Source organism: Allobosea sp. LjRoot9 (assembly GCF_964252745.1).
GTDB lineage: Bacteria > Pseudomonadota > Alphaproteobacteria > Rhizobiales > Beijerinckiaceae > Allobosea.
Genome location: NZ_CAXUPC020000014.1, coordinates 55,106 through 110,454, shown reverse-complemented (window position 1 = coordinate 110,454; position 55,349 = coordinate 55,106). Strand labels below are relative to the sequence as shown.

Annotated in this window: 54 protein-coding genes (2 of these 54 running past the window's edge); 32 read left to right on the top strand and 22 right to left on the bottom strand. The window is 65.2% G+C overall.

Annotated features, from left to right (window positions below; translation table 11 throughout):
• The 10 genes from ACSQ3P_RS30905 to gyrB all read left to right on the top strand — a co-directional run.
• On the top strand, positions 1-911 hold the 3' portion of the coding sequence (locus ACSQ3P_RS30905; protein WP_436169239.1) for a threo-3-hydroxy-L-aspartate ammonia-lyase. It extends 79 nt beyond the left edge of the window; the window shows 911 of its 990 coding nt (coding positions 80-990); the start codon falls outside the window, past its left edge; its stop codon occupies positions 909-911.
• A gap of 298 nt (positions 912-1,209) precedes the next feature.
• Positions 1,210-1,476 carry a 30S ribosomal protein S20 gene (gene rpsT, locus ACSQ3P_RS30900; RefSeq protein WP_092173014.1) on the top strand — a complete coding sequence of 89 codons (267 nt, stop codon included), beginning with the start codon at positions 1,210-1,212 and terminating at the stop codon, positions 1,474-1,476.
• A gap of 794 nt (positions 1,477-2,270) precedes the next feature.
• A complete protein-coding gene (gene dnaA / locus ACSQ3P_RS30895; RefSeq protein ID WP_436169238.1) occupies positions 2,271-3,794 on the top strand; it encodes a chromosomal replication initiator protein DnaA in 1,524 nt (507 codons plus the stop codon).
• A 151-nt stretch (positions 3,795-3,945) separates the two neighbouring features.
• Positions 3,946-5,061 (top strand): DNA polymerase III subunit beta, encoded by a 1,116-nt coding sequence (dnaN, locus tag ACSQ3P_RS30890; RefSeq protein WP_069689241.1) that lies wholly within the window; start codon positions 3,946-3,948, stop codon positions 5,059-5,061.
• Between the two features lie 129 nt (positions 5,062-5,190).
• Positions 5,191-6,318 carry a DNA replication/repair protein RecF gene (gene recF / locus ACSQ3P_RS30885; RefSeq protein ID WP_436169237.1) on the top strand — a complete coding sequence of 376 codons (1,128 nt, stop codon included), beginning with the start codon at positions 5,191-5,193 and terminating at the stop codon, positions 6,316-6,318.
• Between the two features lie 297 nt (positions 6,319-6,615).
• Positions 6,616-7,941, top strand: a complete 1,326-nt coding sequence (locus ACSQ3P_RS30880) for a methyl-accepting chemotaxis protein (protein WP_436169236.1) — start codon at positions 6,616-6,618, stop codon at positions 7,939-7,941.
• An 82-nt stretch (positions 7,942-8,023) separates the two neighbouring features.
• Positions 8,024-8,638 (top strand): LysE family translocator, encoded by a 615-nt coding sequence (locus ACSQ3P_RS30875; RefSeq protein ID WP_436169235.1) that lies wholly within the window; start codon positions 8,024-8,026, stop codon positions 8,636-8,638.
• Positions 8,639-8,645: 7 nt separating this feature from the next.
• Complete coding sequence (locus ACSQ3P_RS30870) at positions 8,646-8,999, top strand: hypothetical protein (RefSeq protein WP_436169234.1); 354 nt, start codon at positions 8,646-8,648, stop codon at positions 8,997-8,999.
• Positions 9,000-9,038: 39 nt separating this feature from the next.
• Positions 9,039-10,874: a DNA helicase RecQ gene (gene recQ, locus ACSQ3P_RS30865; RefSeq protein WP_436169233.1), complete on the top strand. Its 1,836-nt coding sequence runs from the start codon at positions 9,039-9,041 to the stop codon at positions 10,872-10,874.
• A 120-nt stretch (positions 10,875-10,994) separates the two neighbouring features.
• The gene (gene gyrB, locus ACSQ3P_RS30860; RefSeq protein ID WP_436169232.1) at positions 10,995-13,415 is read left to right on the top strand and encodes a DNA topoisomerase (ATP-hydrolyzing) subunit B; all 2,421 of its coding nucleotides are present in this window, start codon (positions 10,995-10,997) and stop codon (positions 13,413-13,415) included.
• Positions 13,416-13,510: 95 nt separating this feature from the next.
• Here the strand turns inward: gyrB and ACSQ3P_RS30855 are convergent, their stop codons facing one another.
• The 4 genes from ACSQ3P_RS30855 to ACSQ3P_RS30840 all read right to left on the bottom strand — a co-directional run bounded on the left by ACSQ3P_RS30855 (position 13,511) and on the right by ACSQ3P_RS30840 (position 17,202).
• Positions 13,511-14,083, bottom strand: coding sequence for an N-acetyltransferase family protein (locus tag ACSQ3P_RS30855; RefSeq protein ID WP_436169231.1), 573 nt, complete (start codon positions 14,081-14,083; stop codon positions 13,511-13,513).
• Between the two features lie 583 nt (positions 14,084-14,666).
• Positions 14,667-15,449: a 4-hydroxy-2-oxoheptanedioate aldolase gene (gene hpaI / locus ACSQ3P_RS30850; RefSeq protein WP_436169230.1), complete on the bottom strand. Its 783-nt coding sequence runs from the start codon at positions 15,447-15,449 to the stop codon at positions 14,667-14,669.
• Between the two features lie 8 nt (positions 15,450-15,457).
• Complete coding sequence (hpaH, locus tag ACSQ3P_RS30845) at positions 15,458-16,240, bottom strand: 2-oxo-hept-4-ene-1,7-dioate hydratase (protein ID WP_436169229.1); 783 nt, start codon at positions 16,238-16,240, stop codon at positions 15,458-15,460.
• 68 nt (positions 16,241-16,308) lie between these two features.
• The gene (locus ACSQ3P_RS30840; RefSeq protein ID WP_436169228.1) at positions 16,309-17,202 is read right to left on the bottom strand and encodes a dioxygenase; all 894 of its coding nucleotides are present in this window, start codon (positions 17,200-17,202) and stop codon (positions 16,309-16,311) included.
• 368 nt (positions 17,203-17,570) lie between these two features.
• Between ACSQ3P_RS30840 and ACSQ3P_RS30835 the strand changes: the two genes are divergently transcribed.
• On the top strand, positions 17,571-18,266 hold the full coding sequence (locus tag ACSQ3P_RS30835) for a GntR family transcriptional regulator (protein ID WP_436169227.1): 696 nt from the start codon (positions 17,571-17,573) through the stop codon (positions 18,264-18,266).
• A gap of 21 nt (positions 18,267-18,287) precedes the next feature.
• The gene (locus ACSQ3P_RS30830) at positions 18,288-19,121 is read left to right on the top strand and encodes a sugar phosphate isomerase/epimerase family protein (RefSeq protein ID WP_436169226.1); all 834 of its coding nucleotides are present in this window, start codon (positions 18,288-18,290) and stop codon (positions 19,119-19,121) included.
• Between the two features lie 31 nt (positions 19,122-19,152).
• Here ACSQ3P_RS30830 and ACSQ3P_RS30825 read toward each other — a convergent pair whose 3' ends face one another.
• Complete coding sequence (locus ACSQ3P_RS30825) at positions 19,153-19,824, bottom strand: TetR/AcrR family transcriptional regulator (protein WP_436169225.1); 672 nt, start codon at positions 19,822-19,824, stop codon at positions 19,153-19,155.
• 250 nt (positions 19,825-20,074) lie between these two features.
• On the opposite strand from ACSQ3P_RS30825, the gene ACSQ3P_RS30820 reads away from it, so the two are divergent.
• From ACSQ3P_RS30820 to ACSQ3P_RS30790, 7 genes are all read left to right on the top strand, one after another.
• On the top strand, positions 20,075-20,743 hold the full coding sequence (locus tag ACSQ3P_RS30820) for an amino acid ABC transporter permease (RefSeq protein ID WP_436169224.1): 669 nt from the start codon (positions 20,075-20,077) through the stop codon (positions 20,741-20,743).
• Between the two features lie 11 nt (positions 20,744-20,754).
• Complete coding sequence (locus tag ACSQ3P_RS30815; protein WP_436169223.1) at positions 20,755-21,396, top strand: amino acid ABC transporter permease; 642 nt, start codon at positions 20,755-20,757, stop codon at positions 21,394-21,396.
• A gap of 88 nt (positions 21,397-21,484) precedes the next feature.
• Complete coding sequence (locus ACSQ3P_RS30810; protein WP_436169304.1) at positions 21,485-22,318, top strand: transporter substrate-binding domain-containing protein; 834 nt, start codon at positions 21,485-21,487, stop codon at positions 22,316-22,318.
• A gap of 76 nt (positions 22,319-22,394) precedes the next feature.
• A complete protein-coding gene (locus ACSQ3P_RS30805) occupies positions 22,395-23,126 on the top strand; it encodes an amino acid ABC transporter ATP-binding protein (protein WP_436169303.1) in 732 nt (243 codons plus the stop codon).
• An 89-nt stretch (positions 23,127-23,215) separates the two neighbouring features.
• Positions 23,216-23,665 carry a type II 3-dehydroquinate dehydratase gene (gene aroQ, locus ACSQ3P_RS30800; RefSeq protein WP_436169222.1) on the top strand — a complete coding sequence of 150 codons (450 nt, stop codon included), beginning with the start codon at positions 23,216-23,218 and terminating at the stop codon, positions 23,663-23,665.
• A 110-nt stretch (positions 23,666-23,775) separates the two neighbouring features.
• A complete protein-coding gene (locus ACSQ3P_RS30795) occupies positions 23,776-24,798 on the top strand; it encodes a Gfo/Idh/MocA family protein (protein ID WP_436169221.1) in 1,023 nt (340 codons plus the stop codon).
• Between the two features lie 36 nt (positions 24,799-24,834).
• Positions 24,835-25,668 (top strand): shikimate dehydrogenase family protein, encoded by an 834-nt coding sequence (locus tag ACSQ3P_RS30790; protein WP_436169220.1) that lies wholly within the window; start codon positions 24,835-24,837, stop codon positions 25,666-25,668.
• A gap of 42 nt (positions 25,669-25,710) precedes the next feature.
• Here the strand turns inward: ACSQ3P_RS30790 and ACSQ3P_RS30785 are convergent, their stop codons facing one another.
• Positions 25,711-26,655 carry a glutaminase gene (locus ACSQ3P_RS30785; RefSeq protein ID WP_436169219.1) on the bottom strand — a complete coding sequence of 315 codons (945 nt, stop codon included), beginning with the start codon at positions 26,653-26,655 and terminating at the stop codon, positions 25,711-25,713.
• A 267-nt stretch (positions 26,656-26,922) separates the two neighbouring features.
• Between ACSQ3P_RS30785 and ACSQ3P_RS30780 the strand changes: the two genes are divergently transcribed.
• A complete protein-coding gene (locus tag ACSQ3P_RS30780) occupies positions 26,923-27,435 on the top strand; it encodes a hypothetical protein (protein ID WP_436169218.1) in 513 nt (170 codons plus the stop codon).
• A 12-nt stretch (positions 27,436-27,447) separates the two neighbouring features.
• Here ACSQ3P_RS30780 and ACSQ3P_RS30775 read toward each other — a convergent pair whose 3' ends face one another.
• From ACSQ3P_RS30775 to ACSQ3P_RS30765, 3 genes are all read right to left on the bottom strand, one after another.
• On the bottom strand, positions 27,448-28,017 hold the full coding sequence (locus ACSQ3P_RS30775) for an NADPH-dependent FMN reductase (RefSeq protein WP_436169217.1): 570 nt from the start codon (positions 28,015-28,017) through the stop codon (positions 27,448-27,450).
• Between the two features lie 179 nt (positions 28,018-28,196).
• Entirely contained in the window at positions 28,197-28,934 is a 738-nt protein-coding gene (locus tag ACSQ3P_RS30770) for a class I SAM-dependent methyltransferase (protein ID WP_310155937.1), read from the bottom strand.
• A gap of 195 nt (positions 28,935-29,129) precedes the next feature.
• Positions 29,130-29,885 carry a Crp/Fnr family transcriptional regulator gene (locus ACSQ3P_RS30765; RefSeq protein ID WP_436169216.1) on the bottom strand — a complete coding sequence of 252 codons (756 nt, stop codon included), beginning with the start codon at positions 29,883-29,885 and terminating at the stop codon, positions 29,130-29,132.
• 196 nt (positions 29,886-30,081) lie between these two features.
• Between ACSQ3P_RS30765 and ACSQ3P_RS30760 the strand changes: the two genes are divergently transcribed.
• The 3 genes from ACSQ3P_RS30760 to ACSQ3P_RS30750 all read left to right on the top strand — a co-directional run bounded on the left by ACSQ3P_RS30760 (position 30,082) and on the right by ACSQ3P_RS30750 (position 33,455).
• On the top strand, positions 30,082-31,890 hold the full coding sequence (locus tag ACSQ3P_RS30760) for an ABC transporter ATP-binding protein/permease (protein ID WP_436169215.1): 1,809 nt from the start codon (positions 30,082-30,084) through the stop codon (positions 31,888-31,890).
• Between the two features lie 134 nt (positions 31,891-32,024).
• Complete coding sequence (locus ACSQ3P_RS30755) at positions 32,025-32,318, top strand: hypothetical protein (protein WP_436169214.1); 294 nt, start codon at positions 32,025-32,027, stop codon at positions 32,316-32,318.
• A 258-nt stretch (positions 32,319-32,576) separates the two neighbouring features.
• The gene (locus ACSQ3P_RS30750) at positions 32,577-33,455 is read left to right on the top strand and encodes a transglutaminase family protein (protein ID WP_436169213.1); all 879 of its coding nucleotides are present in this window, start codon (positions 32,577-32,579) and stop codon (positions 33,453-33,455) included.
• A 138-nt stretch (positions 33,456-33,593) separates the two neighbouring features.
• On the opposite strand, the gene ACSQ3P_RS30745 is transcribed toward ACSQ3P_RS30750, so the two are convergent.
• The 3 genes from ACSQ3P_RS30745 to ACSQ3P_RS30735 are packed head-to-tail and all read right to left on the bottom strand — an operon-like array spanning position 33,594 to position 36,023.
• Entirely contained in the window at positions 33,594-35,249 is a 1,656-nt protein-coding gene (locus ACSQ3P_RS30745) for a sensor histidine kinase (RefSeq protein WP_436169212.1), read from the bottom strand.
• Positions 35,249-35,809, bottom strand: coding sequence for a sigma-70 family RNA polymerase sigma factor (locus tag ACSQ3P_RS30740; protein ID WP_069689267.1), 561 nt, complete (start codon positions 35,807-35,809; stop codon positions 35,249-35,251). Before ACSQ3P_RS30740 ends, ACSQ3P_RS30745 begins: the two co-directional genes overlap by 1 nt.
• The gene (locus tag ACSQ3P_RS30735; protein WP_436169211.1) at positions 35,796-36,023 is read right to left on the bottom strand and encodes a NepR family anti-sigma factor; all 228 of its coding nucleotides are present in this window, start codon (positions 36,021-36,023) and stop codon (positions 35,796-35,798) included. Before ACSQ3P_RS30735 ends, ACSQ3P_RS30740 begins: the two co-directional genes overlap by 14 nt.
• A gap of 196 nt (positions 36,024-36,219) precedes the next feature.
• On the opposite strand from ACSQ3P_RS30735, the gene ACSQ3P_RS30730 reads away from it, so the two are divergent.
• The 3 genes from ACSQ3P_RS30730 (at position 36,220) to ACSQ3P_RS30720 (ending at position 38,401) form a co-directional block, all read left to right on the top strand.
• A complete protein-coding gene (locus ACSQ3P_RS30730) occupies positions 36,220-37,017 on the top strand; it encodes a response regulator (protein WP_436169210.1) in 798 nt (265 codons plus the stop codon).
• A 209-nt stretch (positions 37,018-37,226) separates the two neighbouring features.
• Positions 37,227-37,391, top strand: coding sequence for a hypothetical protein (locus tag ACSQ3P_RS30725; protein ID WP_158516161.1), 165 nt, complete (start codon positions 37,227-37,229; stop codon positions 37,389-37,391).
• 119 nt (positions 37,392-37,510) lie between these two features.
• Positions 37,511-38,401, top strand: coding sequence for an extensin-like domain-containing protein (locus ACSQ3P_RS30720; protein ID WP_436169209.1), 891 nt, complete (start codon positions 37,511-37,513; stop codon positions 38,399-38,401).
• 82 nt (positions 38,402-38,483) lie between these two features.
• Here ACSQ3P_RS30720 and ACSQ3P_RS30715 read toward each other — a convergent pair whose 3' ends face one another.
• Complete coding sequence (locus ACSQ3P_RS30715; RefSeq protein ID WP_436169208.1) at positions 38,484-38,717, bottom strand: hypothetical protein; 234 nt, start codon at positions 38,715-38,717, stop codon at positions 38,484-38,486.
• 118 nt (positions 38,718-38,835) lie between these two features.
• Between ACSQ3P_RS30715 and ACSQ3P_RS30710 the strand changes: the two genes are divergently transcribed.
• Together ACSQ3P_RS30710 and ACSQ3P_RS30705 are read left to right on the top strand one after the other, a co-directional pair.
• A complete protein-coding gene (locus ACSQ3P_RS30710; RefSeq protein WP_436169207.1) occupies positions 38,836-39,342 on the top strand; it encodes a DUF992 domain-containing protein in 507 nt (168 codons plus the stop codon).
• Positions 39,343-39,536: 194 nt separating this feature from the next.
• Entirely contained in the window at positions 39,537-39,896 is a 360-nt protein-coding gene (locus ACSQ3P_RS30705) for a response regulator (RefSeq protein WP_436169206.1), read from the top strand.
• 151 nt (positions 39,897-40,047) lie between these two features.
• On the opposite strand, the gene ACSQ3P_RS30700 is transcribed toward ACSQ3P_RS30705, so the two are convergent.
• Entirely contained in the window at positions 40,048-41,310 is a 1,263-nt protein-coding gene (locus ACSQ3P_RS30700) for a sensor histidine kinase (RefSeq protein WP_436169205.1), read from the bottom strand.
• On the opposite strand from ACSQ3P_RS30700, the gene ACSQ3P_RS30695 reads away from it, so the two are divergent.
• Positions 41,300-41,677 (top strand): hypothetical protein, encoded by a 378-nt coding sequence (locus ACSQ3P_RS30695; RefSeq protein ID WP_436169204.1) that lies wholly within the window; start codon positions 41,300-41,302, stop codon positions 41,675-41,677. The genes ACSQ3P_RS30700 and ACSQ3P_RS30695 overlap by 11 nt on opposite strands.
• Positions 41,678-41,719: 42 nt before the next feature.
• Here ACSQ3P_RS30695 and ACSQ3P_RS30690 read toward each other — a convergent pair whose 3' ends face one another.
• The 6 genes from ACSQ3P_RS30690 to ACSQ3P_RS30665 form a co-directional block, all read right to left on the bottom strand.
• Positions 41,720-42,148, bottom strand: coding sequence for a hypothetical protein (locus tag ACSQ3P_RS30690; RefSeq protein WP_436169203.1), 429 nt, complete (start codon positions 42,146-42,148; stop codon positions 41,720-41,722).
• 3 nt (positions 42,149-42,151) lie between these two features.
• Entirely contained in the window at positions 42,152-42,523 is a 372-nt protein-coding gene (locus tag ACSQ3P_RS30685) for a DUF883 C-terminal domain-containing protein (RefSeq protein ID WP_310155981.1), read from the bottom strand.
• A 203-nt stretch (positions 42,524-42,726) separates the two neighbouring features.
• Entirely contained in the window at positions 42,727-43,878 is a 1,152-nt protein-coding gene (locus ACSQ3P_RS30680; RefSeq protein ID WP_436169202.1) for an AI-2E family transporter, read from the bottom strand.
• Positions 43,879-43,989: 111 nt separating this feature from the next.
• Positions 43,990-47,034: a DNA polymerase I gene (polA, locus tag ACSQ3P_RS30675; RefSeq protein ID WP_436169201.1), complete on the bottom strand. Its 3,045-nt coding sequence runs from the start codon at positions 47,032-47,034 to the stop codon at positions 43,990-43,992.
• A gap of 261 nt (positions 47,035-47,295) precedes the next feature.
• A complete protein-coding gene (locus tag ACSQ3P_RS30670) occupies positions 47,296-48,234 on the bottom strand; it encodes an aldo/keto reductase (RefSeq protein ID WP_436169200.1) in 939 nt (312 codons plus the stop codon).
• Positions 48,235-48,347: 113 nt separating this feature from the next.
• Entirely contained in the window at positions 48,348-49,196 is an 849-nt protein-coding gene (locus tag ACSQ3P_RS30665) for a universal stress protein (RefSeq protein WP_436169199.1), read from the bottom strand.
• Positions 49,197-49,611: 415 nt separating this feature from the next.
• Between ACSQ3P_RS30665 and ACSQ3P_RS30660 the strand changes: the two genes are divergently transcribed.
• Positions 49,612-50,451, top strand: a complete 840-nt coding sequence (locus ACSQ3P_RS30660) for a universal stress protein (RefSeq protein ID WP_436169302.1) — start codon at positions 49,612-49,614, stop codon at positions 50,449-50,451.
• A 69-nt stretch (positions 50,452-50,520) separates the two neighbouring features.
• Here ACSQ3P_RS30660 and typA read toward each other — a convergent pair whose 3' ends face one another.
• Positions 50,521-52,344: a translational GTPase TypA gene (gene typA, locus ACSQ3P_RS30655; RefSeq protein ID WP_092173111.1), complete on the bottom strand. Its 1,824-nt coding sequence runs from the start codon at positions 52,342-52,344 to the stop codon at positions 50,521-50,523.
• Between the two features lie 253 nt (positions 52,345-52,597).
• Positions 52,598-53,884 carry a TAXI family TRAP transporter solute-binding subunit gene (locus ACSQ3P_RS30650; protein WP_436169198.1) on the bottom strand — a complete coding sequence of 429 codons (1,287 nt, stop codon included), beginning with the start codon at positions 53,882-53,884 and terminating at the stop codon, positions 52,598-52,600.
• 102 nt (positions 53,885-53,986) lie between these two features.
• Between ACSQ3P_RS30650 and ACSQ3P_RS30645 the strand changes: the two genes are divergently transcribed.
• Both ACSQ3P_RS30645 and trpB read left to right on the top strand, forming a co-directional pair.
• Entirely contained in the window at positions 53,987-54,661 is a 675-nt protein-coding gene (locus ACSQ3P_RS30645) for a phosphoribosylanthranilate isomerase (protein WP_436169197.1), read from the top strand.
• 13 nt (positions 54,662-54,674) lie between these two features.
• Positions 54,675-55,349, top strand: the 5' portion of a protein-coding gene (gene trpB / locus ACSQ3P_RS30640; RefSeq protein WP_436169196.1) for a tryptophan synthase subunit beta. 573 nt of this gene lie beyond the right edge of the window; only the first 675 of its 1,248 coding nucleotides appear in the window; the start codon lies at positions 54,675-54,677; the stop codon falls past the right edge of the window.

The following is a 55,349-nucleotide window of genomic DNA, read 5'->3' as shown; positions in this document are numbered from 1 at the left end:
TCGCCCACCATACCCCGGTCCTGACCTCGGCCACCGCCAACAGGCGCACTGATGCCAGCCTCGTCTTCAAGGCCGAGAACCTGCAGCGCATGGGCGCCTTCAAGTTCCGCGGCGGCTATAATGCGATCGCCGCATTGTCGCCGGAGCAGAAGCGTGCCGGCGTCGTGACCTATTCCTCGGGTAATCACGCCCAGGCGATCGCACTGGCGGGCAAGCTGCTCGGCGTGCCCACCACGATCATCATGCCGGAGGATGCGCCGGTGGCGAAGGTCGAGGCGACGCAGGCCTATGGCGGCGAGATCGTGCGCTATGACCGCTACAGCCAGGACCGCCTCGTGATCGGCGGCAGGCTCGCGGCCGAGCGCGGCCTGACCGTGATCCCGCCCTATGACCACCCTCATGTCATCGCCGGGCAGGGCACGGCGACCAAGGAGCTGATCGAGGATGCCGGCCCCCTCGACATCCTGCTGGTTTGCCTCGGCGGCGGCGGCCTGCTGGCTGGGGCGGCCTTGGCCGCCAAGGCGCTGAATCCGGGCTGTCGCGTCTTCGGCGTCGAGCCCGAGGCCGGCAATGACGGCCAGCAATCCTTCCGCTCCGGCAAGATCGTCAAGATCGCGGTGCCCAAGACGATCGCCGACGGGGCGCAGACCGCCTTCCTGGGCGATCTCACCTTCCCGATCATCCAGACCCTGGTCGAGGACATCGTCACCGTCAGCGATGCGGCGCTGATCGACGCGATGCGCTTCTTCGCCGAGCGGATGAAGCTCGTGGTCGAGCCGACCGGATGCCTGGCCGCCGCCGCCGCATTCACCGGCGCGGTGCCGGTCGCGGGCAAGCGCGTCGGTGTGATTTTGAGCGGTGGCAACGTCGATCTGGCGAGCTTTGCCCGTTTCATCGCGCCGATCGGTTAGATCACGTCGCATTCGGACGGAAACGTTCGAATGCGAAAGAATGTGATCGGCTCTAAAAGCTGAGAGCATTGCTCTTGCGAAAAACCGGTGCCCACTTTTTCGCGCAATGCTCTTAAACCTGCGGGCGCGTGCCATTCCGGCGTTGACGCCGGGCGCGGCAGCGACTATACGCCTGCCTCTCGCGACGGTCCGCGCAAGCAACGGCCGCCGCCCACGCATTTTCCATCACGGTCGCGGTCCGACCCCGCCAGGCACATAGCCTGAGGCGAACGGACGCGATGAGAACGAGGACGTTTCGATGGCCAATACGACGTCGGCCAAGAAGGCCACGCGCAAGATCGCGCGTCGCACCGAGGTCAATAAGGCGCGCCGCTCGCGCATGCGCACCTTCCTGCGCAAGGTCGAGGAGGCGATCGCCTCCGGCGACAAGAGCGCCGCTGCCGACGCTCTGAAGGCTGCCCAGCCGGAGATCATGCGGGCTGCTCAGAAGGGCATCGTTCACAAGAATACGGCGTCCCGGAAGGTCTCGCGCCTGGCGCATCGGGTTGGCGCTCTCGCCTCCTGATTTTCGCTATTCCGCAGAACGGATTTTCGACTGAAAAACCCGGCCGTGAGGCCGGGTTTTTTCGTTGGCTGCAGACCGGGCTGTGACCCGGCTGCTACAGCGCGCGAATGATTGATTCGGATCGCCTGTCAGCAAGATTCTGCAATCTTTCCACGGCTTTGCGGGCTTGACTCCAGGAGCGCTCTGAGGGCGCAAAATCGGCCTCTCCGGCGCTTTTGACCGCGCAGCGAAAGCGCTTATTTTTCATGAGTTTAGCGGGCAAAGGATTTGGCCCTCGGGATTCCCTCCGACTCTCCTCGGGCGGATGGCACATTTGGAAAAAAAAGATTCGCCCCCGGCAGCATGGGGCATCCGTAAAGAAAATCTTAAGTTCCACAACCAATTGCACGGTGAATGCCGGTAGGTCAGGCTACCCCTTTCGGGCCTCGACTCTCGGAAGCCGGCTGAAGGGGATGTTGATCCCTTTCGAGAGCGCCCTGTAAGGTCATTTTCATCGCCGGGCGGACAGCAATGGCCACCGGGGATTTCCGAAGAAATAATAGTGTTTTGGCTCGCGACCTAGGGGGGTTGGAGGATGCGGCTCTTTGTCTTGTCAGGTTGAGATGAAGTGCGGCCTCGTCTCGCGGCGGGCTTTCCAAGCGTAATCGACAGGAGCGAAGGCAGGCCCCCTGCGAGCGCGCAGCGTTCGTGGGAAGCCTGATCTATCGACCGGACAGTAGCGCCGGCGAGGCTGCCGCATTGCGGCGGTTCTCGCTCACGCGCGCCAATTTTTTAAAAGAAACGGGGCAACACACATGTTTGAACGGCAGGAGACGGTGGAAGCGATCGAGGCAGTGGCGGCGCCCCTTCCTTTGGTTGCGGCCACGATCACGGAGACGATAGCCCCCCTGCAGGGTTCGCTCGGGGAGGCCTGGGACCGCGTTCGCCGCCGCTTGCGTGCGGAGCTTGGCGAGGACGTGTTCTCGAGCTGGTTCGCCCGCGTCGAGATCGGCGGGCTCGTCGACAGCGTCGCCTATCTGACCGTGCCGACCCGTTTTCTGAAGAGCTGGCTCGAGGCGCATTACGCCGAACGTCTTCAGGTCAATTGCCAGGCCGAACTCGGCGCCGTGAATGGTGTCATCCTGTCCGTCCGCCAGGTCTCGCGTGACAGTGCGCCGGCCCCGGTGCGGGAGACGGTTGCCGTGCGTCCGCGCTCTGCGGTGGCTGCGCCCGCGGCGGCTTCCACTGAGGTCCGCCACGGTGAGGCCGCGACGCCGTGCGAGCGCGACATCGTCGACGCTTGCGGCACGCTACTCGACCGGCGCCTGACCTTCGAGAACTTCATCGTCGGCAAGTCGAACCAGCTCGCTTTCGCGGCTGCCGAGCGTATCGCTGCGGCTCCTGCCGGATCGACGCCCTACAACCCGCTCTACCTTCATGCCGGTGTCGGCTTGGGCAAGACGCATCTGCTGCAGGCGATCGCTCAGGAAGCGCGCCGCCAGGGCAAGCGCGTCGCTTATTTCACCGCCGACCGTTTCATGTACGGCTTCGTCGCCGCGCTGAAGTCGCAGACCGCGCTCGCCTTCAAGGAGAAGCTGCGCGGCATCGACCTGCTCGTGGTCGATGATGTGCAGTTCATCCAGGGCAAGTCGATCCAGCAGGAGTTCGGCCATACGATCAATGCGCTGATCGACGCCGGCAAGCAGATCGTCGTGGCCGGTGACAGGCTCGCCAACGACCTCGAGGCCCTGGACGAGCGCATCCGCTCGCGCCTGGGCGGCGGGCTTGTGGTCGAGGTCGGCGATCTCGACGAGACGCTGCGCGGCAAGATTCTCGGCGGCCGGTTGGCGGCGCTGCATGCCGCCCATCCGAATTTCCACGTCAATCCCGATGTCGTCGCCTATGTCGCTTGCGTCGTCGCCACCAATGGCCGCGATCTCGACGGTGCCGCCAACCGCTTGCTCGCCCATGCCACGCTGTCTGGCCAGGCGGTCACCCTGGAAACGGCCGAGGCCGCGATCCGCGATCTGGTGCGGACCCGCGAGCCGCGCCGCGTCAAGATCGAGGACATCCAGAAGCTGGTCGCGACGCGCTACAATGTCAGCCGGGCCGATATCCTTTCGGAGCGGCGGACGGCGGCGGTGGTGAAGCCGCGCCAGATCGCGATGTATCTCTCCAAGGCGTTGACCCCGCGCTCCCTGCCCGAGATCGGCCGCCGTTTCGGCGGGCGCGACCACACCACGGTGCTGCATGCGGTGCGCAAGATCGAGAAGCAGATCACGGAGGATCGATTGCTCCATGACGAGGTCGATCTCTTGAAGCGCATGCTGCAGGAGTGAGCGGCGGGCATTGAAGCCCCTCCGCCCGCTTTGATTGTGATTGCCGGCGCGCCTGCCCTTGCGCCGGTGGCGCGCCTCCGGCAATGTCGCGGGCCATTCCGCCGCCCGCGCCTCCTTGGCCGGGCGCAATCACGCCAGAAGACTAAGAGATATGAAGGTCACGGTCGAACGTTCCACGCTGCTGAAGTCGCTGGGCCACGTGCATCGCGTGGTGGAGCGCCGCAACACGATCCCGATCCTGTCGAACCTGCTGCTCAGCGGAGCGGAGGCCGGCCTGAGGCTCAAGGCGACCGACCTCGATATCGAGGTCGTGGAAACGATCGCCGCCGATGTCGCTGAGCCCGGCGCGACGACCGTCCCGGCGCACACGCTGTACGATATCGTCCGCAAGCTGCCCGACGGCGCGCAGGTCTCGCTCGAGACGACCGGCGAGACCGGGCTGACCTTGCGATCGGGCCGCTCGCGCTTCCAGCTCCAGACCTTGCCGGAAAGCGACTTCCCGGACATCACGGCCGGCGAGATGGCGCATCGCTTCGTGCTCCCGGCCGGCGAGTTCAAGCGCCTGATCGACAAGACGCAGTTCGCGATCTCGACCGAGGAGACGCGCTATTATCTGAACGGCATCTATCTCCACACGCTCGATGTCGAGGGCCGCAGCCTGCTGCGCGCGGTCGCCACGGACGGCCATCGCCTCGCCCGCGTCGACACCGCAGCGCCTGCAGGTGCCGCCGGCATGCCGGGCGTCATCATCCCGCGCAAGGCCGTCTCCGAAATCCAGAAGCTGCTGGAGGATGGCGAGACCGAAGTGGCGATCGAATTGTCCGCGACCAAGATCCGCGTCGCGACTCAGGCCGTGGTGCTGACCTCGAAGCTGATCGACGGTACCTTCCCCGATTATCAGCGCGTCATCCCCAGCGGCAACGACAAGCGATTGACCGTCGACAAGGGCGATTTCGCGGCCTCGGTCGATCGCGTCTCGACGATCTCCTCCGAGCGCGGCCGGGCCGTGAAGCTCTCCATGGCCGATGGCCGCATGACGCTCTCGGTCACCAATCCCGATTCCGGCTCGGCGACCGAGGAGATCGAGGTCGACTATGATTCGAGCCCGCTCGATATCGGCTTCAATGCCCGCTATCTCATGGATATCGCCGCCCAGCTCGATGGCGACACAGCCCTGCTCAAGCTGGCCGATCCCGGCTCGCCGACCGTGATCCAGGATCGCGAAGGAGCGTCTGCCCTCTATGTGCTGATGCCGATGCGGGTTTAGAGCCTTGCGCGAAAAAGTGGGTACCGGTTTTTCGCATGAGCAATGCTCTAAGCTTTTAGAATCGATCACGTTCTTCGCATTCGGACGGCGCCGTCCGAATGCGACGCGATCGAGCCAGCGTTCGGTGCCGTGACTGCCGTCGCGCGCCTGATCCTCCAGGATTTCCGTTCCTATGAGGCTCTCGATCTGACGATCGAGGGCCAAATCGTTGCGCTTGTCGGCGAGAACGGAGCAGGCAAGACCAATCTTCTGGAAGCACTTTCGCTGTTCGCGCCCGGGCGCGGCCTGCGCCGCGTCGACCTTGCCGACATGGCGCGGCAGGGCGGACCGAGCTCCTTTGCCGTCTCGATCGCGCTCGCCGATGACGGGCCGCGCCTGGGCATGGGGCTGAGCGAACGCGACGGCGAGGGCAAGCGCAGCCGCCTCGCGCGCATCGACGGCGTTCCGGTCGGCTCGGCGCTGGCTTTCAGCGAGTATCTGCGCCTGGTCTGGCTGACGCCGGATGTCGACGGGCTGTTCAGGGGCGCCGCCGGCGACCGCCGCCGCTTCCTCGACCGGCTGGTGCTGGCGGTCGACCCGACGCATGCGACCCGCTCGAACGCGCTGGAGCGCGCCTTGCGCTCGCGCAACCGCGTCCTCGAGGAGACGCCGCATCAGACGCAATGGCTCGATGCCGTCGAGCGCGAGGTCGCCGAGCTCGGCGTCGCGGTTGCCGCCGCCCGCGCCGAGACGGTGGCGCGCTTGAGCGCGATCATCGCGGAGACCCGCGACGACACCTCGCCCTTCCCCTATGCGGCGCTGGCGCTGGCCGGCGAACTCGACACTCTGGTGGCGCAGCGGCCGGCACTCGACGCCGAGGACGAGTACCGCGCCTTGCTGCGGCAGAATCGCGCCCGCGATCGCGCCGCCGGGCGAACGCTGATCGGGCCGCAGGCCTCGGATCTCGAAGTCCGCCACGGGCCCAAGGACATTCCCGCCGAGCTGGGCTCGACCGGCGAGCAGAAGGCGCTTCTGATCGGCCTCGTGCTCGCTCATGCCAGGCTCGTCGCGGCGATGAGCGGCATCACTCCGCTCGTGCTGCTGGACGAGATCGCCGCCCATCTCGACCCGCGCCGGCGGACCGCGCTCTACGACGCCTTGCTCGCGCTCGGCTGCCAGGTCTGGATGACCGGGGCCGATCCGGCGCTGTTCACCGGGCTGCCGGAGGGGTCTGAACGTATCAGGGTTGAGGCCGGTCGGGCGTTGCACATGGTGTGATCGAGATCAGACGTGCCAATTGTGATCGGCGTGGTGATGATTGCGCTTTGAGGGGCGTTCCTCGCCTACAGGGACGTGCGCACGTTGCGATTTTAGAGCATTTTCGAGCGAGGCGGGCACCGGTTGGCGTGAAGAAAATGCGATGAAACAAGAAGATTGAGCATTTCCGCGATTCGGAGAAACGCGGAAATGCTCAACTGACCTGTCTGCGGAGACGGCAAAGCCATCGTCATGCTGGCCGGGAGCGCGCCTCATGGTTGATGGGCGGTTAACCATTCGGTGCCAGTGTCATGGCCCATGCAGCCATCCCCGAACATGTTCTCTGCGTCGGAGAAGGAGATTGCGAGCCGTCTGCTCGCGCTCCTCGCGCCGTATTTCGATGCCTCGATCGAGAAGCTTTACAGTTCGACCTTCGGCCGCGACAAGCTTAACCAGGATCGCCAGCTCCATCGTGACGAGCAGGCCAAATACCGCCTGCTTTTCGCCCTGCAATTCGATGCTGATTACATCGCGGCCAAGCGGCGCATCGTCAGCCGGGCCAACCAGAACGACGTCACGTTGGCGGACTATCCGCTGTTCTTCCTTGAGGATTTCTCGAACTTCCTGTCAGTCATTTTCTCGCGCTGGAAGCGGCGCTGGGGGCCGGTCGACGAAGCGCTGCGCGTGTTCTGCAAATTGATGCTGACCGACATTGCCTACTCGATCGCCCGTTTCGACGAGGCGATCGACTTGCAGACGGGCGAGCGCATCAAGCTGGTTGAACAGGCATTTCGGAGCGGCATCGCCGAGCGCATCTCGGCGATCGAGGTCAGCATGGGCGACATTTCCGGATTCTCCAGCGAGCTGTCGGCCAAGGCCGGTGAAACCCTGTCGGCAGTGGCCGAGACTCAGCGCAAGCCCGAGCAGGTCGCGGCCTCGGTGGCCGAGATCGTTTCCGCCACGCGTGCCTTCGGCGCGTCCTGCGCCGAGATCACGGTCGAGACCGCAATGTCCAGCCGGGCCGCGGATGAGGCCGGGGCGGGCTGCGAGGGGATTGCCAGCAATGTCGCCATGCTCCGGCAGGCCAATGGCCGTATCGGCAGCGTGGTCGAACTGATCCGTAATCTCGCGGCGCAAACCAATCTGCTGGCGCTCAATGCCACCATTGAGGCCGCGCGCGCGGGCGAGGCCGGGCGCGGTTTTGCGGTTGTCGCCGCCGAGGTGAAATCCCTCGCGACGGCGACCAACAGCGCCACGGAGACCATTCGTCAGGGCATCGACGAAGTGGTCAATGCGAGTCTCGCCATCGATGAAGCCGTTGCCCAACTCGGCAGCACCATGCAAGCGATGCAGGCCAGCGCCCGCCTTGTGGCCGAATCCGCAGCCGGTCAAGCCGGGCGCATCGAAGCCATCGCTGCCCAGGCCGAAGCCTCGTCGCTCGGGGTTGATGCAATCGCCCGCCATGCGGCGCTGGTCGAGGGGCTCGCCGGAGAGGCTGCGGTGCTCGCTTACCACACTGATGAACGCATCAAAGCAACCTCCCGGTTGGCGCAGGAACTCGAAAGCTCGATCGCCGTCTTCCTCGGCGAGGTTGCGCAGGTGCGCGCCGACAGGCATCACGCGGTCGTGCGCGAAGCGGTCTGATCGATCAGGCCACGCAATGCGATGGGACGGGGCGCTCCGAGCCTGCTAGCTTTGCGCTCCAACACGGCAATGCGGTGGCCCCATGGCCCTTTCGAGCCTTCTGATTTTCGCCGGCGTCTATTGCCTCGCCGTCGCCTCGCCGGGGCCAGCCATTGCGGCGCTGGTGGCGCGCTCGCTTGCCACCGGCTTTCACCGCTCGCTGCCTTTTGCCGCCGGCATTGCCGCGGGCGATCTGGTCTGGCTCTCGCTGACCGCGATCGGGCTCGCCGTGCTGATGCAGAGCTTCCACGGGCTGTTCATCGCGATCAAATATGCCGGCTGCGCCTATCTGCTCTATCTCGCCTTCAGGCTCTGGACGGCGCCCGCTGGAGCGTTGCAGCAGGCTCCGGCGGCGCGCGGGGAAGGGTGGCGCCTGTTCCTGGGCGGCATCGCGCTGACGATGGGCAATCCCAAGGTCATTGTCTTCTTCCTGTCGATCCTGCCGCTGGTCGTCGACCTCTCCGCTCTGACGCCGCTTGCCTTTGCCGAGATCGCCACGCTGATCACATTGATCATCGGCTCGACCCTGATCGCCTATGCCTATGCGGCCGATCGGGCGCGGCGGCTGGTGGCGAGCCCGCGCGCGCTGCGCCGGATCAACCGGCTGACGGGCGGCGTCATGGCGGGGGCTGCCGCCGCCATCGCCATGCGCAGCTGAAACCTCCGTGCTGCTGGCGGCGGGCCTGCTCGATCTCGGCTTCGCCCTGTTCCATGCGGCGTTCTGGCGGCTCTTCGGCTGGCCGGAGCGGCTCGCGCCATCGGGCGGGCTGAACAGCGCGATCACGCAAACGCTCAATGTGATGCTGAGCTTCGTCTTCGTCGTCTATGGCGCGGCGTTGATCAGCCAGGCGGGAGAGCCCGAGGCATCCTGGCTGCTGCCCGTCGCGGGCGGCCTGTTCTGGCTGCTGCGATTGGCGCTCCAGTTCCTCTGGTTTGATCTGCGCCCGCTCGCATCCAGGTTGATCACGGCGGCCTTCGCCCTGGCGGCCGCGCTTCATCTGTTGGCCGGGCTGTCCTGACGCTGGCAATCCGCGCGGCGGTCGGGCACACCACTCCTCATGCCGCAATCCCGCGAATCAGACGCCCGCGCGATCCTCAAATCCGTCTTCGGCTATGACGAATTCCGTCCCGGCCAATGGGAGGTGATCGCGGCCGCCCTTGCCGGCGAAGACGTCTTCGCCGTGATGCCGACGGGTTCGGGTAAATCGATGTGCTATCAGCTGCCGGCGCTGGTCGCGGGTGGTTTGACGCTGGTGGTTTCGCCATTGATCGCGCTGATGCGCGACCAAGTCGGGCAATTGACGCGGGCCGGCGTCGCCGCCGCCTCGCTCAATTCGATGAACAGCGAAGCGGAGGCCACTGAAGCCTGGGACAAGCTCAATGCGGGCGAATTGCGCCTGCTCTTCGTTTCGCCCGAGCGCCTGGCGGGCGAGGGGCTGGTTTCGCGCCTGCGCCGGCTCGGCGTGACCCGGCTCGCCATCGACGAGGCGCATTGCGTCTCGCAATGGGGCCATGATTTCCGCCCAGAATACCGCCTGCTCGCCAAAGCCCGCGAGGCCCTGGGCGGCGTGCCGGTGACGGCCCTGACCGCGACCGCCGACCGGCAGACGCGCGAGGACATCGCCCAGCAGCTCTTCCCCAAGCCGCCGCACAGCGTCGTCCACTCCTTCGACCGCCCGAATCTGAAGCTCGCCTTCGCACCCAAGGACCAGCCCAAGCGCCAGATCGCCGAGTTCCTGACGCGCCATCGCGGCGGCAGCGGCATCGTCTACTGCTCCTCGCGCGGCCGCACCGAGCGTTTGAGCGAGGGCCTGCGCGAGAAGGGCTACAATGCGCTGCCCTATCATGCGGGCATGGAGCAGGGCCTGCGCAACCGCAATCAGGACATCTTCCTGCAGGAGGACGGCGTCGTTGTCTGCGCCACCATCGCTTTCGGCATGGGCATCAACAAGCCCGATGTCCGCTTCGTCGTCCATGCCGACATGCCAGGCTCGATCGAGAGCTATTACCAGGAGATCGGCCGTGCCGGCCGCGATGGCCTGCCGGCCGACACGCTGACCCTCTACGGCATCGAGGACATGGCGCTGCGCCGCCGCCAGATCGACGAGAAGGCGGTCGAGGACGAGCGGCGCCGGATCGAGCACAAGCGCCTGAACGCCATGATCGACCTGTGCGAATCCGCACTTTGCCGCAGGAGCGCGCTGCTCGCCTATTTCGGCGAGGAGACGCAGACCTGCCGCCATGGTAACGCGCCGATCCGCTGCGATCTCTGCGGCGGCGAGGCCGAATTGACCGACGCTACGCTCGATGCGCGAAAGCTGCTTTCGGCGGTGGCGCGCTCGGGCCAGCGCTTCGGCGCGGGCCATCTTGCCGACATCCTGACGGGCACCATGTCCGAGACCATCCGCCGCCAGAACCATGATGGGCTGAAGACCTTCGGTGTCGGCCAGGACAAGCCCAAGAGCGCCTGGACCGCATTGACGCGAAAACTCTTCGCCGCCGGCGCCCTGGCCGAGGCCAGCGTCGAGCATGGCGGCTTCTGCCTGACCCCGAGGGGCGAGGATATCCTGTTCGGTCGCGAGGCGATCGCGCTTCGGGCCGATCTTCATGCCGATCGCCGTACGCGTCGCGCCGGGCGCGAGGCGGCCCGCGCCGACGGGCTCGACGAGGGCACGGCCGGGCTGTTCGAGCATCTCAGGCAGCTGCGCCTGTCGATCGCCCGCGAGGAGGGCGTCGCGGCCTATATCATCTTCACCGACCGCACCCTGATCGCGATGGCGCGCGAGCGGCCGCTGGGGCTGGAGGCGATGCGCGCGATTGAAGGCGTCGGCGAGCGCAAGCTGACGCAATATGGCGAGACCTTCCTGGAGGCGATCGTCGGGTTCGCGGGCTGATTCAGCCCCGACTCGCGCACGCACGCGTACACGCGTGAAAAAGCCGTCATTACCCCCTATATTCAGCCATACGAATCAAGACGATCGCGGATGCCCGCGCCTCCGCCGAAGGACCACGACATGAGCGATGCTGCCCGCGACCTTGAAGATGCCGCCTATGGCGCCGATTCTATCAAGGTTCTCAAAGGCTTGGATGCGGTGCGCAAGCGCCCCGGCATGTATATCGGCGACACCGATGACGGCTCGGGCCTGCATCACATGGTCTATGAGGTGGTCGACAACGCGATCGACGAGGCACTGGCCGGCCATGCCGACCTCGTCACCGTGACGCTGAATGCCGAGGGTTCGGTCACGGTCACCGATAATGGCCGCGGTATCCCGACCAATATCCACAGCGAGGAAGGCATCTCGGCAGCCGAGGTCATCATGACCCAGCTCCATGCCGGCGGTAAGTTCGACCAGAACTCCTACAAGGTCTCGGGCGGCCTGCACGGCGTCGGCGTCTCCGTGGTGAACGCGCTCTCGGTCTCGCTGAAGCTGCGCATCTGGCGCGGTGGCCAGGAGCATTTCATGGAGTTCCACCATGGCGATGCGGTGGCGCCGCTCGCGGTCGTGGGGCCGGCCGGCGACAAGCGCGGCACGGAGGTGACCTTCACCCCGTCCCAAGAAACCTTCACCATGATCGAGTTCGACTACAAGACGCTCGAACATCGCCTGCGCGAGCTCGCCTTCCTGAATTCGGGCGTCCGCATCGTCCTGACCGACGCCCGCCATGCCGAGGTGGTGCGCGAGGAGTTGATGTATGAGGGCGGCGTCGAGGCCTTCGTGCGCTATCTCGACCGCGCCAAGACCGCGATCATCACCAAGCCGGTGATGCTCTCGGCCGAAAAGGACGGTATCACCGTCGATGTCGCGCTGTGGTGGAACGACAGCTACCACGAGAACGTGCTCTGCTTCACCAACAACATCCCGCAGCGTGACGGTGGCACCCATCTCGCCGGCTTCCGTGCCGCGCTGACGCGCCAGATCACCGGCTATGCCGAGACCTCGGGCATCCTGAAGAAGGAAAAAGTCGCGCTCACCGGCGATGATTGCCGCGAGGGCCTGACCGCGATCGTCTCGGTCAAGGTGCCCGACCCGAAATTCTCCTCGCAGACCAAGGACAAGCTGGTCTCCTCGGAGGTGCGCCCCGTTGTCGAGAACGTCGTCAACCAGGCGCTCTCGACCTGGCTCGAAGAGCACCCGCCCGAGGCCAAGCTGATCGTCGGCAAGGTCGCCGAAGCCGCTGCCGCCCGCGAGGCCGCCCGCAAGGCGCGCGACCTCACCCGCCGCAAGGGCGCGCTCGACATCGCTTCGCTCCCGGGCAAGCTCGCCGACTGTCAGGAACGCGATCCAGCCAAGTCCGAACTCTTCATCGTCGAGGGTGACTCGGCCGGTGGTTCGGCCAAGCAGGGCCGCGCCCGCGAATACCAGGCCGTGCTGCCCCTGCGCGGCAAGATCCTCAATGTCGAGCGGGCGCGCGTCGACAAGATGCTCTCCTCCGAGCAGGTCGGCACGCTGATCATTGCGCTCGGTGCCGGCATTCGCGAAGAGTTCAATATCGAGAAGCTGCGCTACCACAAGATCATCATCATGACCGACGCGGACGTGGACGGCTCCCACATTCGCACCCTGCTCTTGACCTTCTTCTACCGGCAGATGCCGGAGGTGATCGAGCGCGGGCATCTCTTCATCGCCCAGCCGCCGCTCTACAAGGCGGCGCGTGGCAAATCGCAGACCTATCTCAAGGACGAGCGTGCGCTCGAGGATTACCTCGTCGAAACCGCGCTCGACGGCGCGGTCTTCAAGACGAGCGACAGCGCCGAGCGGGCCGGCTCCGATCTGCGCGGCCTGATCGAGGAGGCGCGCGGCATCCGCTTCACCCTTGGGCAATTGCATTCGCGCTATGACCGCCGCGTCGTCGAGCAGATGGCGATCGCCGGCGCGCTTCATTCCTTCTCCGAGGACAGCGAAGCGCAGGCCAACGAGAAGGCAGCCGCCGTCGCGGCGCGTCTCGATGCGATCTCCGACGATCTTGAGCGCGGCTGGGAGGGCAAGGTCGCCGATGGCGGCTTCCTGTTCTCGCGGATGGTGCGCGGCGTGAAGCAGGTTGCGGCGATCGATGCCGGCCTGCTCGCCAGCGCAGAGGCACGCAAGCTCGATGCGTCGAGCGCCTCGCTGCAGGAGGCCTATGCCAAGCCAGGCCTGCTGAGCCGCAAGGGCGACGACCATGCCGTCAACGGCCCGACAGACCTGTTTGACGCCGTGACCGCCATCGGCAAGAAGGGCGTCTCGCTGCAGCGCTACAAAGGCCTCGGCGAGATGAACCCGGAACAGCTCTGGGAAACCACGCTCGACCGCGAAGCCCGCTCGCTGCTGCGCGTCAAGAACGACCAGAACGACGAGGCCGACGACCTCTTCGTCAAGCTGATGGGCGACGTCGTGGAGCCGCGCCGCGAATTCATCCAGAGCAACGCCCTGACCGCTACGGTCGATACCTGAGTTGCGTTGATCCTACGCGGTCGGCCTAGTCACCCTCAAAGGTTGCGATCTCCGTGCCACGCGGCAAGGAGATCGCGCCCGGTAGCGCAGGCGGCTCAATTAGCCTCTGCCAGAGGGAGTTCGATGGCACTATCTGCAAGTCCTGCCGAAGGGTTAAGTTGCTTTCGAATCAGCACCAGGGCGGCATCGTCGGGATAGCTCACCGCAACGAAGCCTTGCTCCCGCTCGAGGTCGATAGCCTCGTGATTCTGGCGGTTTTCCACTGACTCGATCGTCTTGACGCCTTTTGCCTCGGCATATTTGGAGACATGGCGAAGCAGCTCCCAGCCCACGCCTCGGTGCTTGTATTCGGCGCGGATCGAGATCGCCACCTCGCCTTTCTCCAAGGCGGGATCGCAAGCCAGCATGGCTGTGGCGATGATCGTCTTTCCGTCTTCGGCAAAGGCGAGAAAGTTCTCGGTCTGCCGATGGTCGATATGCGTCATGGCGACGAGGCGATCATGGCTCACTTCGCGAACACTGGCGAGAAACCGGAAGCGCAGGTCGTCCGGAGTGACATGGGCGAAGAACTCCGCCAGGCCTTCTTCGTCTTCAAGACGAGCCGGGCGCACGTGAAAGGTTAAACCCGTTCGCGTGGTGATGTCGCAGCTCCAGTCATCCAGTTTCATATCTTTTCTCCTTTACGGGCGCCCAAGCGCTTCCTATGGATCAAGAATTCAGCCGACCTTGGCGACAAGTAATCAGCCACATCCGGTCGATCCTGCCTGCCCGCACGGTCTTGAACGTTCTTTCAAGAATATTGTAATCGGCTTGGGTTTGGATTGAGCGAGATCAATCCGCTGGCGGCCATTCAGTAGAAATGGCTGAATTTCGACGCGAGAACTCGGGTCTAATTCAAGTCCACTGCAGATAGGCGGTGATCTGGCGCTGGTTCCCAGAAGTGGTCTGCGCCAGAAAAAGGGGCTGCCAGAGGCCGCATTCTATCGTCAATTCCCAAGCCAGCAGCCAACTGCCCGCGCTCGCGGAGCGCATGAGTGCGGAGCAGGCCAGCTATCTGCTGGTCCCGTATGGGACGGTGAAGGGGAGTGTCAGACTCTTCCTATTTCATTCGATTGAGGTGCTGATCTGTGTCGGTAGGTCAGTGATACGCAGACCGATGGGCTGCCAAGCCCATCGACAATTCAGGTGAATTTCACAGGGAGAGTCAGGTTTAACTGTTGCTTCCGACGTTGAGGCAGAAGCGATAGCGCTTCAGCTTCGCGCGCTGTGCGGGCCCTTGAACTGCTCGCAGAGCGCTTCTGTCGCCCGAACCAGCATGGCCGCATCGACGCCCACCGCGGTGAAGGTGGTGCCGAGCTCGATGCAGCGTGCGGCGAAGGCGTTGTCGGGCGTCAGGATGCCGGCGGGCTTGCCGCAGGCCCTGATGCGGCCGATCGCCTTCTCGATCAGCGCCTTGACCTCCGGGTGACCGGGCTGGCCGACATGGCCGAGGCTCGCCGCCAGATCGGCCGGGCCGATGAAGACGCCGTCGACGCCATCGACCGAGGCGATCGCCTCCAATTGGTCGAGCGCCTCGCCGGTCTCGATCTGCACGAGCAGGCAGAGCTCCTCATGGGCGCGCCGGCCGTAATCCGCGACGCGGCCGAAGCGGGTTGCCCGCGTTACGCCCGAGACGCCCCTGATGCCCTCGGGCGGATAGCGCATCGCCGAGACCGCGGCCCGCGCCTCCCCGGCGTTCTGGACATAGGGGATCAGCAGGGTCTGCGCGCCGAAGTCGAGCAATCGCTTGATCAGCACGGCGTCGTTGCTGGCTGGCCTCACCACCGCCGAGACCGGATAGGGCGCGACCGCCTGGAGCTGCGCCAGCACGGTCAGCGGATCGCCGGGTGAATGCTCGGTGTCGAGCAGGAGCCAGTCGAAGCCGGAGCCCGCGACCGCCTCGGCCGCATAGCTGCCCGGCAGGCTGCACCACAGGCCGATCTGCGAGCGGCCCTCATTCAGGGCGCGCTTGAAGAGATTGGGCGGGAGTTCCATGGCGAACCTCAACTGAACGAGACGCCGATGGCGCCGAGCGGACCGTAATCGGCCTGGATGACGTCGCCGGCTGCGATGTCGACCGGCCGGGTGAAGGAGCCGGCGAGCACGATCTCGCCCTTCCTCAGCCCCGTTCCGACAGCGTGCAATTTGTTGACGAGCCAGGCAATGCCGGCGGCGGGGTGGCCCATGATCGCGGCCGAGACGCCGGATTCCTCGATGATGCCGTTCTTCGACAGGGTTGCGCCGATCCAGCGGATATCGACATCCATCGGACGGATCGGCCGTCCACCGACCACGATCGCCCCGAAGGCGGCATTGTCGGCGATGGTGTCGGTGATCGCGCGCGGAACCTCGGTGCGGTAATCGATGATCTCGAGCGCTGGCAGCACCATCTCGGTCGCGCGCATGACGTCGTAGATGCGCGCGCCCGGGCCTTCCAGATCCTGCCCCATGACGAAGGCGAGTTCGACCTCCAGGCGCGGCTTGATGAAGTCGCTCGCCTTGATCCGGGCGCCGTCATTGTAGAGCGCGTCGTCGAGGATGCAGCCATAATCCGGCTCGGTCATCTTCGACGCCATTTGCATGGCGCGCGAGGTCAGGCCGATCTTGTGGCCGACCATGCGAGCGCCATTGGCGATTCGCGCCTGCGCCCAGAGACCCTGGATGCGGTAGGCGTCCTCGATCTCGATGCCGGGATAGGTCTTGCTGAGCTGGGGAATCGCCTGGCGCATGCGCTCCGCCTGGAGCAATGCGTCGGCACCCTGTTGGCGCTCGCCTTCGGTCAGCATGATGGTCTCCTGCGCGGCTTGTCGGGCTGGCTTGTCGGACGGGCTTGCGGAATGAAGCGGCGGGTTCGCTACTTGATCGGCGGGCGCGGCAGCACGGTTTCGCCGGGCTCCATCACATAGGTGTAGTCAAGCGCATACCAGGGCGTGGCGATGCCGGCATCGGACGGGTGCGGCTCGTCATGGCGGACATAGTCGCCGAGCAGGGCCCTGGTGACGCCGAACTGGACGTCGGTGTCGATATGGGGATCCTTGGGGTCGTAGACCTGTGAGATCAGGACCTTGAAGCCCGGCTTGACGATCAGCGCATGCAGATGCGCCGGGCGATAGGGATGCCGGTCCTGCATCGCCAGAAGCCGGCCGACGACGCCGTCGGTCGGGATCGGGTAACCGACCATCTTCACGGTGCTGAACCAGAAGCGGCCATCCGCATCGGTGGTGAATTTGCCGCGCAGGTTCATCTCGGCCTGTTCGGGATCCTGATTCTCGTAAAGCCCGACTGGCGAGGCGTGCCAGATATCGACCTCGGCGCCAGCGATGGGCGCCCCGGCCTGGTCGATGACGCGGGCCGTCACCAACAGCGGATCGCCTGGCGTGTCGGAGCGGATGATCGTGCCGCCATTCCTGACATGCGGCGCGTTCAATCGCCAGAATGGGCCGAGCAGCGATTGCGAGGTTTCGGTGTTGCCGCCATCGCCATTGTTGAGCAGGCAGAGCAGGGAGGAGACGCCGAGCGAGCCGGCCATCAGCACCATCTCGTTATGGCTGTCGCTGGTGAGCTTGCCGATCTCGTTCAGGAGCGCGGTCGCTTCGCGAAACTCGATTTCGGTCAGGCGCACGTCGCGGATGAAGGCATGGAGATGGGTCACGAGCGAGGCCAGGATTTCGCGCTGACGCGGGTTTTTCGTGCGCGCCATCACTGCCAGCGCATCGCGCGTCACATCGTGGTGATTCTCGATGATCATGGCGTCCTCCTTGCGCCTTTCCATCAATTAAAATCGATTATCTGTCAACTTGGGTGAGCCGAAGCGGGAGCCGAAGAACTGGTGTCTGCGAGGCGTGTTTTACCGGAATTTGAGATAATACGCTTATTTAAGGCATCAATTTTCGCTGCCTTGTCGGGTATCGACAGCACGAGTTAGGGTCATGTGGTTTTTTAGGCCTTTGAATTTGACATCAATAATCGATTATTATAGCTATCGATAATGGTTGAGCTGGCATGGCTGAAGGGGGTGGCAGCATGAGTTTTGTCGCCGATGAGCCGGCCGATGCATTGGCGTTGGGGGCTGGATTTGCCAGAGGTGGCAGTTCCGCTTCCGAGGAACCCGCATCCATGCCCGGCTCACCGACCCATGGCTCAAGCGACAGCAAGAACACCAAGGCATCGCGTCTGGTCGACCGGCTGCGCGAGGCGATTTTGTCGGGCGAGCTTCGCCCCGGAACCAAGATCAATCTCGACGCGGTCAGGCGCGAACTTGATGTCTCGCTGAGCCCTCTGCGCGAGGCGCTGGCCCGCCTGATCGCGGTCGGCCTGGTCGAACTGCACGACAACAAGGGCTATTCGGTCGCGCCGGTTTCGCTGAGCAATCTGGCGGAAATCACCCGGCTGCGGGTCGAGTTCGAGAGCCTCGCGCTCTCCTCGGCCATCGCCAATGGCGATCTGAGCTGGGAGAGCAACGTCATGCGCACGCTCCACCGCCTCAACCGCACCGAGCGGGTCGCTGGCGACCCGGCGACGCTGGAAGCCTGGGAACACGCCCATCGCGACTTCCACATGACGCTGATCGGAGGCTGCGGCATGCCTCTGCTGCTGAATTTCTGCGCCATGCTGCACAATCTGAACGATCGCTATCGCCGGGTTTTTCTGGTGGCGCAGGGTGGCGATCGCAATGTCGCCGCCGAGCACAGCGAGATCGCGCAGGGCGCGGTGGCGCGCGATGGGACTTACGCCTGCGAGAAGCTGCGCGAGCATATCCTGCGCACCGGCACCAATCTGCGCGCCCGCCTGTCCGATCAGCTTCAGCCCTGAGCCGAGAGGGGTGCGGTCCTGATGCAGCTGTCATCCGCCTCGCCGCCACCACTCGGGATCGCGCATTTCACCACGATCGATGTCGCACCGCTCGACTTCGTCGCCCTTGCCGCGGAGGTCGGCTACGCCACGCTGGGGTTGCGGCTCCACCCGGCTTTCCCGGGCGCCCCGTTCTACGAGATCCGGCCGGGCAGCGCGCTGATGGCCGCGATGCGCGCTTTGCTCGCGAATACGGGCCTGCGCGTCCACGATATCGAATTCGTCGTCATCGACGGCAGCTTCTCGCCGGTCAGCCTGGTGCCGATTCTCGAAAGCGCGGCCGAACTCGGAGCGCAGCGGCTGAGCGTCTGCGGTGACGATCCCGAGCATGGCCGGCTTGTCGCCAACTTCGCCGGGCTCTGCGATCTGGCGGCTGGCTTCGGCCTGGGCGTCGATCTCGAAAACATGCCCTGGCGGCAGGTGGCGACCATACAGGATGCCGCGCGGGTCGTGCTGGAGGCTGGCCGTCCCAATGGCGGCGTGCTCGTCGATGCGCTGCATCTCGCGCGCGGCGGCGGAACCCCGGCGGATCTGCGGGAGATGCCGCGACATCTCATCCGGAGCGCCCAGCTTTGCGATGCAGGTGCGGATCGGCCCGTATCGGTCGAGGCGATCATCCAGGAGGCGCGCGGCGGGCGGTTATTGCCGGGGCAAGGCGTCCTGCCATTGCAGAATCTGCTGGCCGAGCTCCCGGCCGATGTGACGCTCTCGGTCGAGGTGCCCAATCATGGCGTCCCGGCGCTGGAGCACGCACAGGCCGTCTTCGACGCTGCGATGACGGTGATCGCGGCCCGCGATCTGGTTGGATCGGCCTGAGGCGATGACGCAGGCACGCAATCATTGCCCGTCAGCGGCAGACCATCCTCAGCACGGTTTCGATGGCGCTGCGGCGGCGGCGTTCGCGCGCATCGGGGGCTGCCATGTCATGGCCGAAGACCTGGCGGATGCTGGCCTGGTTCGAGACATTGTAGAAGCTCAGCGCGCTGATCGTCAGGTGGATGTCGATCGGGTCGAGCCCCTCCCGGAACAGGCCATCCGCCAGCCCGCGCTCATAGACCTCGCGGATCATGTCGATCGCCGAGAGGTTCAGCACGCTGATCTTGGTGGAGGTCGCGAGATGGCGGCCGTGGTGGATGTTCTCGACCATGACGAGGCGGACGAAATCCGGATTGTCGGCGTGATAATCGAAGGTGAAGCCCGTCAGCGTGGCGATCGCCTCGCGCGGCGGCAGGGCTGCGAGATCCAGGCTGCGCTCGAAGGTGCGGATGCGGGCATAGGCCTCCTCCAGCACGGCCCGGTAGAGCCCCTCCTTGTCGCCGAAATAGTAATAGATCATCCGCTTGCTGTTGGAGGTCTTGGCGGCGATCTCGTCGACGCGGGCGCCACTGAGGCCGTTCTCCACGAATTCGGCGCGCGCCACCGCGAGGATGTCGCGGCGCACCCCTTCGGGATCCTGCGTCCAGCTCGCCGATTTGCGGCGCTTTGCCGGCAGGGGCGGGGCGGTCACCATCCGATTCATCTCGCAACGTTCCAAACCGGTCGCGACCCTAGCGCGCTTGGCGCTGCTGTAAATGGACCAGGCAGTTAATTTCACTTGACCAATTGAACTATCCAGTACAATTGGAGTCACGGATCTATCGCAGGCATGGCGTGCTGTGCGCGCTGAGCTTGAGAGCTCCCGCCAAGGCGCCCGATCAGAGGCGCTGGAAATGACGATATAATGCTCGGACCGACCCGTTCAGAAGGTTGGCCGCTCCAGGGAAAACGCCGTGAACTACACGCTCGACTTCTTGCCCGTCATCGACGGGCTGCCCAGCCTGCTGGCGGCCTGTCTCGGCACGCTCGGATTGGCTCTGGGCGGCATGATCCTCGCGATCATCATCGGCATCGGCGGCGTGATGCTGCGCGATTCCGGCATCAGGCAGGTGCGCTGGCTCGTCATCGCCTTCGTCGAGCTGATCCGCAACACGCCCTTCCTGGTCCAGATCTATTTCATCTATTTCGCCCTGCCGCTCGCCGGCATCCGGCTCGATCCGACGCCGACGGCGATCATCGCGCTCGGCATCAATGGCGGCGCCTACGCGATCGAGATCATCCGCGGCGGCGTGCAATCGATCGGCAAGGGGCAGATCGAGGCCGGTCTCGCGCTCGGCCTGCACAAGGCCCAGGTCTTCCGCCTCATCGTGCTGAAGCCGGCGCTGCGCGCGATCTACCCCTCGCTCACCAGCCAGTTCATCCTGCTGACCCTGACCACGAGCGTGGCCTCGGCGATCGCGGCCTATGAACTGACCTCGGTCGCCCAGAGGATCGAATCCGACAGCTTCCGCAGCTTCGAGGTCTATGGCGCGGTGACGCTGTTCTACCTCGTCATGTCCTGGCTGCTGATGCGGATCTTCGGTCTGATCCAGTCGCGCTATCTCAGCTATCCGGTCAAGTGAGGGAGGGCGTGATGGGTCTCAACGAATTCCTCTTCCTCCTCGCCGGCCTGAAGTGGACGCTGGCTCTGTCGGCCATCGGCTTCCTCGGCGGTGGCGTTGCCGGCCTCATCGTCGCGCTGGCGCGGACCTCGGGCATCGCCCCGCTGGAGCGCGTCGCAGCGGGCTATATCGGCCTGTTCCAGGGCACGCCGCTCCTGATGCAGCTTTTCGTGGTCTATTACGGGCTGGCGCTTGTCGGGCTGAAGCTCGATGCCTGGGTCGCGGTCGCGATCGGCTTCACCCTGCATGCCAGCGCCTATCTCGGCGAGATCTGGCGCGGCTCGATCGAGGCCGTGCCGCGTGGCCAGACCGAGGCCGCCAAGGCGCTGAGCCTGAATTACGTCTCGCGGATGAAGGACGTGATCCTGCCCCAGGCGATCCGCATTTCGCTGCCGGCGACGATCGGCTTCCTGGTGCAATTGATCAAAGGCACCTCGCTGGCAGCCATCGTCGGCTTCACTGAGCTGGCACGCGCCGGCAGCATCGTCTCGAACCAGATTTTCCAGCCCCTGCTCGTCTTCGGCGTCGTCGGCGCCCTCTATTTCGCCATGTGCTGGCCGCTGTCGCTCTACGGCGCCTGGCTCGAACGCCGCCTCGCCACGGCCACGCGGTGAGGCGGCCGGCACAACGCTCTGCCAATGCCTGACTCAACATGCCTGCCCCAACAAGAAGCCAACCCAGGGAGTAAAGACCATGACTGATGTGACCCGCATGACGCTGAACCGCCGTCACCTGCTGCTCGGCGCTTCGGTCGCCATCGCCGCGCCCGCTTTGCTGACCCGGCCCGCGCTGGCGATCACGCCGGCCGAGATCAAGAGCAAGGGCAAGCTCGTGATTGGCATCCAGGGCGACAATCCGCCCTTCGGCTTCGTCAACACCAGCGGCAAGCAGGAAGGTTTTGACGCCGATGTCGGCGAGCTCTTTGCCAAGGAGCTCGGCGTTGCCGTCGAATTCGTGCCGCTCGCCGTGGCCAATCGCATTCCCGCGCTGACCGCCGGCCGCGTCGACATCCTGTTTGCGACCATGGCGATGCTGCCGGAGCGCGCCAAGGCGGTGCAGTTCTCCAAGCCCTATGTCGCGAACTACATCACGCTGGTCGCGCCGAAGGCGACCGTGGTGAAGGCCAATGCCGACATGGGCAAGCTCGTCATCGGCGTGCCGCGCGCCAGCGTCCAGGACGCGCAGATCACCAAGAATGCTCCCGAAGGCACCACGATCCGCCGCTTCGACGACGATGCCGCGACCATCCAATCGCTGCTTTCGGGCCAGGTCCAGGCCGTGGGCGGAAACATGTTCTATGTCCAGCGCCTCAATGCGCAGAAGCCCGATGGTTTCGAAGACAAGCTCGAATTCACGCGGCTCTACAACGGGGCCTGCACGCGGCTCGGCGAGAAGGAGATCAACGCGGCGGCGAACGCCTTCATCGACAAGATCGTGGGCAATGGCGAGCTCGCGAAGATCTACGCGAAATGGATGAAGGTGCCGCTGCCGAACTTCCCCGCCAGCCTCGAAGGCGTCTCCTTCGTCGTCAGCTGACGCCCCCCTCCAGCAGCCGGAGCCCTCAGTCATGACCCGCCATGCCACGACTACGCCCGCCGCCACGGACACGCCCATGATCGTGATGGAGAGCGTCGAGAAATGGTATGGCGGGTTCAAGGCCCTGACCGGCATCAATCTCTCGGTCCGCACAGGCGAGAAGATCGTCCTGTGCGGGCCGTCGGGGTCGGGCAAATCGACCCTGATCCGCTGCATCAACCATCTCGAAGCCTATGAGAAGGGCGCCATCCGCGTCGGCGGCATCGCGCTCGGCGATGATTCCAGCACGATCGACGCCGTCCGGCGCGAGGTCGGCATGGTCTTCCAGAACTTCAACCTGTTTCCGCATCTGACCGTGATGCAGAACTGCACGCTTGCCCCGATGCGAACGCTGCGCCAGAGCCGGAAGGACGCCGAAGCCACGGCGCGCCGCCTGCTCGACCGGGTCAAGATCCTGGAGCAGGCCGACAAATACCCGGCCCAGCTGTCTGGGGGCCAGCAGCAGCGCGTCGCGATTGCGCGCGCCCTGTGCATGGGCCCCAAGGTGATGCTCTTCGACGAACCGACCTCGGCGCTCGATCCCGAAATGGTCAAGGAGGTGCTCGACACCATGGTCGCGCTCGCCGAGGAGGGCATGACCATGATCTGCGTCACCCATGAGATGGGTTTCGCCCGACAGGTCGCCGACCGCGTCATCTTCATGGCTTCAGGCGAGATCGTCGAGGAGGCCCCGCCCGAAATCTTCTTCAGCAAACCCAGCCACGCCCGTACCAAGCAGTTTCTCGGCGAGATCCTGCGTGGGCATTAGAGCCTTGCGCGAAAAAGTGGGTACCGGTTTTTCGCATAAGCAATGCTCTCAACGTTTAGAATCTTGCGCGTCAGCGACCGGAGCCGATGATGAGCCGCCTCGTCTATGTCCTGAACGGCCCCAACCTCAACCTGCTCGGAAAGCGCCAGCCGCATATCTACGGCCATGTCACATTGGCCGATGTCGAAGCCGAATGCCGCAAGCTCGCAGGCGAATTGAAGCTCGACCTCCGCTTCCACCAGAGCAACCGCGAATACGAGATCATCGACTGGATCCACGCGGCGCGGGAGGAGGCTGGCGGCATCGTCATCAACCCGGCAGCCTTCACCCACACCTCGGTGGCGATCCTCGATGCGCTCAACACCTTCGATTCGCCGGTCGTCGAGGTGCACATCTCCAATGTCCATAAGCGCGAGGCCTTCCGGCACCATTCCTATGTCTCGCTGCGGGCCGATGGCGTCATCGCCGGCTTCGGTACGCAAGGCTACACGCTCGCCTTGCAGCGGGTCGCGCGATTGATCGACGAGAAGGCGGCCTGATCGGCATGCGCCATGCCGCGACGGGCGCTATGGTCCGGACCGACTGAAGCGCCGGGATACCGCAGCGAGCCATTGGCGGTCGGACCACAACCTTTTTGAGGAGATGCATCATGGATGACACGGGATCGCGGCCGCTGCGCATCGGCGTCCTGGGCGCGGCGAACATCGCGCGCGCCTTCACCAGCGGGGTTGCACCTTCAAAGACCGTGACGGTCGCGGCTGTCGCCAGCCGCGATGCCGGCAAGGCGCAGCGCTTCGCGCAGGAATGCGGGATCCCGCGGTCGCACAGCTCCTATGAGGCCTTGCTGGCGGATCCGGAAATCGACGCGATCTACAATCCGCTGCCGAATTCGCTCCATGCGGAATGGTCGATCCGCGCCATGGAAGCCGGCAAGCATGTGCTTTGCGAAAAGCCGCTGGCGATGACGGCGGTCGAGGCGCGCGCCATGTTCGAAGCCGCGACGCGGCTCGGACGCCATCTCGTCGAGGCTTATCCCTATCGCGCCCAGCCGCAGACCCTGAAGCTGCGCGAATTGCTGGCGGAAGGCGCGATCGGCAAGGTTCAATTGATCCGCTCCAGCTTCGGCGTCGCCTTTTCCGATCCGAGCAATATCCGCCTGAAGCCGGAGGTTGGCGGCGGCGCGCTGCTCGATGCCGGCAGCTATGCCGTCAGCCTGGCGCTGCTGGCCGCGGGCGAACGGCCAGAGCGCGTCAGCGCCATGGCCCGCTGGAGCGAGACCGGCGTCGATCTCAGCGTCGTGGCGTCATTGGAATTCCCGAGCGGCGCGCTGGCGCAGATCTCCTGCAGCTTCGCCACGGCCTATCATCGCAATGCCCTGATCGCCGGCGATGCCGGGACGATCGAGACCAGCTATCTCAACCATCCCCCGGCCGGCGGCCCGCCGATCCTGACGCTGCGGCGCGGCACGACCATCGCGGCTGTGCCGGAGATCATCGAAGTCGCACCCGGTAACGGCTTCCTGGCCGAAGCCGAATCCTTCCAGCGCCTCGTGACCCAAGGCGTCGCGCATTGGACCGGCGCGACGCCGGCCGAATCCATCGACATCGCCCTGACCCTGGACGCGATCGGCCAGAGCGCGCGCTCGGGCGCGGCCGTGACGATCACGGGATGAGAATCGGCAAAGCAAGACCATGAAAGCCTGTTCGCCATGATACGCGGCACGACCAAGCTCATCGCCCATCTCGGCTACCCGACCGAGTCCTTCAAGGCGCCGATGATCTACAATCCCTATTTCGAGCAGCACGGCATCGATGCCGTCGTCGTGCCGATGGGCTGCAAGGCGCAGGATTATGCCGCCTTTCTCAGGCCGCTGTTCAGGCTCTCCAATATTCATGGCGCGCTCGTCACCATGCCGCACAAGGTTGCGACGATCGCGCTCCTGGACGAGGTCATGACCACGGCGAAGGTCGCAGGTGCCTGCAACGCGATCCGCCTTGGTCCCGATGGGTCGCTGATCGGCGACATGTTCGATGGCGAAGGCTTCGTGCGCGGCGTCCTGCGCAAGGGCCGCACGCTCTTGGGCGCGCGCGCGCTCGTGGTTGGCGCGGGTGGCGTCGGCTCCGCCATTGCGGCCTCGCTGGCCAGGGCCGGCGTCGCCGAACTTGGCCTGTTCGACGCCTACACCCCGATGGCGGGGGGCCTCGGCGAGCGCCTGCGCGCCCATTATCCCAAGCTCAAGGTCGCGGTCGGCTCCAACGACCCCGCCGGCTACGACATCGTCGTCAATGCGACGCCGCTCGGCATGAAGGAGGGCGATCCGTTGCCGGTCGATGTCGAGCGCATCGCGCCCTCGACCTTTGTCGGCGAGGTCGTGATGAAGCAGGAGATCACGCCTTTCCTGGCGGCGGCCCGCGCCCGCGGCTGCGCCTTCCAAATCGGCACCGACATGCTGTTCGAGCAGATCCCGGCCTATCTGGAGTTCTTTGGATTTCCGGCGGCCACAGCAGACGAACTCCGGGCGGTTTCACGGATCAACTATTGAGCGGGCCATCCTGCTCGCACTCTTAGATGAGAGCCGGAGGCCTCAACTCATCGCGCTGAAAACCGACCAGCCCGTCGCTTCGGCCACGCGCTCCAGTGCCAGCGTGCCCAGCTTGGAGTTGCCATTGGCGTTCAGCCCGGGCGACCAGACCGCGATCGAGGCCTTGCCGGGGGCGATCGCCAGAATTCCGCCGCCGACACCCGATTTCCCCGGCAATCCGACGCGGAAGGCGAAGTCGCCCGAGGCGTCGTAATGGCCACAGGTCAGCATCAGCGCATTGATGCGGCGCGCCCGCTGGGCCGAGACGACGCGCGCGCCACCGGGTTGGTACAGCCCGCCATGCATCAGATAGCGCCCGGCCATGGCGAGCTGCCGGCACGTCATCGCGATAGCGCATTGGTGGAAATAGACGCCGAGCGTCAGCTCCGGCGCGTGCTGGATGTTGCCGAACGCTTTCATATAGTTGGCGAGCGCGACATTGCGGAATCCGGTCGCCTGTTCGGCTCGCGCCACCGCCTCGTCGATGGCGATCGCGTCGTCATCGGCGAGGTAGCGCACGAAGCGCAGCAATTCGCCGATCGCCACGCGCGGCTCATGGCCGGCGAGGTTGATGTCGGCGACGACCAGCGCGCCCGCATTGATGAAGGGGTTGCGCGGAATGCCCTGTTCGCGCTCGAGCTGGACGATCGAGTTGAAGGGCGTGCCGGAGGGCTCGCGGCCGACGCGACGCCAGAGCGTGTCGCCGACCTTGCCGAGCGCTTGCGTCAGCGCGAACACCTTCGAGACGCTCTGGATCGAGAAGGCCTGCTCGGCGTCGCCGGCGGCATGGACCGCGCCATCGGCCGTGACGATGCAGAGCCCGAAACGGCTGGGGTCGATCGTCGCCAGAGGTGGAATATAGGTCGCAACCGCACCGCGATCCTCGGCTGCCGCCATGTCCTGGGCGATATCGCGGACCAGTCGGGTTATGTCCGTCAAGCTTTCCATCCCCGCCGGTCTTGCAGTCCGACCTTGCAGCCCGTCCTGGCGCAACAAGCCCGAGTGATCCCGGTGGGTCAAGCGCGGCTCCGGATGAAAGCCGTTGCGCCGCGCCCGGATCTGTCGTGATCTTCCGTGCGGGACATAAGGGCATTTTCGAGCGAAGTGGACGCCGGTTCGCGTGAAGAAAATGCGATAAAACAAGGAGGTAGAGCATTTCCGCGATTCAGAGAAACGCGGAAATGCTCTAGACCACCGGGAGCCGATGCGATGCGGATGGCCGCGATCTCTGCCCTGATGCTGGGGTTTTGTCTCACTTTGCCCGCCCTGGCGCGCCCGCTCGAACGCGAGCTGCCACCCAAACAGGCCGCTTGCTGGGAGCGAGACTACGACGCAGCCCATCTCAAGGCGCATCCGGGGCAGCGCGTGGCGAGCATCCGGCTGGTTCACCTGCCCGATGCGGTGCCGCCGGAGCCGGGCGGCAGCTATGTCCAGTTCTACATCAACCTGCGCCGACGCAATGCGGCGACGGGCTATGACTATCAGCTTGGTGGCTTCTGCCGGCCGAATGGCAAGGGCCTGCGCTGCCAGCCGGAATGGGAGGCCGGGTCCTGGCGCATCGACGCCGGCCCCGGCGGCACGCTTGACGTCAGGAACGACGGCATCGTCGCCAACCCCAACCCCTATGATGCCGAGGAGATCGCGGACAAGGCCGTCAAGATTCCGAGCAAGCCCGACGACATGCTCTGGCGGCTCTCGCCCGCGAAAGGGCCTTGCGAGTTGCAGTGACGAGGGTCGAGCTCAGGCGGTCTGGCTGGACAACTTGATCAATCGCTCCAGAGCCGCGTCGAGGAAGCCGCTGGTGCGGGCGTCGGTGATCTCGCCATCCTCGCCAAAGGCTTTGTCGGCGGCGCCGACCGCGACCATTTCAGGGATCAGCAGCGCGCCGAAACCGAGCTCCAGCACGGTGCGCAACTGCGTCAGGCCGCGATAGGCGCCCAAAGCGCCCGGCGAGGCGCCGCCGAGCGCCACGACCTTGCCGGCGAGGCCGGTCGCGGGCGCTCCGGGCCTGGCGACGCTTGCCCAGTCCAGCGCATTCTTCAGCGCCGGCGCATAACCCGCATTGTATTCCGGGCTGGCGATGAACAGGCCGGCATGAGCGTCGATCTGCGCACGCAGGTCATGGGCCGGCTGCGGCGCGTGACCGAAACCCGTCGCATCGACCAGCGGCAAGGGGTAATCGGCGAGCGAGATCAGCGTGACCTGCGCTCCCGCCGCCATAAGCTTCTTCGCCGCGAGGGCCGCGAGCTTCGCATTGAGCGAGCCGGGGCGCGACGAGCCGGAGAAAACGAGAATCTTGGGTGCGGACATGACGGCCTCGGTCGGATCAGGACTATCGGGAGCGACTGGCATGAAGGCTATGCCGTTGCACCCGCGACGCCAAGACCGCCGAGCGCGATGTCATGATTGCGCGGATGCAATGAAGCGCGCGATTATGTCCGGGCGTCAGATCGTCGGGAAGGCCGCCTGCCAAGCCCTACGTCCAGGCTCTACGTCGCCTGGCGGTAGACCCAGACGCGCGCGGGCGGGATATTGCGCAAGACCCAATCCGAGGCGAAGGCCTTCAGCCCGGAGCCCTTGCGGGGCACGGGCGATATCACCGAATAGGTGAACTGGATCAGGGGTGCGCCTTCGACCAGCAAGGTGAAGGCGTCCTTGGCGAGCGCGCTGCGCATCGCCGGCGGGCGATTGAACAGGGGCAGGCTGGAGACGACGGCGATCGCCTTCTCCTGGAGATGGCCTGCCAGCGTCGTCGAAAGCGCATAGGCATCGCCCTCCACCACGGTCGCGCGGGGAAAGCGCTGGCGCAGCAGCGCGCAGAATTCCGGGCTGTACTCGACCAGGATGAGCCGTTCCTCGCTGATGCCGCGTTCGATCAGCGCCTCGGTCACCGGTCCGGTGCCGGGCCCGATCTCGATCACCGGCCCGGGAATGGCGGGGTCGACGAAGGACGCCATGCGCCGGGCCAGGAACGGGCTGGACGGCGTCACGGACCCGGTTCGGCCGGGATCGTCGATCCACGACTTGATGAAACGGGCTTCGTCGCTCAGCTTAGATTTGGCCTCGCCGGCAACCCTGGAAACATGGGTCTTGAACTTCTCGGCCTTCTGGCGAACCTCGCCTTCGACCTTGTAGCGCACGGCAGCGACTCTCAGGCGCGCCTCTGCCATGCTGTCGACGAGGTCGGCAGCGGTCACGCGCACCTCATCCTCGATGCGCACCGCCATGCTCGACTGGCCTAGCCTTGCAGCTAGAGAGCCGGTGCGCGGGCGACGATGGGGAAGAGTTTGAGACATTTGACCCCTAGTGCTGACGCAACATGCGGCAACCATGACGAAATAATGACGTTACCTGCGCGACATATAGGGTTCAAGAGCCTTGAGGGCACGAAAGCCTGCCGCTTGTTGAGGCAGGAGGCGCCCTCAGATCAGCGGTCTCGGCTCGAGTTCGCGTTCGAACAGCGAGGCCATGCGGGCGGTCAGGCGCGGATTGAGTAGGGTCAATCGCCCGCCCGAGATCGCGAAAAGGCCGGCCCGGCGCAGCTTCGCCCATGTCTTGCTGGTGTGGACGAGCGAGAGTCCGAGCGCGTCGGCGAGCTGCTGCTGCGAGAGCGGAAACCGAAAGCTGTTCTCGCTCACCAGGCCAAGCGCGTCGGCGCGGCGATGGAGCGAGATCAGCAACGCCGCGATGCGCTCGGCGGCATTGCGCTGGCCGACGGAGGTCAGGTTCTCGTCGATCAGGCTCTCCTCGCGCGAGCCGAGCCAGGCGATCTCATAGGACAGGCTCGGCATCCGCACGAACAGATCCCAGACCCGCTTGCGTGGAAAGGCGCAGAGCTCGACCTCGGTCAGGGCCTCGATGCCGTGCTGAGCGGCACTCAGCAGGGAGGCCTGCAAGCCGACGAGGTCTCCCGGCAAAAGGAAGTTCAGGATCTGGCGCCGGCCGTCGGGCAGGGATTTGTAGCGGAACGCCCAGCCGGAGAAGAGCGTGTAGAGCGCCGCGTCCTCCTGTCCGGGTTGGATGATGTCGGCGCCGGCCGGCAACAGGCGATGCTCCATCTTCATCGACTGAATGAAGCGCACCTCGTCGTCGGTCTTGTCCTTGAAGGCCGGCTTGAGCCGGAGCGGACAGGCCAGGCAGGGCACACCGATGCGGCTCTGATTCGCGCTAGTCGCCATCGTCTCGATTGATCCGCTCTCGCAATGGCCGCCGGCATGCGCGTCTGGCTGGGCAACACAACGCGGCAAGGCATCGTTTGTTCCGGCCCGCGGCGGCGCAGCATGCATGGAGTGGCAGGGGAACTTGCGCTGCGGCAGGACGTTTCTGAATCAGCGTCCGTCATGGTGCCGTTGACGATTCTGGAGTGGCCGAGGGATGTCCGACACGCTGAGTGTCCCGCAACGCTCGCGTATGCGTCGCTTCTTCGCGACGGCATTGAAATTCTGGATTGGCAAAAGTCGGCTGCGCGCCTGGGGGCTGACAATCCTGGTGCTCGTCTTCGTCGCGGCTCAGATCGCGACCGCCGTCGGAATCAATGCCTGGAACCGGTTGTTCTTCGACGCTCTCGAAAAGCGCGATGTCGCGGCGGTCTGGAGCACGGTCGCCTGGCTGCCGCTGCTCATCGCGGTCTCGGCATTGACGCTGTCGGCGCTGGTGATCAGCCGCATGCTGCTGCAGATGCGCTGGCGCGAAAATCTGACGCGCCGCATCGCCGGTTGGTGGATCGCCGACCAGCGCTACTACCGGATGCAGTTCACTGCCAAGGAGCAGAGCGCGCCGGAATATCGTATCGCGGAGGATGTCCGCCTTGCCATCGAGCCACTCGTCGAATTCGCGATCGGCCTGATCAGCGCGGCCGTCACCGCCGCGACCTTCGCCACCATCCTCTGGCATGTCGCAGGCTCGGCCCGCTTCGTGCTCGGCGGCGCGGACATCGTGATCCCGAGCTATATGGCGATCGCGGCGATCCTTTATGCGATCATCGCCTCGCTGGCCGCCTATGTTGCCGGCGGGCCGCTGGTCGGCCGCATCTCGGCGAAGAACGAAGCGGAGGCGCAGTTTCGCGCCGAGATGACAAGGCTGCGCGAGAATGCCGAGAGTATCGCGCTGATCCGCGGCGACGCCGACGAACGGACCTCCGTCGGCGAGAATTATGGTCGCGTCGTCGCAGCCTGGCTGGGCGTCATCCGCCAGCAAGGCGTCATCGCGCTGGTGCTCAACACCAATGGCGCGCTGTTTCCGATCGTGCCGCTGCTGCTGATCGCGCCGAAATATCTTTCCGGCGAGGTCACGCTGGGTGCCGTGATGCAGGTCGTCGCAGCCTTCAGCGCCGTGCAAGCAGCCCTGATCTGGTTCGTCGACAATATCGTGCGGCTGGCCGAGTGGTTCGCCTCCGTGGCGCGCGTCGACGAGCTCCAGGAGGCGCTGGAGGCGCTCGATGTCGGTACGATCATGGAAGGCGAAACCCAGATCAGCCTCGGCGAGAGCGAGGATGGCGCGATCCATATCGAGAATCTCTCGATCGCCCACAGCAATGGCCGCGTGGTGATCGCCGATGCCTCGGTGGTGATCGAACTGGGCGAGAAGGTGCTGATCGTCGGCGAAAGCGGCTCCGGCAAGAGCACGCTGATCCGCGCTTTGGCGGGGTTGTGGCCCTGGGGGTCGGGAAGGATCGAGATGCCGCGTGGCAAATCGATCGCCTTCGTGCCGCAGAAACCCTATCTGCCGATGGGTAGCTTCCGCACCGTGCTGCTCTACCCGCAAGCGGATATGCCGATTGCCGACGATGTCGTCCTCGCCGCCTTGAAGCGCTGCGGGCTGGCCTATCTCGCCAAGCGCCTCGATGAAGAGGACAAATGGGATCAGATCCTCTCCGGCGGCGAGCGTCAGCGCGTCGCCTTCACCCGCCTCCTCATCCAGAAGCCCGACATCGTCATCATGGACGAGGCGACCTCGGCGCTCGATGAGGACAGCCAGAACTCCCTGCTGGACCTGTTCGAGGGCGAACTCGCCCATGCGACGGTGATCAGCGTCGGCCATCGGATCGGTCTCGAGGAGTTTCACGACCGCAAGATCACGCTGGAGAAGCGCCTCGCCGGCGCTCGTCTGAGCTCGCGGCGACTGGTGAAGTCGCTCTGGCGGCTGTTCCGCAGCCGCAGCTCCGCCAATGACGACGCGGCTTGAGTGGAAGCGGTTCACGTCGACGTGATCGCGGGTCCGCGCCCCGATCGTGCCGAAATGGAACTGTGAGGCGATCCTTGCGTTAACTCCTGCATAAACCGGCTGATGGTGGCTGGTTGTGGCGTTGGGAGAGACAGATGTTGAATGACAGCCTTGCCCCCATCAAACGCGCTGGCCTGTTCTTCGGCTTCATGGGCGTGGCCGTCGCCAGCCTGACGATGGGTGCGGATTGGCAGAGCCCCGGCGACCAGAGCTCGAGCACGGTCGCGCAGGCCAAGATCCAGCGCCATGAGCCGACCGATATCCAGCCGACCGATATCCGTTTCGCCGCCGTGAACCCCGGCCAGAAGGTCGTCGATCGCACCAAGCGCGCCATCGCCACCTCGCAGCAGGCCATGCTGGAGAGCGGCCCGAAGGTGATTATCCGCTGATTTGATTTATGTTCGCGGGGGAGGAACCGTTTTCAGGGTTGCACGTTGACAACCCAGCGCTCCCTCGCGCGATGCACTTCGAGCCGCCTCCGGGCGGCTTGTTTTTTGGTCGTCGCGGGTGCGCGGGTTTGCCGCCAGATCACGTCGCATTCGGACGGAATCGTCCGAATGCGAAAAAGCGTGATCGATTCTAAAAGTTGAGAGCATTGCGCGAAAAACCGGTACCCACTTTTTCGCGCAATGCTCTTGGGGAACACGATGTATCTGCGCATCCGCCACGCTACCACCTATCGCTATGCCGCACCGGTGCAATTCGGGCCGCATCGGCTGATGCTGCGCCCGCGCGATTCCTTCGATCTGCGGGTGGTCGACACGGCCTTGTCGATCGCTCCGCGGGCGCGGCTGCGTTGGATGCACGACGCCTATGGCAATTCGGTCGCGGTCGCGAATTTCGACGCGCCGGCCAATACGCTCGACATCGTCAGCGAGCTGGTGATCCAGCGCTTTGGTTCGGCCTTGCTGCGCAGCGAGATCGAGAATTCCGCAGCCGTGACCGGCGTCGTCTACAGCGAAGCGGAGCGCGCCGTGCTCCAGCCCTATCTCGATCTCGCTGCCGCCGATCCCGACGGCCTGCTCGACCAATGGCTGGTGGATTTTCGTGCCCGCATCGGCCATGGCTCCGGGCATCTGCTGCGCGACCTCGCCCATGCGATCTATGCCGGGCTGAGTTATGCGGTGCGCTTCGACGAAGGCACGCAGCATCCCGCCGATACACTGCGCCTACTGGCCGGCTCCTGCCGCGATTATGCTTGGCTCTTCATCGAGCTCGCCCGGCGCATGGGCTTCGCCTCGCGTTTCGTGACCGGCTATATCCACGACCGCTCGCCCGACGCGGCCGGGTTGGTCTCCAGCATCGGCCTGACCCATGCCTGGGCCGATGTCTTCATCCCCGGCGATGGCTGGGTGGAGTTCGATCCGACCAACGATCTCGTCGCTGACAGGCAGCTTCTGCGCGTCGCCGTCGCACGCGTGCCCGAGGATGCCTCGCCGGTGTCCGGCAGTTTCACCGGGGGGACGGGTTCGTTCCTCGGGCTGAGCGTCGGCGTCAATATCGAGCCGATCGACAAGCCGGCTTGATGGCGCGGCGCTCCGGAGAGCGTTTTCGAGCGAAGTGGCGACCGGTTCCCTCGCGACAAACGCGAAGCGTTTGCGCGGAGAAAACGCGTCAAAACAATGACCTGAAGGCGTTCCGATCCAACTGGATCTGAAACTGCTTCAGGTGAAATGGGCGATCCTCCAGGCGCCAAGCCGCGGCCCTTCCGGTGCGCCCGCCTGAACCGCCTCGATCTGGGTGACGAGGCCGGCGAAGAGCTTCGGCGGCTCGCTATAGGCGATCTCGCGATCGGCCTCGATGGCGATCTCGATCGTCCCATCGTCGATGTCGGAGACGGAGATCTGGATGCTGACGTCCGGCGTGCTGCGCAGCGCGCGTGACATCACGTCGACGATCAGGAAACCGAGCGGGATGATCCGGTCGACCGAGAGCGAGGCGCGCGTGTTGACGGTGCTGGTGACCCATTGGTCGCGGCGGCGGAGCAGGTTCGAGATCATTGTGACGACATCGTCGACGAAGAGGTCGACGCGCACGGGCTGCATCTCGCCGTCGGCCAGCGTGAAGCGATAGGCGGCCGAGAGCACGTGAACGCGGCATTCGGCGTCGGCCAAGGCCATCCGCGCCTCACCGCGGTAGTCGCGCTTGGTCAGGCCGATATAGCTTTGCACCACCTGCAGGCTGTTCTTCACGCGGTGATGCAATTCGCGAACGAGGAAACGGTTGTCGTCGAGCGCCGTCTGCAGCTTGCGCTGCCTGACCTCCTGCTCCTCGACCATGACGTTGAAGGCTTCCGCGACGCTGCGGATGTCGCTTGGCATGTCGTCGGCGATCACCGCGCGTGCCGTCGTCAGGGTCGAGCGTGTCCTGGCCGCCGCCTCGATGCCGCGCAGCCAGCGCACGCAATGCTTGTCGATCGCGCGCAGATAGACCACGCAGAGCAGAGCCAGCGTCAGCAGCGGCGCCAGCAGCAGCACCAGAAACTGTGTCCGGGCCGCCTGCCCCAACGCATCGTCGAAGCTGGCGACGATGTAGAAATCTGGGTCGGCGACGATGCGGGTGGCGTAGATGCGTGAGGCGCCGGCGCGGCTTTGCGTCTGCGAGGGCTCCTTCGAGAGCGAGGCCAGGTCCCGCGCCGGCAGCCAGGACGCGTCATCTGGCTGCGCGGTGCCGCGCGAGACGATGATGTCGCCGTCGCGTGCCGCCAGGGCGACGACGAGCCCGGGTTCGCCGTCGCCGAGGTCGAAGACCTGGTCGAGCAACTCCGGGTCGACCAGCAGCAGGCCTTCCTGCATCGGGCCGCCGGCATCGTCGCTTCGCGCGTAGACGGCGAGATAGCGCTTGCCGCCCAGCGTCACATGGTCGTAGCGCGCCCGGGCGAGCTCCGTCCCGGCCCAGCTCTGGACCGGCGGCTTTGCCTGCAACATTGCCGCTGCCGCGGCGAGATCGGCGGCGGTGATCTCGGGATCGAGCGAGAAGGCGCAGGTGTCGCCGCCCTGCGGCAGGATATGGATGGCGCGATAGCCGGCGACCCGAGCGAGCGTCTGGCCGCCGACCTTGCCACAATCGCTGCTCTCGCGACCGTTCAGGGCCAATGCGGAACCGCCGGCGAGCAGCGACCGCAAGGCGCCGCGATACCAGACGCGGGTGCGCACGGCGTAGTCCTCGGCCGTGCGCATCTGGGATGTGCGGATCGCGGCGGTGACGGTCTGGTAGGTGGTGACGGCGGTGATCGCGGTCAGGCCGGCGATTGGCAGCGCTATGCCGATCAGCAGCGCGAGCAGACGCCCTCTGACGGTCTTGAAGCGCGCCAGCCGCATCAGAGGCCGACGATTTCGGAACCGACCCTTTGGATGGCGGCGGCGCTCTTGCGATCTGGCCCGAGATCGTCGAGTCCGCCGATCGAAAGCAGTTCGGCCAGCTTCGTCCGGGCGCGGTTGACCCGGCTCTTGATCGTGCCGATGGCGACGCCGCAGATCTCGGCGGTTTCCTCATAGGACAACCCGGTCGCACCGACCATGATCAGCACTTCGCGCTGCTCCTCGGGCAGCTTGGCAAGCGCCTTGCGGAAATCGGCGAGGTCGAGATGGCTTTCCTGGTTGCCATGCGTCGCCATGCGCTCGGCATAGGTGCCCTCGCTATCCTGCACCTCCCGCCCGCGCTTGCGGTAGAGCGAGTAATAGGTGTTGCGCAGGATCGTGAAGAGCCAGGCGCGCAGGCTCGTGCCGGGCTCGAACTTGTCCGAATTACCCCAGGCCTTGAGCAGCGTGTCCTGCACGAGATCGTCGGCGAGCTGCATCGAGCCCGAAAGCGAGGCCGCGAAGGCGCGCAGATTCGGAATCTCCTTGATCAGCCCGTCCTTGAAATCAGAGGCGCTCATCGGACATATCCCCCGAAGCGGCGCGGGTTTCCTGAGCTTCGAGCTGGGCGAGCAGCACCAGGAATTTGTCGGGCACCGGCGCGTTGACGATATCGTCGTAATGCGCCTTCAGCGACCGCCCGATCGATTCCTGCACCCTGGGGTCGAGGACCAGTTCGACCTCGTCATTGTCGCCCCCGCCGGGTTCCGTCATCGAGACGCTCGTGTTGTTCATGTCAGCCCTCGCAACGAAAGCGAGCCCGCTTTTCCAGCTGGTCTCGCGCTTGATCATACCGGCCCGCCCAAGCCGGCACTCATACGGCCAGATAACAGGCTTCGCCGGAAAAGGTTCCAGGAAGAACAAAAAATAAATTGCTTGTCAGAAAGCCGCTGCAGGTGCTCATTTTCGGCTTGTTACAAGGGACCTTTGCATGTCGATTGCCAAAGAAATTGCACCGCACCTGCCTTATCTGCGCCGGTTCGCCCGGGCGCTGAGCGGGACGCAGGCGAGCGGAGACGCCTATGTCGTCGCGATGCTTGAAGCGCTCGTCGCCGATCCCTCTTCGTTCCCGCGCGGGTTCGATCCCAGGCTGGGCCTCTACCATACGTTTCTGAAGCTGTGGTCCTCGGTCAGCCTCAACGCCACCAGCACCGGCTCCGCCGAGGCCGACCGGCCCTCGGCCGAGCGTAATCTCGAAGCGCTGACGCCGCGGCCGCGCCAGGCCTTCCTGCTTCGCACCGTCGAAGGGTTTTCGATCGAGGAGGTTGCCACGATCATGGATATTTCAGCGTCCGACGCCGCCGGCCTCATCCAAGCGGCAGGTCAGGAGATCGCCGAGCAGGTCGCCACCGATGTGCTGATCATCGAGGACGAGCCGATCATCGCGCTCGACATCGAGACCATGGTGGAGGAGCTCGGCCATACCGTGACCGGCGTCGCCCGCACGCATCGCGAGGCGATCGCGCTCGTCGCCAAGAAGCGCCCCGGCCTCGTCCTCGCCGACATCCAGCTCGCCGACGGCAGCTCCGGCCTCGACGCCGTCAACGAGATCCTCTCCTCGATCGATGTGCCGGTGATCTTCATCACCGCCTATCCCGAGCGTCTGCTGACCGGTGACCGGCCGGAACCGGCCTTTCTGATCACCAAGCCGTTCCAGCCCGAGGCGGTGAAGGCTGCGATCAGCCAGGCTCTGTTCTTCGATCGCCGGGCCGGCCGCAAGGCAGCCTGAGCTTGCTCTCAGCGTCCAGGATCCGGGGTCGGCGGCGTTCCAATGCCGCCGACTTTTTTCATTGTTCGGGCCTGCCGGCCTAGGCCGATTGGGAAGCATGGGCGGACCGATCAGAACGCATGAACCGGGCGGGAACCAGCGGGCTGCTCCGGCGTTACGCGCAACGGCAGGCCGGACCAAACCGGCCGCCTTTCGGGAGGTCTTGGTCCATGGCGACGACGTTTGTTGCAGCCCTGATCGCGGGCGGTTCGATGGCGGTGGTTCTGTTTGGTGGCGTCGTATCCGCAGGCGCGCTGACGGCGGAAGCCCTGTCGCTCGCTTTGGCCGGTACCACGGTTCTGGCCGTGCTCAGCGCCGCCGCCCTCGACAGCTGAATCCGCAAATCACAGCCCTCCGCAACCTGTCCGGGATGGGAGTGTCATCCGGGGCAGTACGGACATATCCGTCGCCAGATCACGTCGCATTCGGACGGTATCGTCCGAATGCGAAAAACGTGATCGATTCCTGGAGTTTAGAGCATTGCTCCAGCGAAAAACCGGTACCCACTTTTTCGCGCAATGCTCTATGGCTTCGAAGCCTTGGTCGGTTCGCCCTGGCCATTGCGGCTGTCGCGATCTGGGCGGGCGGCATTCATGGCGTGGAAGTTCATAGTGCGGAAAGCAACGGCCAAAGCGGGGCAGGGATCAGGACCTTGCCGCCGCCGCGCCCGGTTGATCTGCGCCCACAGCAGCAGTCGCTGCCATCGTCGGAGCCCGCCGACCCCTCTGCACGCCCTGTTGGTGCGAGCCCTGCGGACCTGCCGAACCCCGAGAGTGGCGCCGCCTGCCTGGCGGGGTTGCGGGCGCTTTATGGCACGCGCGTTCGTGCGGCCAATGCTGATACCGCCAAATCCGAGGATGCCGCCTGCCGCGTCGAGAGTCCCGTCCTGGTCGAGGCGCTTGAGATGGGGGCCGTGCCGGTCGTCTTCGAGCCGCCTGTCACCTTGAGTTGCGAGATGGCGACAAAGGCGGCTGAGTTTCTCCTGATCAGCGTTCAGCCGCTGGCGAAGGGCTATTTCGGCCGGGATCTGGTCGGCCTGCGGGCCGGAGGCGGCCAGGAATGTCGGCGTCGCAACAGGGCGGCGACCGGGCCGCTGAGCGAGCATGCGACAGGTCGGGCGCTCGATATCTTCGGCTTTGTCCTGGCGGGGGAGGCTGGCGGCCTGAAGGTCAGCGTCGAACGGCCCGAGGATACCGTCCAGCATCGGTTCCTCCTGGCAGTGAGGCAGGCCGCCTGCGGCGCTTTCACCACCAGCATAGGGCCGGGGGCCGATGCCGCCCATGCCGATCACCTGCATCTGGACATCCAGGCGCGTCGTTCGCCGTCGACGCGGTTTTGCCAATGAATCCGTCTCTCATCAAAGAGTTAGAGCAGAATCATGCTCCAGGCGAGATTTGGCTCCAGCAGAGATTTGGAACCGGCCGGCTTCAAGCGGGAATGCGCGAGGGGGAGACAACGTCGCAAGCGGGGTGGCGGTCCTGCCTTTCGGCTTCGCTGCGCCGCACCGCGATGATTTCCAGAGCCGTCTTGGTGTCATGGCCCTGTGCGATCAGCTCTTCCAGTTCCCAGAACGGCGGCATGCGCACCTCGCCTCGCCAGGCTGGTCCCTTGCAAGCCAGTCCCTTGGCAGACGCATCATCCTGGAGGAAGCTGATGAGCATGTGGGTTTTCCGTCTCGATGCCGAGTATAACGCAACACCTCAGACCGGGTTCCGTTTAATGAGGAACTGTGGAGTGTTTGCGGCGTTTCAGCGTCATTCGATCGTGAGGAGTTTCAATATGGCTGCCCCGCTTCCCCGGTTTCAAACTGTCGCGATCCTTGCTGCCGCGGCTGCGGGTCTGCTCGCATTCCAGGCTCCGGCCCTTGCCCAGTCTGGCCCACCGGCGGGGCGCCTCAACTGCAGCGTCGGCGCGGGTCTGGGTCTGGTGGTGACGTCGCAACGCCCGGTGGAGTGCCGCTTCACGCCGCGCCGCGGTCCGGGGCAGCGCTATGTCGGCGTCGTCAGGAACTTCGGCCTCGATCTCGGCACGATCCGCAGCAACACGATGTCCTGGCGGGTCTATGGTCCTTATGCCCGGGCCCCGCTGGGGGCGCTCGCCGGCCGCTATGGCGGGGCGACGGTGGGCGGCTCCGCAGGGACGGGCGGCTCCGGCAATCTGCTCGTCGGCGGCAATAACGGCGATGTCACCCTGCAGCCGCTTTCGCTTCAGGGCGCGCGCGGGATCAACGTGGCGATCGGCGTGACCGGATTCGAGCTGACGCTGGCGAAGTCCAGGCGTCGTTGAGGTCGCAGTCGCTGAGGTCGCAAATGACTGGCACCTCCGAAGGTTCGCTACGATTCGCTAACCTTATCGCTGCAAATTTAATCGCATTTGACGATTTCCCAACATGTTCGGAGGAAGCTGCCGGAACATCGCAAGCACTCTGACGTTCTCTCGGCATGCTACGACAAGAGAACAGAGGAAGGGAGGCTGGATTGATGTCCGATATCCGCATCCTGATCGTCGAAGACGATCCTTTCATCGCAATGGACATCGAAGCAGCCGTGGCGGAACAGTTTGGTGACAGTGCCGAGTTGATCATCGTCGGATCGGTTGCCGGTGCGCGTTTAGCGGCCGCGTCGCACCTGTCCTGCGCCTTGCTCGATATCGATGTCGTCGGCGGCAAGACCTTCGATGTCGCCACCAGCCTGCTCCAGAGCGGCACGCCCTTCGCGTTCGTCTCGGGTTCGCCCCCCAGCGATGTGCCCAAATCGCTGCGTGACGTGCGTTTCCTGCGCAAGCCCTTTTCCACGCGCGAGATCGCGAGCTTCGTGTCGAGCGCGATCAAGCTGGACTAGAGCAGTTTCCGATCCAGTTGGATCGTTCAATTGCTCCAGGTCGTTGTTTTAACGCGTTTTCTCCACGCAAACGCTTCGCGCTTGTCGCGAGGAGACCGGTATCCACTTCGCTGGAAAAACGCTCTGACGGCCGGCGGCAGCCTCGCCGCACTCAATCCCGTTTCGGGAAGGTCAGCGTGATCTTGGAACCGGGGCGCCCGGAGCCGGGCGAAAGCGGCTCGGTCGTCATCGTTGCCCGCATGCTGCGCAACAGGCTGGCGATCACGGTCTGACCCAGGCCCTTTGTATCCGCCTCGACCACCGGCAGCCCGACGCCATTATCCTCGACCGTCAGGAGAAGCGTGGTCGCTCCGTCCTCGTCATGCTCGCTGAAACGGATGACGATTCGCCCCGGCGCATTGTCGGGGAAGGCGTGCTTGATCGCGTTCGTCACGAGTTCGTTGACGATCACGACGAAGGACACTGCGTCACGTCCAGGCAAGCGGATCGAATCCATCTCCAATACGATCTCGATCGGCCGGCCCTCGGCCGCCTTGCCGATCTCGGCGAGGAGATCCTCCATATAGGGCTGGGCGTCGATCTCGTCGGTCTCGATGTCGAGGCGCAAGCGACGTTGCCCGGCGGCGATCGCCTGGATGCGGGATTGCGCCTGGGAGAGAGCGTCGCGCACGGCCGGCTCGCGCGTCTGCCGGCTTTGGACATTGAGCAGCGCCGAGACCATTGCGAGGTTGTTGCCGACGCGGTGGTTGACGTCGCGCAGCAGCGCCTCGATGCGCAGCCGCTCGTTCTCGAGCTGCTGGGTTCTCTCGCTCACGACCCGCTCGAGCTGCGCGTTGCTGGAGGCGAGCAGGGCGCTGCGGCGCTGCCGCGTGCGCAATTGCTGCCAGGCAGCGAAGGCAAGTCCGGCCAGCGCGACGACGATGCCGATGCTGGCCAGAAGCCGCCTGCGCTCCTCGCCGCGATTGAGCGCGACGAGGCGGATGTTCTCGGCGAGCTGAAGCTGCTGCACGGTGCCGCGCAACGCGTCCATGACCGAGAAGCCGCTGCCGTCCTTCACGCGGGCGACGGCGGTATCCAGCCTGCCCTCCCGCGCAAGCGCGATCGTGGTGTCGAGCTCCTCCAGCTTGGAGAGCGTCTCGCTGCGCGCCTTGGCGACGCGCTCGGTCTGCGCGGCGTCGCCTTCGACGAGTTGTGCCAAGGCGTCGAGTTCCGGCAGGGCCGCTGCGCGGCCGCTCGTATAGGGGCCGAGATAGCCGGGATTATGGGTCAGGAGATAGCCGCGCTGTCCGGTCTCGGCGTCGCGCATATGGCCCAGGAAGCGCTCGGAACGCTCGCGAATCTCGATGGAATGCGAGACGCGCTCGGCCGTGGCGCGCGCTTGCGCGTTGATCCAGGCCGCCAGGATGACCGCCACGCCAACGACGCCGATCGCGATGATCGTCGTCGTGGCCGATCGCAGGCGGGCGCCTAGGGCGGGAATGCTGGGCAGCGCCAAGCGGCTGCGGGGCCTTACCTCAGTGGACATGGATACCGTGATACAGGACGGAACCCACAACCCCTATGTAAAAAGACAGGGGCAGTCGAGCGCGCGCCGCATTCGCATGAGAGCGTTTTCGAGCGAAGCGGACACCGGTTCGCGTGAAGAAAACGCGCCAAAACAAAGGGCTAGAGCAATTGCTCCAGAGCAGGATGCGAAAAAAAGAAACCGGCTTTTCGCGCCGATCCGCCTCTCACTCTTAGATGAGATCCGGATTCAGATTTCAGATGGGATCGCTGTGTGATTCCATCTGAAATCATCCGACTCTAGTGCGCAGCTTCGGCTGTTACGCTTCGTCCTCGTCGCTCTCGTCGCGGTTGAAGAACTGCCTGCCAATCAGGACGCCGAGGATGACGACGCTTCCGACGACGGCGGTGCGCCAGCCCATGCGCGACGACCCGATCAGCTTGGCCGCGATCGGTGCTGCGGCCAATGCCGTGGTTGCCAACGGCCGCGGCGGCCGGCGGCGGTTCTTGACATAGGTTGCGACGCCCAGGCTCAGCAAGGCGGCGAGGAACAGGCCGCCCGCGATCCAGAGGCTCGCCGTGATTGGGTCGTAGCGCAGCGTCAGCACGGTGTGCAGCGCGTTCAGGGCATAGCCCGCCGCACACAGGACCAGCAGGGCTGAAAAGCCGTACAGGCCGTAGATGATGACATTGCGCTTGACCGCGCCGGAGACTTCCGACGCGATGAAGCTTCCCAGCCCCCCGAGCATGGCTTATCGCGCCGACAGGAAGCCGACGAACAGGCCGACCGCCGCGGCCACCCCGAGCGCGCGCAGTGGCCGCTCCTGGATCTCCTGCACGATGATGCGCTGCAGATCGGTCGCCTGTTCCTTGGCGACGTCGACCATCTTGTCGGTGTCGACGCCGACGGCGCGAAGCTTTTCTGTGACCGTTGCCGCCAGGTCCTCGGCGCTGCGCGTCAGGCTGGCTTCGAGCTCGCTCGTCTCGCGCTTGACGCGGCGGCTGGCTTTTTGCGCGGAGGCCTTGGCGTCAGCAGCGATGTCCTCGGCGCCTGCGACGGCTTCGTCCTTGGCGCGTTTGACCGCCGAGGCCGCCTGACGTTTCGCGGAAGTGGTGCTGGCCATATCTGATGTCCCCCTCTCGATACTGCGAATGGATGGGTGCGCTCCAAATGACTCCGGAGCTTGATGACCTAACGCACGCATGGTGCGCGGGTTCCTTGTAGCCGACTAGAGCGGTTTCCGATCCAGTTGGATCGTTCAACGCTCTCGCTCCTTACTTTAAAGCGTTTTCGAGCGAACGGGTGTCCACTTCGCTCGAAAACGCTTTAGCCGATACTCGCCACCTGCTGCTGGGCGGGCTCTTCCTGGGGCGTGGCCTCGGCCTGCTGCGCCTTGCGGTATGCGGCAAATTCCTCCTGCGCGACCATGGCCACGAGCAGGATCGGAGTCGAGAGCACGGCGCCGACCGGCCCCCAGAGCCAAAGCCAGAAGACGAAGCCGATGAAGACCAGGAATGGCGAGACGGTGAGCCTGCGCCCGACGAAAACCGGGGTCACTGCATTGCCTTCGAGCAGATGCAGCACGAAATACGCCGCTGCCGGCCAGATCGCGGCGAGAAGAGACGGCGCGTCCAGCAGCGCCCCTGCAAGCAGCAGCACGGTGACGATGATCGGCCCGATGAAGGCGAGATAGTTCAGCAGGAAGGCGAGCGCGCCCCAGAATACGGGGAATGGCAGCCCTGCGAGCCAGGCGATCGCCAGAGCCATCACGCCCATGCCCAGATTGATCAGCGTCACCAGTCCGAAATAGCGCGCGACCCGCGTCTCGATTTCTTGAAAGAAGGCGCCGGCGGACTTCCGCGCGCCGCGCCCGAGGCAAAACCGCAGCGTGCGCGCCTTGAGATGGCGTCGCGTCGCCAGCCAGAAATACACTGTCGCGACGAAGATCAGCAGGCCGCCTGCCGCCGTCGAAGACGACACCGCGATATCGAGCAGCGGATTGCCTTGCGAGACGTTGAGTTCCGCCCCGCTCTTGCCGGTCAGCGCGGCGGCTGCCCGCTTCAACTCGCCCATGAAGATGAAGACGCCGGCGAGCTTGGCCTGCAACGCCGCCATCATTGCGGGCGCCCGGTCGCTCCAGCCGGCGATCGGCACGGCGAGCAGGGTGATCGCGAAGAGAATCAGGCCGACCCCGAGCAGGACCACTATGGCTGCCGCCAGATGCTGCGGCACGCCGCGACGCACCAGCCAGTCGACCAGCGGTCCCAGCACCAGGCCGAAGATGATGCCTGCCGTCACAGGCAGGGCGATGACCTTGGTCAGATAGAGCGTCGTGGTCGCCAGGATGACGAAGATGCCGACAATGGCGTAGCGGACGATAAGGTCATGCTCATAGGGCGTGACGTCGTCCTGCGTCTCCTCGATCTCGGGTTCCGCCATATAGCGCGGAAACGGTCTCCAGGCGGACGAGCTGAGCATGTGACGATATCCAACGCGCAAAGCGCGCCCCCCGGCGCGTCGGACCTATAACGTGGCACTGGCAGGCAAGGTTCCTGCGGTTCAAGTTTCTGGGGTCGAAGCGTCGGCGCCTCAATGCGCCTCGTCCCAGTTGCTGGCGGCCCGCGCATCGACCTGCAGGGGCACGCGCAGCTGTACGGCCGGGTGCGGTGCATCCACCATGACCTGGCGGACCACCGGCAATGTCGCCTCGACCTGGGCGTCGGGCACCTCGAAGACGAGCTCGTCATGCACCTGCAGCAGCATGCGGGCGTCCAGCTTGGCGGCAGCGAGCGCGCCCTCCATCCGGATCATGGCGCGGCGGATGATGTCGGCGGCCGAGCCCTGGATCGGAGCGTTGATCGCCTGGCGCTCGACGAAGGCGCGCTCGGAAGGGTTCTTCGAGGCGACCGCCGGGAAATGGCAGACCCGGCCGAAGATCGTCGTGACATGGCCGTTGGCCCGCACGAAGGTCTTGGTCTGGTCCATATAGTCGCGGATGCCCGGGAAGCGTTCGAAATATTTGCGGATATAGGCGCCGGCCTCCTCGCGGCTGATGGCGAGCTGGTTGGCGAGGCCGAAGGCCGAAATGCCGTAGATGATGCCGAAATTGATCGCCTTGGCGCGGCGGCGCACCTCGCTCGGCATGCCCTGGACCGGCACGCCGAACATTTCCGAGGCCGTCATCGCATGAATGTCGATGCCGTCGGCAAAAGCCTGCCGGAGCTGCGGGATGTCGGCGATATGGGCAAGCAGGCGCAGCTCGATCTGGCTGTAGTCGGCCGAGATCAGCTTGTAGCCCTTTTCGGCCACGAAGGCGGTCCTGATCTTGCGGCCGGCCTCGGTGCGGATCGGGATGTTCTGCAGGTTGGGCTCGGAGGAGGACAGCCGCCCCGTGGTCGTCGCCGCCAGTGCATAGGAGGTGTGCACCCGGTTGGTCTGCGGGTGCAGATAGGTCGGCAGCGAGTCGGTATAGGTCGATTTCAGCTTGGCGAGCTGGCGCCATTCCAGGATCTTCGAAGGCAGTGGGTGGCCCTGCTCGGCGAGCTCCTCGAGCACGCCGGCCCCGGTCGCCCATTGCCCGGTCGCCGTCTTCTTGGCGCCGGAAAGCCCCATCTTGCCGAACAGGATGTCGCCGAGCTGTTTTGGGCTGCCGATCAGGAATTTCTCGCCGGCCACCTCGTAGATCTCGTCTTCCAGCCGCGCCAGCGACTGCGCGAACTCGCCCGAGAGCCGCGACAGGATCTGCCGGTCGATGGCGATGCCACGCTGCTCCATGCGGGCGAGCACGGCGATCAGCGGCCGCTCCAGCGTCTCATAGACGGTGGTCTTGCCTTCGGCCGCGAGCCTGGGCTTGAGCGCGCGCCAGAGCCGCAGCGTCACATCGGCATCCTCGGCGGCGTAATCCGTCGCCTTGTCGAGCACGATCTTGTCGAAGGTCACCTGCGCCTTGCCGGTGCCCGCGACTTGCGAGAACGGGATCGTCTCATGGCCGAGATGCAGCTCGGAGAGCCGGTCCATGCCGTGATTGTTGTTGCCGGCGTCGAGCGCATAGGAAATCAGCATCGTGTCCTCGATCGGGGCGACGGAAAGCCCGTGCCGTTCGAGGATCAGCAGGTCGTATTTCAGGTTCTGGCCAATCTTCAGGACGCCAGGATCGACCAGCAGCGGCTTGAGCGCCGCCACAGCCTGGTCGAGCGGAATTTGCCCCTCGACCATGCCGCTGCCGAACAGATCGGTGCCGCCGCGATGCTGCAGGGGGATGTAGCAGGCGCGTCCGGGCGCGACCGCAAGCGAGATGCCGACGAGATCGGCCTGCATCGCGTCGAGCGAATTGGTCTCGGTGTCGAGCGCGACATGGCCGGCCTCATAGGCCCAACCGATCCAGCGCTCGAGATCGGCGAGCGTACGTACGCATTCATAAGCGGTGCGGTCGATCTTCGCGGCGATCGCCTCGTTCTTGCGAGCGGCCGCGAGGTCGGACGGCTTCATCCAGCCGTCGCCGTTCGATGGCTGCGCGCTGGCGGGCTCGGCGCCGGCGTCAGAGGCCGCCGCCGGCGCCGCGAAGCCGCCCTCGCCCGCATCCGCACCGACATAGAGCGCCTTCAATTCGGCGGCGCGCGCGCCGCCCGGGGCCAGCGCCTCGTCGGCGTCGATCGCCGCGACATCGGCTCCATAGGCCTCGGCGACGCGCTTGGTGATGGTGGTGAACTCCATCGCCTTGAGGAAGGCGACGAGCCTGGCCGGATCGGGGTCGGCCAGCGTCAGATGCGAGAGCGGCGTCTCGACCTTCACATCGTCGACCAGCGTCACGAGCTTGTGCGAGATGCGCACCTTCTCGATCACCTCGGGATTGGTCAGGGTCTCCCGGCGCTTGGGCTGCTTGATCTCGCCGGCCCGCGCCAGCAGCGTCTCCAGGTCGCCATATTCGCCGATGAGCTGGGCCGCCGTCTTGATGCCGATGCCGGGAGCGCCGGGCACATTGTCGGTCGCATCGCCGGCCAGCGCCTGCACATCCACAACCCGGTTCGGCATCACGCCGAAATATTCGACCACTTCGGGTTCGCCGATCCAACGTTCAGCCCGGAAGCCGGCGCCCTTCTTGGCGTCGCCCGAAGCGGGGTCATACATTGCCACGCCCGGCCCCACGAGCTGCATCAGATCCTTGTCGGCGGAGACGATCAGCACATCGGCCCCGGCCTCGCGCGCCTGTCTGGCATAGGTCGCGATCAGGTCGTCGGCCTCATAGACATCCTGCTCGACCGGGATCAGCCCGAAGGCGCGTACCGCCTCGCGCATCAGCGGGAATTGCGGGATCAGATCGGCCGGTGGCTCGGAGCGATTGCCCTTATAGGCGGGGTAGAGCGCCTTGCGGAACGAGTTCTCGGTCTTGTCGAAGACGATGGCGAGATGGGTCGGCTTCACCCCGAGCACGCCGTCCTTGACGAATTGGAACATTTTGGTCGCGAAAAGCCGAACCGCACCGGAGGGCAGACCGTCGGACCGCGCATTGTATTTCCTGTCCTGATTGATCGACTGGAAATAGGCGCGGAAGATGAAGTTCGAGCCGTCGACCAGGAAGAGGTGGTCGCCGGGCTTCAGGTCGGGGGCGGTGGTCTTCGGGACTGTCTCGCTCATGGCGCGGACCTTATTCGGGCAGGGCGAGCCGGTCCATGCTTGTTGGCGCAGCTAACGCAAAAGCCTGTCAGCAGTCTGGTGCCGTTGATCGCTTTCCCTCGAAGATGGGCGCGGGGAACCCTCTCAAACCCAAGTCGGCTGTTTCCGAGTTGGGTCACTCTAGCTGCCAATCTCGGGCCTGCCCGAGTTCAGCCTTCAGAGTGTCGAAGTCGGGTAGACCCGACGTCGATGCAGGAGAGGGTTCTCCGCTGCGGTTCAGGGCTACTTGGTGATCGTGTCGATCTCGGCCAGCTCTTCGACCGTCAGCGCCCATTCGGCCGCCTTGACGTTGGCGGCGATCTGCTCCGGCTTGGTCGCGCCCGCGATGACGCTGGAGACGACGGGCTGCGCGGCGAGCCAGGAAAAGGCGAGCTCGACCAGCGTCTTGCCCCGCGCCTCGCAGAAGGCGGTGAGCTTCTCGGTCTTCTCCCAGTTGATGTCGGTCAGGACCTCGTTGGCGCGCTGCGACTCCCTGGTCATGCGCGCGCCTTCCGGCATCGGCGCGCTGCGCTTGTACTTGCCGGTCAGCAAGCCGTTCGCGAGCGGGAAATAAGGCAGCAGCCCCATGCCGAAATGGCGGGCGGCGGGAATCAGATCCTTTTCCGCGCCGCGCACCAGCAGGCTGTATTCATCCTGGCAGGAGGCAAATCCATTGATGCCGAGATCGCGCGCCGTCCATTCCGCATTGGCCATCTGCCAGGCCGGCATGTTGGAGCAGCCGATATAGCGCACCTTGCCCTGGCGGATCAGGTCTTCGAGCGCGCGCAGCGTCTCGTCGATCGGGGTCAGCGGGTCGGCGCGGTGGAACTGATAGAGGTCGAGCCAGTCGGTCTTGAGCCGCTTCAGCGAGGCCTCGACCGCCGACATGATGTAGCGTCGCGAGCCGCCCTTCATCGTGCCGGCATCGTTCATGTCCATGCCGAACTTGCTGGCGAGCACGATGTCCTTGCGCCGCGGGCCCAGAAGCTGGCCGAGCACCGTCTCGGAGCCCCCGCGTGCGCCATAGACATCGGCGGTGTCGAACAAGGTGATGCCGTGCTCGATCGCCGCATCGACGACCTTGCGCGCCGCTTCGTCATCGATGCGGCCGCCGAAATTATTGCAGCCGAGGCCGACGAGCGAAACGCGCAGGCCGGAGCGGCCGAGATTGCGGGTGAGCATGGCAGTGGTCCTTCTCTGGAAGGACCACACAGGATCAGAGCCCGCGAGGCACGACAACCGCGCTGCGCGTCATTTTCGGGCTGCACCCAGCGCAGGGCCGGCGGCCCGGCCTCTCAATGAGACATCAGGCAGCAGAAGGGGGTCGTCTCGAGCAGGTCATTCGTTACACCGCCGAAAATCCACTCGTGCATGCGGCTGTGACCATAGGCGCCGGCGACGATCAGGTCGGCCCCCTCGTCCTGCGCCAGCTCGATGATCTCATCGACGATGTATTTCACGCTGTCGGGCCGCAATACGGCGCGCGCGGCGACGCCGTGCTGTGCAAGATAGTCGCAGACATCTTGAGTGCCCTGCTCTCCCGCATCGGCTCCGATCGCGAGCAACTTGACGACTTCGGCGCGGCCGAGCAGCGGCAGCGCATCCCAGAGCGCGCGACGCGCCTCGCGCGTATCCTTCCAGGCGATGACGATGCTCTTGGCCGACAAGGTCTCGACACCAGGCGGCACCACCAGCACGGGGCGGCCGAGATTCATCACGATATCACCGGGCGCGATGCCCATCCGGCCCTGGCTCTCATCGGCAGGCCCTTGCCGTGCAAGCACCATGAGATCCGCGGCGCGGGCCTGCGTCAGCGCAAAACCGCGCGGCTCCTGGATGGCACTACGCCATTCCACGGCGGCGTTGCCCTCGACGACGCGCCGGAACAGGGCCTCGGCCTTGGCCAGATCCTCCGTCGCGACCGTGCGGGCGGTGTCCACCAGCAGCGCATTCACCTTGGCCGTGCCGTCACCGTAGTAGGGCAGCTCGATGTCCTTGGCAGCGACACCGATCAGCCGGCAGGACAGCCTCTGCGCCAGTGAACTCGCCAGCCTGAGCGTCCGCTCCGCGCCGGCACCGAGATGAACGGGGGCGATGATGCCCGCATAGCGCCGGGCGTCAGCGGCTGGGCTCGTCTGGGGCATGTGGTGATCTCCTGGATGTGACGACGGGTCCCGGCGGGATCATCTCGTCTGGGGCGGCGGCAGCGACGATTTTGCGAGCGCATGGATGGCAATGACCTCGTAGGGCTGGAATTTGCCGTCCTGCTCACGGATTGAAACCTATTCGCCGATGGCAAAGCGATGACGGTCGAGCCCCAAGCCGCTTTCGTCGTCCTCGGGCGAGGCGTCGTCGTAATCGATGCCCCAACTCGGTCCGCCCTCGCAGCCCTCGCGAGGTGAAGCGAGATACGCTGAAGCATGGTGAGGCCCATCCCAGTCCAGTATCGAGCCGGCAGTCTTCCACCGATTCGCCGGGCGCGGCTTGATCCAGCGCAAGATCAGGCGGCGCCATTCGCGTCAGACTTGGAACCTAGGACATGAAGACGGAGACCCGGACATGCTCAAGTCGATCAAAAGCGTCTTTGTCGCTTTCACCGAGGAAGGCCGGGGCGAGCACAGTACGGCGCTGGCCTACGCCGTGTCGCTATCGCAACAGGCGAGGGCGCACCTGACCATCCAGGTGGCCTCGATGCGCTACGCTGTACCGGCCTCGCTCGTCGGCCAGTTCGGAGCCAGGTTGATTGGCACGGAAAATCGCCGGATCGCAGCGCTTGCCGAGGCGTTTGCCGACAATGCCAAGGGTCACGCCGATTTTGCCGGGGTCACTTGCACGGTCGAGACCCCGCAGCTGGTCTATTCGAGCCTGACCGACAGGCTGCTCGCCTATGCCCGCGTCCACGACCTGAGCATTCTCGATCTGGAGAAGGATGCCGTGCAGCGGGATCGCGGATTGATCGAGGCGGCGCTGTTCGAAAGCGGCCGGCCCGTGCTGATCGTTCCAGAGACCGGCGAGCACTTCTCGGCAAAACGGATCCTGATCGCATGGGACGGCGGGGCGTCTGCCGCCCGGGCCGTGGCCGACGCCATGCCCTTCCTGTCTGCGGCGGAGGAGGTCGAGATCCTGTCGGTCATCGGTGAGAAAGACCTGACAAGCCTGATCGCGGGTGCGGACCTCGCGCCGCATCTGGCCCGCCATGGCGCTTCGGTCACAGTCAAGAACGTGGTGCTCTCGGAGCAGGATGTCGCAGGCACGATCAGGCAGGAGGCAGGTGCATTCGGCGCCGATTTCATCGTTTGCGGCGCCTACAAGCATTCGCGACTGCGCGAATGGCTGCTCGGCGGCGTGACGCAGTCCCTCTTGAAGGACTGCCCGCTGCCAATCCTGATGAGCCATTGACCAGTCAGGGCTGGACCGAAAAAAAGGGCGAGCCTCGCGGCTCGCCCTTTGTCTCTCGAAGCGGCCCGCTCAGGCCACTTCCTGCTTCTGCTTCTGCGAGCGCTTGCGCTCGTTGGGGTCGAGCACGCCCTTACGCAGGCGGATCGACTTCGGCGTCACCTCGACGAGCTCGTCATCGTCGATCCAGGCCAGCGAACGCTCCAGCGTCATCCGGATCGGCGGCGTCAGGCGCACCGCCTCGTCCTTCGAGGTGGTGCGGATGTTGGTGAGCTTCTTGCCCTTGAGCACGTTCACTTCGAGATCGTTCTCGCGGGTGTGCTCGCCGACGATCATGCCCTGATAGACCTTCCAGCCGGGCTCGATCATCATCGGGCCGCGATCCTCGAGGTTCCACAGCGCATAGGCCACGGCCTCACCGGTCTCCATCGCGATCAGCACGCCGTTGCGGCGCCCGCCGATCTCGCCCTTATAGGGCAGGTAGTCATGGAACAGCCGGTTCATGATCGCGGTGCCGCGCGTGTCGGTCAGCAGCTCGCCCTGATAGCCGATCAGGCCGCGCGTCGGGGCGTGGAACACCAGCCGCAGGCGATTGCCGCCCGAGGGACGCATTTCCAGCATGTCGGCCTTGCGCTCCGACATCTTCTGCACGACGACGCCGGAATGCTCCTCGTCGACGTCGATAATGACCTCCTCGATCGGCTCCAGCAGCTGGCCGGCCTCGTCACGCTTCAGCACGACGCGCGGACGCGAGACGCCGAGCTCGAAACCCTCGCGACGCATCTGCTCGATCAGGATGGCGAGCTGCAATTCGCCGCGGCCGGAGACGATGTAGCTGTCCTTGTCGGCAGCTTCCTCGATCTTCAGCGCGACATTGCCCTCGGCCTCCTTGAACAGGCGGTCGCGGATGACGCGGGTGGTGACCTTGTCGCCCTCGGTGCCGGCGAGCGGGGAATCATTGACCATGAAGGTCATCGACACGGTCGGCGGATCGATCGGCTGCGCCTTGATCGCGGTCTCGACGGAGGGATCGCAGAAGGTGTCGGCGACCGAGCCCTTCACGAGGCCGGCAATGGAGACGATATCGCCAGGAATGGCTTCCTCGATCGGCGTGCGCTCGAGACCACGGAAGGCGAGGATCTTGGTGATGCGGCCGCTTTCGACCAGCGAGCCGTCGCCCGACAGCACCTTGATCATCTGGTTCGGCTTGGCCGAGCCCGAGACGACGCGGCCGGTGATGATGCGGCCGAGATAGGGGTTGGCTTCGAGCAGCGTGCCGAGCATGCGGAACGGGCCTTCCTCGATGCGCGGCTCCGGCACATGGCTGAGGATGAGGTCGTACATCGGGGCGAGACCTTGATCCTGCGGGCCGGCGGGATCATGCGCCATCCAGCCCTGCTTGCCCGAACCATAGAGGATCGGGAAGTCGAGCTGCTCGTCGCTGGCGTCGAGCGCCGCGAACAGGTCGAAGACCTCGTTGATGACTTCGGTGACGCGGGCGTCGGGCTTGTCGACCTTGTTGATCGCCACGATCGGTCGCAGGCCGAGCTTCAAAGCCTTGGAGACCACGAACTTGGTCTGCGGCATCGGACCCTCGGCCGCATCGACCAGAACGATGGCCGAGTCGACCATGTTCAGGATGCGCTCGACCTCGCCGCCGAAATCGGCGTGGCCGGGGGTGTCGACGATGTTGATGCGAGTATCCTTCCAGACGACCGAGGTCGCCTTGGCCAGGATGGTGATGCCGCGCTCCTTCTCGAGCTCGTTGGAGTCCATCACGCGCTCGATCACGCGCTGGTTGTCGCGGTAGGTGCCCGACTGCTGCAGCAACTTGTCGACAAGCGTGGTTTTGCCGTGGTCGACGTGGGCGATAATGGCGATATTGCGCATGGACATGCGGGTAAGGGCCTTGTTTCAAGACCGCAAGCCGGCCAGGTCAAAGCCCTGCCGGCGCAGCCCGTTCATGAGGAAACTGGAATTCGCTGCGCTGCACATAAACGCTGAAGGCCGTTTGGGCAACCTTTGCATCCGGCTCTTGGGCATCGGCCGAAAAGCGGGAGCCGGTTGCTCGGGACAAGCGGATGCAAGGTCAAAGCCCTACAGCATCGGGCGGAAGGCGATATCCGGTCTGATACGGCGGGGCGGCGCGCTATGCGTCGACCAGCGCCAGGCGCCGCTCCGCGACCGCGCGCCCGACCTGGTCCATCACCAGCCGGTAGGCGGCGAGCCCGGATCCGTCGAGATCGCCCTTGGCGAAATCGCTGAGCACGCGCGTCAGGATCTCGTCGGCCTCGCGGTCGAGCCGCGCCAGCTCGATCTCGTTGGAACAGATGCGGATCACCGGCAGCAGCGCCAGCAATTCGTCGAGCCCCGACATCGCCCGGCGGCGGCGCGCCGCGCTTTCCTGGCCCAGAATGGCGGCGCCGCCGGTGCCCAGCATGGAGAGACCCATCACGGCGAGATAGAACCAGTCGCCATAGCGCTCGAAGAAGGTCTCCTGCTCGCCGTCGATGAAGGCGGCGGCGCCGGAATGGACCGTGAGCGGGGCATCCTTGTCCGTGGAGGGCGTCTCCAGCCCCTGGATCGACGGTAGCTCGGCTGCAAGCGTCAATCGCAGCGCCAGCAGTTCCTTGACCACCTGGCCGACGAGAGTGTCGTCGAGATTCTGCGAGGCCATCAGGCGCGAGGTGACGGAGATCGTCGGCAGGTTTTCGGAAGGGCGGGGCGGGTCGCCGCCGAGCGCGCCGCGCACGATCTCGCCGGTCTCGATCGAGCGGTAGCGCGCCTTGATCGCCTCGGCCTCGCGGATCGGGATTAGCGCCGGGTCCTCGCCCCAGGCGGAGCGGAGGCGGTTGATGCCGTCATTATTCGCCAGCGAGCCGACGGCATTGATCGAGAAGAAGGCGTCGATGCGCCCTTCCCTGGCGAAGGGCACGATCTCGTCCGGCGTCAGCCCGATGATCTCGACCTCGCCGGGCCTGACTTCGTATTGGGCCAGGACGCGCTGGAGCAGCACTATATTCCCGGCTGGATTACGCGCGACGCCGATCCTGCGGCCGCGCAGATCGGCGATCCGCCCGATCCCGCTTGCCTTGGTGGTGATGATGAAGGGGAAGGAGCGGCGCGTGATCAGGGCCGTGTCGCCCTGGGCGGGCAGCGCGATGTCGGGGCGCACGATCGCGAGATCGGCCAGGCCGTCATCGAGTTTCTTGGCGCTTTCCTCCGAGCCTTCGGTCAACACGAGCCGGAAGCGAAGGGACGATTTCTCGCGGTTGAGCCCCTGGACGAAGCCCGCCGCCATGCGCGCATCCTCCGAGCCCAGCGGTCCGACAGCCAGACGCAATGTCTTGGGCTGGCTGACGAAGTAGAAAACGGACGCCGTGACGCCAAAGACCGCCAGTAACCCCGCCAGAGCCGTAAAGCCGCGCCGCCCCATCCTCAATCGATCCGCCCCATTCCGTTGCGTCCACGCAGGATGCTCTCACGGGCGATCATGTCGCAAGTGCGGCGGCACCCCGGATCATGCTAGAGCGGGCCGATGAACCACTATGACGACCAATTCGCTGTGAAAATCTGCGGGCTCTCGACGCCGGAGACGCTGGCTGTCGCGCTCGAAGCCGGCGCCGACATGATCGGCCTCAACTTTCACCCCAAGAGCCCGCGCTTCGTCACGGTCGAGCAGGCGACAGCGCTGGCCGCCATGGCGCGGGGGCGGGCGGAGATCGTCGCCCTGATCGTCGATTGGGACGAGACGCAGGCCATGAGCCTGGTTGAAGCGGTGAAGCCGGACTGGCTGCAGCTGCATGGCCGGGAAACGCCGGAGCAGGTGCGCGCCCTCAAGGCCGCGACTGGTCTGCCGGTGATGAAGGCGCTCGGCATCGCGGGCACTGAGGATCTTGCGGCGGTCGAAGCCCATCGCGGCGTCGCCGACCGCATTCTGCTCGACGCCAAGCCGCCCAAGGACGCAGCTTATCCCGGCGGTCATGGCCGGCCCTTCGACTGGACCTTGCTTGCCGAACTCGACCCCGGCTTGCGCTTCATGTTATCGGGCGGGCTCGATCCGGCTAATGTCGCCGAGGCGATCCGCATCACGAGACCCACCGGGGTCGACGTCTCCTCGGGCGTCGAAACCGCACCGGGCGTCAAGGATGCCGGCCGGATCAGGGATTTCATCGCGGCGGCGCGGGCCGGTGCGCAGAATTTGAGACCATAGAGGCAAGCCGGACATGAACGCGCCCCATAACCCGAACACCTACCGCTCCGGCCCCGACGAGAACGGCCGCTTCGGGATGTTCGGCGGCCGCTTCGTCGCCGAGACGCTGATGCCGTTGATCCTCGAGCTCGAACAGGCCTATGAGGCGGCCAAGGCCGACCCCGCTTATCATGCCGAGACGGCCTATGGTTTGAAGCATTATGTCGGCCGGCCCTCGCCGCTCTATTATGCCGAGCGCCTGACCGCGCATTTCCGCGACAAGGCGGCTGCAGCGGGCCAGTCTGGCGGCGCGAAAATCTATCTGAAGCGCGAGGAACTGAACCATACCGGCTCGCACAAGGTCAACAATGTGCTCGGCCAGATCCTCTTGGCGCGGCGCATGGGCAAGAAGCGCATCATCGCCGAGACCGGCGCCGGCCAGCACGGCGTCGCGACCGCCACGCTCTGCGCCCGCTATGGCCTGGAATGCATCGTCTATATGGGCGCGGTCGATGTCGCACGCCAAGCGCCCAACGTCTTTCGCATGCAGATGCTGGGCGCGACCGTCATCCCGGTCGAATCCGGCACCAAGACGCTCAAGGACGCGATGAACGAGGCCCTGCGCGACTGGGTCACCAATGTCGCCAACACCTTCTACTGCATCGGCACGGTTGCGGGTCCGCATCCCTATCCCGCCATGGTGCGCGAT

Excerpts from the sequence above, each read along its gene's own strand:
- ACSQ3P_RS30645 (WP_436169197.1), top strand. The coding sequence starts at position 53,987 with ATGAACCACTATGACGACCAATTCGCTGTGAAAATCTGCGGGCTCTCG.
- ACSQ3P_RS30780 (WP_436169218.1), top strand. The coding sequence starts at position 26,923 with ATGGCCGCGATCTCTGCCCTGATGCTGGGGTTTTGTCTCACTTTGCCC.
- ACSQ3P_RS30730 (WP_436169210.1), top strand. The coding sequence starts at position 36,220 with ATGTCGATTGCCAAAGAAATTGCACCGCACCTGCCTTATCTGCGCCGG.
- ACSQ3P_RS30840 (WP_436169228.1), bottom strand. The coding sequence starts at position 17,202 with ATGATCATCGAGAATCACCACGATGTGACGCGCGATGCGCTGGCAGTG.
- ACSQ3P_RS30715 (WP_436169208.1), bottom strand. The coding sequence starts at position 38,717 with ATGCTCATCAGCTTCCTCCAGGATGATGCGTCTGCCAAGGGACTGGCT.
- ACSQ3P_RS30650 (WP_436169198.1), bottom strand. The coding sequence starts at position 53,884 with ATGGGGCGGCGCGGCTTTACGGCTCTGGCGGGGTTACTGGCGGTCTTT.
- ACSQ3P_RS30815 (WP_436169223.1), top strand. The coding sequence starts at position 20,755 with ATGGGTCTCAACGAATTCCTCTTCCTCCTCGCCGGCCTGAAGTGGACG.
- typA (WP_092173111.1), bottom strand. The coding sequence starts at position 52,344 with ATGTCCATGCGCAATATCGCCATTATCGCCCACGTCGACCACGGCAAA.
- ACSQ3P_RS30760 (WP_436169215.1), top strand. The coding sequence starts at position 30,082 with ATGTCCGACACGCTGAGTGTCCCGCAACGCTCGCGTATGCGTCGCTTC.
- ACSQ3P_RS30705 (WP_436169206.1), top strand. The coding sequence starts at position 39,537 with ATGTCCGATATCCGCATCCTGATCGTCGAAGACGATCCTTTCATCGCA.
- ACSQ3P_RS30660 (WP_436169302.1), top strand. The coding sequence starts at position 49,612 with ATGCTCAAGTCGATCAAAAGCGTCTTTGTCGCTTTCACCGAGGAAGGC.
- ACSQ3P_RS30685 (WP_310155981.1), bottom strand. The coding sequence starts at position 42,523 with ATGGCCAGCACCACTTCCGCGAAACGTCAGGCGGCCTCGGCGGTCAAA.
- ACSQ3P_RS30725 (WP_158516161.1), top strand. The coding sequence starts at position 37,227 with ATGGCGACGACGTTTGTTGCAGCCCTGATCGCGGGCGGTTCGATGGCG.
- ACSQ3P_RS30770 (WP_310155937.1), bottom strand. The coding sequence starts at position 28,934 with ATGGCGGTGCGCATCGAGGATGAGGTGCGCGTGACCGCTGCCGACCTC.
- ACSQ3P_RS30790 (WP_436169220.1), top strand. The coding sequence starts at position 24,835 with ATGATACGCGGCACGACCAAGCTCATCGCCCATCTCGGCTACCCGACC.
- hpaI (WP_436169230.1), bottom strand. The coding sequence starts at position 15,449 with ATGGAACTCCCGCCCAATCTCTTCAAGCGCGCCCTGAATGAGGGCCGC.
- ACSQ3P_RS30665 (WP_436169199.1), bottom strand. The coding sequence starts at position 49,196 with ATGCCCCAGACGAGCCCAGCCGCTGACGCCCGGCGCTATGCGGGCATC.
- ACSQ3P_RS30750 (WP_436169213.1), top strand. The coding sequence starts at position 32,577 with ATGTATCTGCGCATCCGCCACGCTACCACCTATCGCTATGCCGCACCG.
- ACSQ3P_RS30830 (WP_436169226.1), top strand. The coding sequence starts at position 18,288 with ATGCAGCTGTCATCCGCCTCGCCGCCACCACTCGGGATCGCGCATTTC.
- rpsT (WP_092173014.1), top strand. The coding sequence starts at position 1,210 with ATGGCCAATACGACGTCGGCCAAGAAGGCCACGCGCAAGATCGCGCGT.
- hpaH (WP_436169229.1), bottom strand. The coding sequence starts at position 16,240 with ATGCTGACCGAAGGCGAGCGCCAACAGGGTGCCGACGCATTGCTCCAG.
- ACSQ3P_RS30825 (WP_436169225.1), bottom strand. The coding sequence starts at position 19,824 with ATGAATCGGATGGTGACCGCCCCGCCCCTGCCGGCAAAGCGCCGCAAA.
- dnaN (WP_069689241.1), top strand. The coding sequence starts at position 3,946 with ATGAAGGTCACGGTCGAACGTTCCACGCTGCTGAAGTCGCTGGGCCAC.
- polA (WP_436169201.1), bottom strand. The coding sequence starts at position 47,034 with ATGAGCGAGACAGTCCCGAAGACCACCGCCCCCGACCTGAAGCCCGGC.
- ACSQ3P_RS30745 (WP_436169212.1), bottom strand. The coding sequence starts at position 35,249 with ATGCGGCTGGCGCGCTTCAAGACCGTCAGAGGGCGTCTGCTCGCGCTG.
- ACSQ3P_RS30765 (WP_436169216.1), bottom strand. The coding sequence starts at position 29,885 with ATGGCGACTAGCGCGAATCAGAGCCGCATCGGTGTGCCCTGCCTGGCC.
- ACSQ3P_RS30880 (WP_436169236.1), top strand. The coding sequence starts at position 6,616 with ATGCAGCCATCCCCGAACATGTTCTCTGCGTCGGAGAAGGAGATTGCG.
- gyrB (WP_436169232.1), top strand. The coding sequence starts at position 10,995 with ATGAGCGATGCTGCCCGCGACCTTGAAGATGCCGCCTATGGCGCCGAT.
- ACSQ3P_RS30740 (WP_069689267.1), bottom strand. The coding sequence starts at position 35,809 with ATGAGCGCCTCTGATTTCAAGGACGGGCTGATCAAGGAGATTCCGAAT.
- ACSQ3P_RS30755 (WP_436169214.1), top strand. The coding sequence starts at position 32,025 with ATGTTGAATGACAGCCTTGCCCCCATCAAACGCGCTGGCCTGTTCTTC.
- ACSQ3P_RS30680 (WP_436169202.1), bottom strand. The coding sequence starts at position 43,878 with ATGCTCAGCTCGTCCGCCTGGAGACCGTTTCCGCGCTATATGGCGGAA.
- aroQ (WP_436169222.1), top strand. The coding sequence starts at position 23,216 with ATGAGCCGCCTCGTCTATGTCCTGAACGGCCCCAACCTCAACCTGCTC.
- dnaA (WP_436169238.1), top strand. The coding sequence starts at position 2,271 with ATGTTTGAACGGCAGGAGACGGTGGAAGCGATCGAGGCAGTGGCGGCG.
- ACSQ3P_RS30695 (WP_436169204.1), top strand. The coding sequence starts at position 41,300 with ATGACCGCCACGCCAACGACGCCGATCGCGATGATCGTCGTCGTGGCC.
- ACSQ3P_RS30735 (WP_436169211.1), bottom strand. The coding sequence starts at position 36,023 with ATGAACAACACGAGCGTCTCGATGACGGAACCCGGCGGGGGCGACAAT.
- ACSQ3P_RS30795 (WP_436169221.1), top strand. The coding sequence starts at position 23,776 with ATGGATGACACGGGATCGCGGCCGCTGCGCATCGGCGTCCTGGGCGCG.
- ACSQ3P_RS30785 (WP_436169219.1), bottom strand. The coding sequence starts at position 26,655 with ATGGAAAGCTTGACGGACATAACCCGACTGGTCCGCGATATCGCCCAG.
- ACSQ3P_RS30835 (WP_436169227.1), top strand. The coding sequence starts at position 17,571 with ATGCCCGGCTCACCGACCCATGGCTCAAGCGACAGCAAGAACACCAAG.
- ACSQ3P_RS30855 (WP_436169231.1), bottom strand. The coding sequence starts at position 14,083 with ATGAAACTGGATGACTGGAGCTGCGACATCACCACGCGAACGGGTTTA.
- ACSQ3P_RS30805 (WP_436169303.1), top strand. The coding sequence starts at position 22,395 with ATGATCGTGATGGAGAGCGTCGAGAAATGGTATGGCGGGTTCAAGGCC.
- ACSQ3P_RS30875 (WP_436169235.1), top strand. The coding sequence starts at position 8,024 with ATGGCCCTTTCGAGCCTTCTGATTTTCGCCGGCGTCTATTGCCTCGCC.
- ACSQ3P_RS30710 (WP_436169207.1), top strand. The coding sequence starts at position 38,836 with ATGGCTGCCCCGCTTCCCCGGTTTCAAACTGTCGCGATCCTTGCTGCC.
- ACSQ3P_RS30670 (WP_436169200.1), bottom strand. The coding sequence starts at position 48,234 with ATGCTCACCCGCAATCTCGGCCGCTCCGGCCTGCGCGTTTCGCTCGTC.
- recQ (WP_436169233.1), top strand. The coding sequence starts at position 9,039 with ATGCCGCAATCCCGCGAATCAGACGCCCGCGCGATCCTCAAATCCGTC.
- ACSQ3P_RS30775 (WP_436169217.1), bottom strand. The coding sequence starts at position 28,017 with ATGTCCGCACCCAAGATTCTCGTTTTCTCCGGCTCGTCGCGCCCCGGC.
- ACSQ3P_RS30690 (WP_436169203.1), bottom strand. The coding sequence starts at position 42,148 with ATGCTCGGGGGGCTGGGAAGCTTCATCGCGTCGGAAGTCTCCGGCGCG.